The sequence below is a fragment of the Deinococcus aquaticus genome, from assembly GCF_028622095.1.
GTDB classification, from domain to species: Bacteria; Deinococcota; Deinococci; order Deinococcales; family Deinococcaceae; genus Deinococcus; species Deinococcus aquaticus.
Genome location: NZ_CP115165.1, coordinates 1,162,501 through 1,217,834 on the forward strand (window position 1 = coordinate 1,162,501; position 55,334 = coordinate 1,217,834).

The 55,334-nt window shown below is 69.6% G+C and carries 58 protein-coding genes (2 of these 58 only partly in view); 30 read left to right on the forward strand and 28 right to left on the reverse strand.

The genetic code is table 11. The annotated features are described in order from the left end of the window. On the reverse strand, positions 1-576 hold the 5' end (the start) of the coding sequence (locus tag M8445_RS05670) for an MFS transporter (protein ID WP_273990295.1). 657 nt of this gene lie to the left of the window's left edge; only the first 576 of its 1,233 coding nucleotides appear in the window; it begins with the start codon at positions 574-576; its stop codon lies off the left edge, out of view. A gap of 113 nt (positions 577-689) precedes the next feature. Between M8445_RS05670 and M8445_RS05675 the strand changes: the two genes are divergently transcribed. The 3 genes from M8445_RS05675 (at position 690) to M8445_RS05685 (ending at position 4,301) form a co-directional block, all read left to right on the forward strand. Continuing rightward, positions 690-1,820: a substrate-binding domain-containing protein gene (locus M8445_RS05675; protein WP_273990297.1), complete on the forward strand. Its 1,131-nt coding sequence runs from the start codon at positions 690-692 to the stop codon at positions 1,818-1,820. A 77-nt stretch (positions 1,821-1,897) separates the two neighbouring features. Beyond that, complete coding sequence (galE, locus tag M8445_RS05680; protein WP_273990298.1) at positions 1,898-2,890, forward strand: UDP-glucose 4-epimerase GalE; 993 nt, start codon at positions 1,898-1,900, stop codon at positions 2,888-2,890. Between the two features lie 64 nt (positions 2,891-2,954). Next, a complete protein-coding gene (locus M8445_RS05685) occupies positions 2,955-4,301 on the forward strand; it encodes a M20/M25/M40 family metallo-hydrolase (RefSeq protein ID WP_273990299.1) in 1,347 nt (448 codons plus the stop codon). Between the two features lie 184 nt (positions 4,302-4,485). On the opposite strand, the gene M8445_RS05690 is transcribed toward M8445_RS05685, so the two are convergent. Genes M8445_RS05690 through mqnE form a run of 3 tightly spaced genes read right to left on the reverse strand, consistent with a single transcriptional unit; the run spans position 4,486 to position 6,944 of the window. Further along, on the reverse strand, positions 4,486-5,397 hold the full coding sequence (locus tag M8445_RS05690) for a menaquinone biosynthetic enzyme MqnA/MqnD family protein (RefSeq protein ID WP_420704102.1): 912 nt from the start codon (positions 5,395-5,397) through the stop codon (positions 4,486-4,488). 29 nt (positions 5,398-5,426) lie between these two features. Beyond that, the gene (locus M8445_RS05695; protein ID WP_273990301.1) at positions 5,427-5,789 is read right to left on the reverse strand and encodes a nuclear transport factor 2 family protein; all 363 of its coding nucleotides are present in this window, start codon (positions 5,787-5,789) and stop codon (positions 5,427-5,429) included. Between the two features lie 6 nt (positions 5,790-5,795). Next, positions 5,796-6,944 (reverse strand): aminofutalosine synthase MqnE, encoded by a 1,149-nt coding sequence (mqnE, locus tag M8445_RS05700; RefSeq protein WP_273990302.1) that lies wholly within the window; start codon positions 6,942-6,944, stop codon positions 5,796-5,798. A 138-nt stretch (positions 6,945-7,082) separates the two neighbouring features. Here mqnE and M8445_RS05705 point away from each other — a divergent pair, with 138 nt between their 5' ends. The 3 genes from M8445_RS05705 to M8445_RS05715 all read left to right on the forward strand — a co-directional run bounded on the left by M8445_RS05705 (position 7,083) and on the right by M8445_RS05715 (position 9,832). Beyond that, complete coding sequence (locus M8445_RS05705; RefSeq protein WP_273990304.1) at positions 7,083-8,084, forward strand: GGDEF domain-containing protein; 1,002 nt, start codon at positions 7,083-7,085, stop codon at positions 8,082-8,084. A 189-nt stretch (positions 8,085-8,273) separates the two neighbouring features. Continuing rightward, on the forward strand, positions 8,274-8,708 hold the full coding sequence (locus M8445_RS05710; protein WP_273990305.1) for a DUF3006 domain-containing protein: 435 nt from the start codon (positions 8,274-8,276) through the stop codon (positions 8,706-8,708). Then, positions 8,705-9,832 (forward strand): ComEC/Rec2 family competence protein, encoded by a 1,128-nt coding sequence (locus M8445_RS05715; RefSeq protein ID WP_273990306.1) that lies wholly within the window; start codon positions 8,705-8,707, stop codon positions 9,830-9,832. The genes M8445_RS05710 and M8445_RS05715 overlap by 4 nt, the downstream gene beginning before the upstream one ends. Positions 9,833-9,910: 78 nt before the next feature. On the opposite strand, the gene M8445_RS05720 is transcribed toward M8445_RS05715, so the two are convergent. After that, positions 9,911-12,274 carry an HD domain-containing phosphohydrolase gene (locus M8445_RS05720; RefSeq protein WP_273990308.1) on the reverse strand — a complete coding sequence of 788 codons (2,364 nt, stop codon included), beginning with the start codon at positions 12,272-12,274 and terminating at the stop codon, positions 9,911-9,913. A gap of 129 nt (positions 12,275-12,403) precedes the next feature. Continuing rightward, a complete protein-coding gene (locus tag M8445_RS05725) occupies positions 12,404-13,315 on the reverse strand; it encodes an RluA family pseudouridine synthase (protein ID WP_273990309.1) in 912 nt (303 codons plus the stop codon). A gap of 88 nt (positions 13,316-13,403) precedes the next feature. On the opposite strand from M8445_RS05725, the gene M8445_RS05730 reads away from it, so the two are divergent. Next, a complete protein-coding gene (locus M8445_RS05730) occupies positions 13,404-14,162 on the forward strand; it encodes an FAD-dependent oxidoreductase (protein WP_273990311.1) in 759 nt (252 codons plus the stop codon). Continuing rightward, a complete protein-coding gene (gene trmB / locus M8445_RS05735) occupies positions 14,159-15,154 on the forward strand; it encodes a tRNA (guanine(46)-N(7))-methyltransferase TrmB (RefSeq protein ID WP_273990312.1) in 996 nt (331 codons plus the stop codon). The genes M8445_RS05730 and trmB overlap by 4 nt, the downstream gene beginning before the upstream one ends. 148 nt (positions 15,155-15,302) lie before the next feature. On the opposite strand, the gene M8445_RS05740 is transcribed toward trmB, so the two are convergent. Beyond that, a complete protein-coding gene (locus tag M8445_RS05740; RefSeq protein WP_273990314.1) occupies positions 15,303-15,698 on the reverse strand; it encodes a hypothetical protein in 396 nt (131 codons plus the stop codon). A gap of 176 nt (positions 15,699-15,874) precedes the next feature. Between M8445_RS05740 and M8445_RS05745 the strand changes: the two genes are divergently transcribed. Together M8445_RS05745 and M8445_RS05750 are read left to right on the forward strand one after the other, a co-directional pair. Further along, positions 15,875-16,171 carry a hypothetical protein gene (locus M8445_RS05745; RefSeq protein WP_273990316.1) on the forward strand — a complete coding sequence of 99 codons (297 nt, stop codon included), beginning with the start codon at positions 15,875-15,877 and terminating at the stop codon, positions 16,169-16,171. A 77-nt stretch (positions 16,172-16,248) separates the two neighbouring features. After that, complete coding sequence (locus M8445_RS05750) at positions 16,249-17,133, forward strand: class I SAM-dependent methyltransferase (RefSeq protein ID WP_273990317.1); 885 nt, start codon at positions 16,249-16,251, stop codon at positions 17,131-17,133. A 121-nt stretch (positions 17,134-17,254) separates the two neighbouring features. Here the strand turns inward: M8445_RS05750 and M8445_RS05755 are convergent, their stop codons facing one another. Next, positions 17,255-18,043, reverse strand: a complete 789-nt coding sequence (locus M8445_RS05755; protein ID WP_273990319.1) for a peptidylprolyl isomerase — start codon at positions 18,041-18,043, stop codon at positions 17,255-17,257. A gap of 101 nt (positions 18,044-18,144) precedes the next feature. Here M8445_RS05755 and cmk point away from each other — a divergent pair, with 101 nt between their 5' ends. Then, positions 18,145-18,762 carry a (d)CMP kinase gene (cmk, locus tag M8445_RS05760; protein WP_273990321.1) on the forward strand — a complete coding sequence of 206 codons (618 nt, stop codon included), beginning with the start codon at positions 18,145-18,147 and terminating at the stop codon, positions 18,760-18,762. Positions 18,763-18,827: 65 nt separating this feature from the next. On the opposite strand, the gene M8445_RS05765 is transcribed toward cmk, so the two are convergent. Together M8445_RS05765 and M8445_RS05770 are read right to left on the reverse strand one after the other, a co-directional pair. Then, the gene (locus M8445_RS05765) at positions 18,828-21,521 is read right to left on the reverse strand and encodes a S8 family serine peptidase (RefSeq protein WP_273990324.1); all 2,694 of its coding nucleotides are present in this window, start codon (positions 21,519-21,521) and stop codon (positions 18,828-18,830) included. A gap of 38 nt (positions 21,522-21,559) precedes the next feature. After that, a complete protein-coding gene (locus M8445_RS05770) occupies positions 21,560-22,306 on the reverse strand; it encodes a DVUA0089 family protein (RefSeq protein ID WP_273990325.1) in 747 nt (248 codons plus the stop codon). Between the two features lie 252 nt (positions 22,307-22,558). On the opposite strand from M8445_RS05770, the gene M8445_RS05775 reads away from it, so the two are divergent. The 3 genes from M8445_RS05775 (at position 22,559) to M8445_RS05785 (ending at position 25,250) form a co-directional block, all read left to right on the forward strand. After that, on the forward strand, positions 22,559-23,104 hold the full coding sequence (locus M8445_RS05775) for a hypothetical protein (RefSeq protein ID WP_273990326.1): 546 nt from the start codon (positions 22,559-22,561) through the stop codon (positions 23,102-23,104). A gap of 96 nt (positions 23,105-23,200) precedes the next feature. Then, the gene (locus M8445_RS05780) at positions 23,201-24,199 is read left to right on the forward strand and encodes an alpha/beta hydrolase family protein (protein ID WP_273990328.1); all 999 of its coding nucleotides are present in this window, start codon (positions 23,201-23,203) and stop codon (positions 24,197-24,199) included. Between the two features lie 175 nt (positions 24,200-24,374). Then, entirely contained in the window at positions 24,375-25,250 is an 876-nt protein-coding gene (locus tag M8445_RS05785) for an alpha/beta hydrolase family protein (RefSeq protein WP_380091491.1), read from the forward strand. A gap of 15 nt (positions 25,251-25,265) precedes the next feature. Here M8445_RS05785 and M8445_RS05790 read toward each other — a convergent pair whose 3' ends face one another. The 5 genes from M8445_RS05790 to M8445_RS05810 are packed head-to-tail and all read right to left on the reverse strand — an operon-like array spanning position 25,266 to position 28,296. Continuing rightward, a complete protein-coding gene (locus tag M8445_RS05790) occupies positions 25,266-25,862 on the reverse strand; it encodes a nitroreductase family protein (protein WP_273990331.1) in 597 nt (198 codons plus the stop codon). Positions 25,863-25,880: 18 nt separating this feature from the next. After that, positions 25,881-26,561: a hypothetical protein gene (locus M8445_RS05795; RefSeq protein ID WP_273990332.1), complete on the reverse strand. Its 681-nt coding sequence runs from the start codon at positions 26,559-26,561 to the stop codon at positions 25,881-25,883. Continuing rightward, positions 26,558-27,157, reverse strand: a complete 600-nt coding sequence (locus M8445_RS05800; protein ID WP_273990333.1) for an HAAS signaling domain-containing protein — start codon at positions 27,155-27,157, stop codon at positions 26,558-26,560. Before M8445_RS05800 ends, M8445_RS05795 begins: the two co-directional genes overlap by 4 nt. Beyond that, positions 27,154-27,468, reverse strand: a complete 315-nt coding sequence (locus tag M8445_RS05805) for a PadR family transcriptional regulator (RefSeq protein WP_273990334.1) — start codon at positions 27,466-27,468, stop codon at positions 27,154-27,156. Before M8445_RS05805 ends, M8445_RS05800 begins: the two co-directional genes overlap by 4 nt. A 57-nt stretch (positions 27,469-27,525) precedes the next feature. Continuing rightward, on the reverse strand, positions 27,526-28,296 hold the full coding sequence (locus M8445_RS05810) for a TatD family hydrolase (RefSeq protein ID WP_273990335.1): 771 nt from the start codon (positions 28,294-28,296) through the stop codon (positions 27,526-27,528). A 91-nt stretch (positions 28,297-28,387) separates the two neighbouring features. Between M8445_RS05810 and M8445_RS05815 the strand changes: the two genes are divergently transcribed. The 3 genes from M8445_RS05815 to M8445_RS05825 all read left to right on the forward strand — a co-directional run bounded on the left by M8445_RS05815 (position 28,388) and on the right by M8445_RS05825 (position 31,241). Then, positions 28,388-28,999, forward strand: coding sequence for a hypothetical protein (locus tag M8445_RS05815; protein ID WP_273990336.1), 612 nt, complete (start codon positions 28,388-28,390; stop codon positions 28,997-28,999). 15 nt (positions 29,000-29,014) lie between these two features. Continuing rightward, positions 29,015-29,914, forward strand: a complete 900-nt coding sequence (locus M8445_RS05820; RefSeq protein ID WP_380090856.1) for an LptA/OstA family protein — start codon at positions 29,015-29,017, stop codon at positions 29,912-29,914. Positions 29,915-30,059: 145 nt separating this feature from the next. Continuing rightward, the gene (locus M8445_RS05825) at positions 30,060-31,241 is read left to right on the forward strand and encodes an LptA/OstA family protein (RefSeq protein ID WP_273990338.1); all 1,182 of its coding nucleotides are present in this window, start codon (positions 30,060-30,062) and stop codon (positions 31,239-31,241) included. Here the strand turns inward: M8445_RS05825 and M8445_RS05830 are convergent. From M8445_RS05830 to M8445_RS05840, 3 genes are all read right to left on the reverse strand, one after another. Continuing rightward, a complete protein-coding gene (locus M8445_RS05830; RefSeq protein ID WP_273990340.1) occupies positions 31,213-32,124 on the reverse strand; it encodes a lactate/malate family dehydrogenase in 912 nt (303 codons plus the stop codon). The genes M8445_RS05825 and M8445_RS05830 overlap by 29 nt on opposite strands. Next, positions 32,121-32,618, reverse strand: coding sequence for a universal stress protein (locus tag M8445_RS05835; RefSeq protein ID WP_273990342.1), 498 nt, complete (start codon positions 32,616-32,618; stop codon positions 32,121-32,123). Before M8445_RS05835 ends, M8445_RS05830 begins: the two co-directional genes overlap by 4 nt. Positions 32,619-32,693: 75 nt before the next feature. Then, entirely contained in the window at positions 32,694-33,809 is a 1,116-nt protein-coding gene (locus M8445_RS05840) for a GGDEF domain-containing protein (RefSeq protein ID WP_273990343.1), read from the reverse strand. A gap of 264 nt (positions 33,810-34,073) precedes the next feature. Here M8445_RS05840 and M8445_RS05845 point away from each other — a divergent pair, with 264 nt between their 5' ends. Next, positions 34,074-35,534 carry an MBL fold metallo-hydrolase RNA specificity domain-containing protein gene (locus M8445_RS05845; protein WP_273990344.1) on the forward strand — a complete coding sequence of 487 codons (1,461 nt, stop codon included), beginning with the start codon at positions 34,074-34,076 and terminating at the stop codon, positions 35,532-35,534. Positions 35,535-35,736: 202 nt separating this feature from the next. Further along, positions 35,737-36,228, forward strand: coding sequence for a DUF3105 domain-containing protein (locus tag M8445_RS05850; RefSeq protein WP_273990346.1), 492 nt, complete (start codon positions 35,737-35,739; stop codon positions 36,226-36,228). A gap of 70 nt (positions 36,229-36,298) precedes the next feature. Here the strand turns inward: M8445_RS05850 and obgE are convergent, their stop codons facing one another. From obgE to rplU, 3 genes are all read right to left on the reverse strand, one after another. Next, positions 36,299-37,639 (reverse strand): GTPase ObgE, encoded by a 1,341-nt coding sequence (obgE, locus tag M8445_RS05855; protein ID WP_273990348.1) that lies wholly within the window; start codon positions 37,637-37,639, stop codon positions 36,299-36,301. Positions 37,640-37,803: 164 nt separating this feature from the next. Beyond that, entirely contained in the window at positions 37,804-38,079 is a 276-nt protein-coding gene (gene rpmA / locus M8445_RS05860; RefSeq protein WP_273990349.1) for a 50S ribosomal protein L27, read from the reverse strand. A gap of 14 nt (positions 38,080-38,093) precedes the next feature. After that, the gene (rplU, locus tag M8445_RS05865) at positions 38,094-38,396 is read right to left on the reverse strand and encodes a 50S ribosomal protein L21 (RefSeq protein WP_273990351.1); all 303 of its coding nucleotides are present in this window, start codon (positions 38,394-38,396) and stop codon (positions 38,094-38,096) included. Between the two features lie 425 nt (positions 38,397-38,821). On the opposite strand from rplU, the gene M8445_RS05870 reads away from it, so the two are divergent. The 6 genes from M8445_RS05870 to M8445_RS05895 all read left to right on the forward strand — a co-directional run bounded on the left by M8445_RS05870 (position 38,822) and on the right by M8445_RS05895 (position 43,763). Further along, on the forward strand, positions 38,822-39,184 hold the full coding sequence (locus M8445_RS05870; RefSeq protein WP_273990352.1) for a DUF1232 domain-containing protein: 363 nt from the start codon (positions 38,822-38,824) through the stop codon (positions 39,182-39,184). A 34-nt stretch (positions 39,185-39,218) separates the two neighbouring features. Continuing rightward, the gene (locus tag M8445_RS05875; RefSeq protein WP_273990353.1) at positions 39,219-39,881 is read left to right on the forward strand and encodes a response regulator transcription factor; all 663 of its coding nucleotides are present in this window, start codon (positions 39,219-39,221) and stop codon (positions 39,879-39,881) included. 7 nt (positions 39,882-39,888) lie between these two features. Continuing rightward, positions 39,889-41,283, forward strand: coding sequence for a sensor histidine kinase (locus tag M8445_RS05880; protein WP_273990354.1), 1,395 nt, complete (start codon positions 39,889-39,891; stop codon positions 41,281-41,283). A 71-nt stretch (positions 41,284-41,354) separates the two neighbouring features. Next, complete coding sequence (locus tag M8445_RS05885) at positions 41,355-42,143, forward strand: NTP transferase domain-containing protein (RefSeq protein ID WP_273990357.1); 789 nt, start codon at positions 41,355-41,357, stop codon at positions 42,141-42,143. Between the two features lie 140 nt (positions 42,144-42,283). After that, positions 42,284-42,520 (forward strand): ferredoxin, encoded by a 237-nt coding sequence (locus M8445_RS05890; protein ID WP_273990359.1) that lies wholly within the window; start codon positions 42,284-42,286, stop codon positions 42,518-42,520. A gap of 307 nt (positions 42,521-42,827) precedes the next feature. Beyond that, the gene (locus tag M8445_RS05895) at positions 42,828-43,763 is read left to right on the forward strand and encodes a magnesium transporter CorA family protein (RefSeq protein WP_273990361.1); all 936 of its coding nucleotides are present in this window, start codon (positions 42,828-42,830) and stop codon (positions 43,761-43,763) included. A 71-nt stretch (positions 43,764-43,834) separates the two neighbouring features. On the opposite strand, the gene M8445_RS05900 is transcribed toward M8445_RS05895, so the two are convergent. The 4 genes from M8445_RS05900 to M8445_RS05915 all read right to left on the reverse strand — a co-directional run bounded on the left by M8445_RS05900 (position 43,835) and on the right by M8445_RS05915 (position 47,170). Continuing rightward, a complete protein-coding gene (locus M8445_RS05900; protein WP_273990363.1) occupies positions 43,835-44,191 on the reverse strand; it encodes a DoxX family protein in 357 nt (118 codons plus the stop codon). A gap of 78 nt (positions 44,192-44,269) precedes the next feature. Continuing rightward, positions 44,270-45,037, reverse strand: a complete 768-nt coding sequence (gene rph, locus M8445_RS05905) for a ribonuclease PH (RefSeq protein WP_273990365.1) — start codon at positions 45,035-45,037, stop codon at positions 44,270-44,272. Beyond that, positions 45,034-45,918: a glutamate racemase gene (gene murI, locus M8445_RS05910; RefSeq protein WP_273990367.1), complete on the reverse strand. Its 885-nt coding sequence runs from the start codon at positions 45,916-45,918 to the stop codon at positions 45,034-45,036. The genes rph and murI overlap by 4 nt, the downstream gene beginning before the upstream one ends. Before the next feature lie 28 nt (positions 45,919-45,946). Continuing rightward, positions 45,947-47,170 carry an aminotransferase-like domain-containing protein gene (locus tag M8445_RS05915; protein ID WP_273990369.1) on the reverse strand — a complete coding sequence of 408 codons (1,224 nt, stop codon included), beginning with the start codon at positions 47,168-47,170 and terminating at the stop codon, positions 45,947-45,949. 132 nt (positions 47,171-47,302) lie between these two features. Between M8445_RS05915 and fba the strand changes: the two genes are divergently transcribed. From fba to M8445_RS05940, 5 genes are all read left to right on the forward strand, one after another. Next, complete coding sequence (gene fba / locus M8445_RS05920) at positions 47,303-48,220, forward strand: class II fructose-1,6-bisphosphate aldolase (RefSeq protein WP_189066372.1); 918 nt, start codon at positions 47,303-47,305, stop codon at positions 48,218-48,220. Positions 48,221-48,445: 225 nt separating this feature from the next. Continuing rightward, the gene (locus M8445_RS05925; RefSeq protein ID WP_273990371.1) at positions 48,446-49,165 is read left to right on the forward strand and encodes a hypothetical protein; all 720 of its coding nucleotides are present in this window, start codon (positions 48,446-48,448) and stop codon (positions 49,163-49,165) included. A gap of 104 nt (positions 49,166-49,269) precedes the next feature. Further along, complete coding sequence (locus tag M8445_RS05930) at positions 49,270-51,801, forward strand: S8 family peptidase (protein ID WP_273990373.1); 2,532 nt, start codon at positions 49,270-49,272, stop codon at positions 51,799-51,801. Positions 51,802-51,934: 133 nt separating this feature from the next. Further along, positions 51,935-52,351 (forward strand): CBS domain-containing protein, encoded by a 417-nt coding sequence (locus M8445_RS05935; protein ID WP_273990374.1) that lies wholly within the window; start codon positions 51,935-51,937, stop codon positions 52,349-52,351. Between the two features lie 127 nt (positions 52,352-52,478). Continuing rightward, entirely contained in the window at positions 52,479-53,447 is a 969-nt protein-coding gene (locus M8445_RS05940) for an oxidoreductase (RefSeq protein WP_273990375.1), read from the forward strand. A 58-nt stretch (positions 53,448-53,505) separates the two neighbouring features. Here M8445_RS05940 and M8445_RS05945 read toward each other — a convergent pair whose 3' ends face one another. From M8445_RS05945 to M8445_RS05955, 3 genes are all read right to left on the reverse strand, one after another. Next, complete coding sequence (locus M8445_RS05945) at positions 53,506-54,420, reverse strand: DnaJ C-terminal domain-containing protein (protein WP_273990376.1); 915 nt, start codon at positions 54,418-54,420, stop codon at positions 53,506-53,508. A gap of 63 nt (positions 54,421-54,483) precedes the next feature. Continuing rightward, complete coding sequence (locus tag M8445_RS05950; protein ID WP_273990845.1) at positions 54,484-54,705, reverse strand: VF530 family protein; 222 nt, start codon at positions 54,703-54,705, stop codon at positions 54,484-54,486. 70 nt (positions 54,706-54,775) lie between these two features. Next, on the reverse strand, positions 54,776-55,334 hold the 3' portion of the coding sequence (locus M8445_RS05955) for a nucleotide exchange factor GrpE (protein WP_380090848.1). 104 nt of this gene lie beyond the right edge of the window; the window shows 559 of its 663 coding nt (coding positions 105-663); the start codon falls outside the window, past its right edge; its stop codon occupies positions 54,776-54,778.

Here is a 55,334-nt window from a genome sequence, read left to right on the forward strand (position 1 = left end):
CAGCAGGGCGCGGCCAGCCAGCAGGGCCGCCGCGACGGTGACGACCGTGACGAGCAGTGCGTGGGTGGTCATGGGGAAGCGGCCGACCAGCAGGGTACCTAGCGCCGCGCCGATCACGCCGCCCAGGCTGAAGTAGGCGTGCAGGCGGCTCATGACCGGTCGGGCCAGTCGCTGTTCGACCGTGACGCCCTGCGCGTTCATGGCGACGTCCATGCTGCCGTTCGCGGCTCCCAGGACGGCCAGGGCCGCGATCAGGGTCGGCAGGCTGGGGGCCAGGAAGGGGGGCAGCAGTGACAGCATGCACAGCACGGCGGCCATCCAGGTGACGCGGTGACTGCCGTAACGGGCGGTCCAGGTGCCGGTCAGGGTCATGCTACACAGGCTGCCCAGCCCGACGGCGAGCAGGGCCGCGCCGAGTTGCGCTTCGTTCAGGTTCAGGTGGTCGCGCACGCCGGGAATGTTGACGGCCCAGGTGGCGAACAGCGCGCCGTTGATCAGGAAGATCACGCTCAGGGCGCGGCGGGCCGCCTCGCCGGGTCGGTCCTGGGTGGGCTTGGGGCTGGTGGGGACCGTCATGGGAACCTCGGTGGTGGCAGGAGTGGAGAGGCGCGGCGGGCAGGGCGGTAGCGGGTCTGGTATCTGGGATCTGAATCGTTTCAGACCGGTTGCGGATACGCTACCATTCCAGCATGCCCCCCGCCAAGCCCACCGCCCCCGGCGGCCGCATCACCCTGCGGGACGTGGCCCGCGCCCTGGGCGTTAGCGTCGCCACTGTCAGTAACGCCTACAACCGGCCCGACCAGCTGAGCGCGGACCTGCGCCAGCGCATCCTGCAGGCCGCCCGCGACCTCGGGTACACCGGCCCCGACCCCCTGGCCCGCAGCCTGCGCCGGGGCCGCACCGGCGTGCTGGGCGTGGTGTACGACGCCCCACTGGAATACGCCTTCGCGGACCCCGCCGCCGCCCTGTTCCTGGGCAGCGTGACCCGCGCCGTGCAGCACCACGACCTGAATGTGCTGCTGCTCGCCAGTCCACACGCCGCGCCGCACCCCCCCGCCGGAGCCCCCACCCACGACCCCACCGGCCCGGTCCGCAGTGCCAGCGTGGACGGCTTCATCGTGTACTGCGCCGCCGAGGACAGCCCCCTGCTGCGCGCCGTGCTGGAACGCGGCCTGCCCACCGTGCTGGTCGATCAGGAACGGCACGAGGAGGCCGTGAACATCGGCATCGACGACGCCGGGGGCGCGCAGGCCGCCGCCGCGCACCTGCTGGACCTCGGACACCGGCAACTGGGCGTGCTGTGCCTGGAACTGTCCGAGCAGCGCGCCAGCGGCCCGGTCAGTCCTGCCCGCGAGGCGCAGGTCAGTTACCGCACCAGCGGCCAGCGCCTGCGCGGCTACCGCGCCGCCACGCACGCCCACCCGGACGTCACCCTGCACCCCGCCGAGGTCATCCACAACACCCCGCAGGCCGGCGAGGCCCTGACCCTGGACCTGCTGCGCGATCACCCGGACATCACGGCCGTCCTGTGCATGAGCGACGTGCTCGCCCAGGGGGCGCTGCGGGCCGCTGCCAGCCTGGGCCTGCGCGTCCCGGAGGACCTCAGCGTGATCGGGTACGACGACCTGCCCAGCAGCGAGAGCCTGAACCTCACGACCGTCTGGCAGCCCACCAGCGACAAGGGTGAGCAGGTCGGGCAGGCCATCCTGACCCTGCTGGCCGGGCACCCCGCGCCGCCCGTCACGCTGCCCACCCGGCTGGTCGTGCGCGGCACCACCGCTCCCGCCGCGCCCCGGCCACGGCCTGCAACGCAAGGCTGACCTGCCTCACCTGACCCGACTGACCCGCCCAGCCTGATCCGTCACGCCCCGGCTGTTCCTGCACTACCCTGGGCCTCATGAAGATTCTCGTGGTGGGCGGCGCAGGGTACATCGGTTCTCACACGGTCCGGCAACTGATCCGGGCCGGGCACACGCCCGTGGTGTTCGACAACCTGTCCAGCGGGCACGCCGAGGCCCTGCCCGCCGAGGTTCCCCTGGTGCGCGGCGACCTGCTGGACGCCGACGCTGTCCGCGCCGCCCTGAACGCCCACCAGCCGGACGCCGTGATTCACTTCGCCGCGCTGATCGAGGTGGGCGAGAGCATGCGCGCCCCGGCCCGCTACTACCGCAACAACGTGGTCGGCAGCCTGAACCTGCTTCAGGCCATCACCGAGACCCGCAAGGTGCCGCTGGTGTTCTCCTCGACGGCCGCCGTGTACGGCACCACCGACCTCGTGCCCATCCCCGAGAACGCCGCCATGCAGCCCGAGAGCGTGTACGGCGAGACGAAACTCATGACCGAGAACATGATTCACGCCTTCCACACGGCGCACGGCCTGCCGTACACGGTCCTGCGGTACTTCAACGTGTGCGGCGCGGCCCCCGAGGGCGACATCGGTGAGGCGCACGCCGGTAAATCCCACCTGATCGAACTGGCCGCCCTGACCGCCCTGGGCCAGCGCGAGAAGATGTTCATCTTCGGGGACGACTACCCCACCCCGGACGGCACCTGCATCCGCGACTACGTGCACGTGCAGGACCTCGCCGACGCGCACGTACTGGCCGTCGAGGCCCTGCTGGCCGGGCAGCGCACCGAGGGCACCTTCAACGTGGGCCTGGGCCACGGCTTCAGCGTCAAGGAAGTGCTCGACACCGTGGACGACGTGATCGGCACGCCCCTGAACCGCGAACTCGCCCCCCGCCGCGCCGGGGACCCCCCCCGCCTCGTGGCCGACGCCACCCGCATCCGCGAGGAACTGGGCTTCAAACCGCAGTTCACGAACCTGAAAGACATCGTGCAGACCGCCTGGAACTGGCACAAGGGGCACCCGCACGACTTCAAACAGTGAAGCTGGGCGGGGTGGGACAGCAGTGGCACTCGCACTCGGCGCGTAACTCCCGTAGCCTGCGGGCATGACACAACCCACCGCCGCCGACCTCGCCGCGCACACCGAACGCGGCCTGCGTGACCTCGCCGACCTCGTCGCCATTCCCAGTGTCTCCGCGCAGGGCCGCCACCTTCCCGAGGCCGCTCAGGCCGTCACGCGCCTGCTGGAAACCGAGGGCTTCACCGTCCGCGAGTACCCCGGTCAGGTCGCCCCGATCCTGCTGGCCGAGGCGGGCGACGGTCCCTTCACGCTGCTGATCTACAACCACTACGACGTGCAACCCGAGGATCCCGCTGACCTCTGGGACACCCCGCCGTTCGAACTGACCGAACGCGACGGTCGCCTGTACGGACGCGGCGCCAGCGACGATAAGGGCGAGTTCATCTCGCGCCTCGCCGGACTGCGCGCCCTGAAAGACGCGCGCGGCGGGCAACTGCCGCTGAAGGTCAAGTGGTTGATCGAGGGCGAGGAAGAGGTCGGCAGCCCCAGCCTCGAAGGCTTTCTGGCCGAACACGCCAGCGACCTGAAAGCCGACGGCGTGTGGTGGGAATTCGGGAGCATCACACCCGAAGGCCGCCCCGTCCTGTACGCCGGACTGAAAGGCATCATCTGCGTCGAACTGCGCTGCCGCGTGGCCGCCAGCGACCTGCACAGCAGTAACGGCGCGGTCGTGGACAACCCCCTGTGGCGACTGGCCGCTGCCGTCGCCAGCCTGCGTGGCCCCGACGGCACGGTCCTGATCCCCGGCTTCCACGACGACGTGCGCGCCCCCAGCGAAGCTGACCTGAACGCCATCGCCCAGCTTCAGGGCCGGGGCGATGCGCTGCGCGACACGTACAACGTGACCCGCCCCCTGAGTGACGGCAGCGACTACCACACCCGCCTGAACCTCAAGCCCGTTGTGAACGTCAACGGCTTCCACGGCGGGTACGAGGGTCAGGGCAGCAAGACTGTCCTGCCCGCCGAGGGCATGGTGAAACTCGACTTCCGCCTCGTGCCCGACCAGCACCCGGACCGGATTGTGGAGCTTCTGCGCGCCCACCTGGACGCGCAGGGCTTCAGCGACATTGAGATCATCGAATTGGAAAGCCACCAGCACCCCGCCCGCAGCGACCTGAGCGACCCCTTCGTGAGGGCGGCCATCCGCGTGGCCCGCGACGTTCACGGCCAGGAACCCATCCTGAACCCCAGCTCCGGCGGCAGCGGCCCCATGCACCCCTTCATGCAGTACGTCGGCGCGCCCGTCATCGCGCTGGGCATCGGGAACATCGGCGGCCGCGTTCACGCACCCAACGAGAACATCCTCCGGCGCGACTTCGCCAGAGGCGTGCGCTACGCCGCCGCGTTCATGGCCGCCCTCGCAGACGGCTGACCGAGGACAGGGGGCCGGATGTGCAGCGCAGTCCGGCCCTCCTACGCGTCATACGGATTCCGTCTGTTTCGTTGACAGATCGGAACACCACCGATCTGCCCACTCCACGTCCGGAACCCGTTTCTCTCCTACTCGCATCCGCTCGGATTGAACGGCTTTGCCAGCCATTCAATCGGAGTCCGCATCATTCCTGCCCTGGCCTCGGCCCGAACGTCAGGGGCGCGTGCCCCGGCACGGCCTTCGCCGCGAACTCGTGCAGCCCCAGCCGGTCCGGCGCTTCCAGGTGGTACCGGAAGTTCCACAGGTAATGCTGCACCACCCGCTCCGGCAACCCCAGCTTCCGCGCGTGCCGCGCCGCCACGTCCGCCAGATGCCCGATCCCGTCGCGCCGCGCCTCCCGCATCGCCTGCACCAGCGCGGGCGGTGGCGGGCGGTCCTTGCGGTACGCCCACACTGCGAACGTGAACGGATGCCCCGTCAGGCGGAACCACTCTTCTGCCAGATCCGTCACGCTGATCCCCCGCGCCGAGTGCGGCAGGCTGGTCATGGTCGTCTCCGGCGTCAGCGGCCCCACCACCCCGTACCACTCACGCAGCGCACTGTCCCCGATCCGCAGCACCCCATCGAACCCCTGCGCCAGCAGCGCCTCCGCCTCACCCTCGGCGCGCTCCAGCACCGGGCTCAGGCCCCGCTCGCGCAGCAGTACCTCCAGCAGCGCCACACTCATCGCCGACTGCGCCGTCAGCGCCACCCGCCGCAACTCCTCCAGCGGCCGCGTGTGAAACAGGTTTACCGAGTACACCGGCCCCAGCACCGCCACACTGAAATCCGGCAGGGCCTCCAGCACATCCGCGTTCCGGATGAACTCCACAGCGCTGATATTCGCAATATCCACCTCACCCGACAGCAGCGCCGCATTCATCTGCGTCGGCACGCCCGTGATGGCACTCACACCCTCCGGCAGCACCAGCGAATCCAGAATCGGCGCAACATTCGTGAAATGAATCCAACCTGCACGGTACGGCGCGCCGGGGGGGCGCGGTGATGGGTGATGGGTGATGGGTGATGGAGAGGAATCAGCCTCGGTCTGCGCCATCTGCCATCCGCCATCCGCCATGGACCCGCTCACGGGATCACCTGCACGCTGACGGCCTGCCAGTGTTCGTCCTGGCGGGCGTAGACGCGCAGGAAGCTCTGCACGCGCATGCCTGCGGCGTAGAGGGTGCCGCGCGTGATGGCCGTGTCGCCGTGCAGGCGGGCGGCGTGCCGTTCGAAGATCAGTGGGGTGGTGGGGTTGGTCTGCATGCCGGTCAGGAGTTCCTGTTTCGTGACGGTGGTGCCGTCGTGGTAGAAGCCCAGCCAGTCGTCGGCCAGGACGGTGTCCAGGCGCCCTGGGTCGCGGTGGTGGTACGCGGCGTTCCAGCGGTCGTCCAGGGCGAGGATCAGGTCGAGGTCGCTGGGCGGGCCGGGCACAGGCTGACTGGACACCGGCGGTCAGTCGGCGGCTTCGGTGGCCGGGGTGCGGGGGAAGGTCTGGAGTTCGTTGTAGTACGCGTCGCGCAGGACGGGGGTGCGGCCGGCGTGCTGGATCATGCGGATCATGCCCTGCTCGCTGAGTTTCATGGGGCTGGTCGCTCCGGCGGCGTGCGCGATGTGTTCTTCCTGGATGGTGCCGTCGATGTCGGACACGCCCCAGTCGAGGCTGACCTGAGTGAGTTCGCTGCCGATCATGACCCAGTAGCCCTTGATGTGCGGGAAGTTATCGAGGTAGATGCGGGCCACGGCGAGGTTGCGCAGGTCGTCGAGGCCGGTGGTGAAATCGGTCTTGCCGAGGTTCTGCGCGAGGTTGTTCCCGAGCGGCTGGAACGCCAGCGGAATGAACGCGTGGAAGCCGCCGCCGAAGCGGGCCACGGAGTCGTCTTGCAGGGTACGCAGGCGGTCCATGTGATCCAGGCGTTCTTCGAGGGTCTCGATGTGTCCGTACAGCATGGTGGCGTTGGTGCGCATGCCCAGGGAGTGCGCCTCGCTGTGAATCTGCAGCCATTTCTCGGCCTTGACCTTGTTTTTGGCGACCTGGAGGCGCACGCGGTCTGCGAAGATCTCGGCGCCGCCGCCGGGCATGGCGGCCAGTCCGGCGGCCTGGAGGTCGCGCAGGACGTCCAGGGTGGGTTTCTTGCTGATCTTGCTCAGGTGCTCGATCTCGGCGGCGGTGAACGCCTTGACCTGCAGGTCAGGGAAGGCTTCGCGCAGGCCGCGTACCATCTCGGGGTAGTACTCCCACTTGTGGTTGGGGTGGTGGCCGCTGCTCATGTGCAGTTCGGTGATGCCGGGCACGTAGCGGCGGCGGACCTGTTCGGCCACCTGCTGCGGGTCGTAATCCCAGGCGCGTTCCTCGTTCTTGTGCGCGGCGAACGCGCAGAAGGTGCAGCCCACGTAGCAGATGTTCGTGAATTCAAGGCGCATGGAGTGCACGAAGTACACCCGGTCGCCGTGCAGCTGCTGCTTGCGCAGGTTCGCCAGTCGCATCAGGGTGTTCAGGTCGCGGGTGTCGTACAGCTGCATGCCCTCGGCGAAGGTCAGGCGCTCGCCCGCCTCGACCTTCTCCACGATGGGCGCAAGTGCCGGGTCGGAAAGCCACTTCATACCGCGCAGCATACGCCCGCCCGGCACGCGGGAATGTCCCCGAATCCTGCAATGCCTGCATGAACCGTTCAGGGTCGCGTGGGGGGTGGGGGCGCGTCAGAGTCGTGACAGGCGGCGCGTGCCACACTGCTGAGCAAGTTGAACGACCACGCCACCGACTCGCACAGGCAGATTGCCCGGTACCGGTCCCTGATTCAGGTGACGGCGGTACTCTCACGGCACGTGCGCACCGACGAGTTGCTGCGCGCCATGCATGCGCAGGTGCGGGTACTGTTCGACACGCCCGTCACACTGCTGGCCCTCCGGACCCCGCAGGGCGGCTGGCACTGCCTGACTCTGGAAAGCAACAACCTGTCCGAGCAGTTCATAGGCCTGCGCCCCGACGGGCTGCTGGAACGCGTGCTGGAAGGCCGCCTGCGCCTGGAAAACGACCTGCCGGCGTACCTGGAACGCGAGCGGCTGGGCGTCGTGCGGGTGCACCACCGGTCTGACCTGCCGTCCACGCTGTCTTGGATGGGCGTGCCGCTTCAGGCGGGCGCGGTGACGGGCGTGCTGTCCGTGCAGAGTTACGCCCTGAACGCCTTCACGCCCGAGGACCTGGAATTCCTGGAGTTACTGGGCGTGCACCTGAGCATCGCGCTAGAGAACGCCACGCTGCACGAACGGGTGGAGCGCGAGGCGCACACGGACCCCCTGACGGGCCTGTGGAACCGCCGCCGGTTCACGGAGCGCAGCGAGGCGGCCCTGCTGGGCGTGCGCCGGGGCGAGCCGCACACGCTGGCCGTGATGGACCTTCAGGATTTCAAGCGCGTGAACGACGAGTTCGGGCATGACGTGGGCGATCAGGTGCTGGTGCAGGTCGGGCAGATGCTGGACCGCCTGACGCTGAACGGCGGGCACGTGTTCCGGCTGGGTGGCGACGAGTTCGCGGCCCTGCTGCCTAGCCGGGAGGCTGAGGCGCTGCGGGGCGTTCAGGACCTGCTGGATGAACTGAGGGATCAGGTGTGGGCCGTGCCGACACCACGCCTGAACGTGGGGCTGGCACCGGCCTACCCGGAGGATTCCGTGAGCGAATGGGTGAGCCGCGCCGACGCGCGCATGTACAGCGCGAAACGTCAGCGTCAGCAGTTGATGGAGTAACCGTCAGAGCAGCGGCGGGATTCAGGGTGGCAGAACCTGTGACAGTTCTGTCATGAACCCTGGATGAACCCGGTCACCGGAAACTGCTGCGGGCCACGCCCTGGCTGCGGCGGACCCTGGCGCGGTGGGCGGGTGCCTGGCGTGAACTCTTTCGGTGCGGGACACGGCCGGGTAGGCTACGCTGGGGGCGTGAAGCCGGAATCCGTTCGTCCTGAAACAGAATCCACGCAGCCGGACGGGCCGCCCGCACCGGCCAGCCCCCCGACCCAGTCGACCCCCACCCAGTTGGCGCCGCCCCGACCGGGACACGCCCCGGAAGTCTGGACGGTGGACGGCATCGAACCGACGCCGCACGGCCCGGTCGCGCGGCTGGAACGCCCGGACGGGCAGACCGTGGACCGCCCCCTGACCGACCTGCCCCCCGGCCTGCGGGAGGGCGACCTGCTGGCCGTGGACGACGGCCCGGACGGCCTGATTCTGCGCCTGCTGGCCGACGGCAGTGCCGCGCGCCGCGCCGCCAGCCAGGCGACCCTGGACGCCCTGAACGAACAGGGCCGCGACCCATCAAGCCACCCACTGTCAGCAGACCTGTCAGTCAACGAGGACGGAGAGATCAACCTGTGAGTCCCAGAGCACCCAGGAAAGAAGCCCCCACCCCCAGCCGGGCAGGCACCACGAAAACTGCCGCCCCGAAGGCCACCCCCACCAAAGCCTCCGCCACCGCAGCCTCCACGAAGGCAGCCGCCGCAAAGACCGGGAGTACCAGGGCGTCCAGCACGAAGGCCAGCACCCCGAAGGCCAGTAGTGCGAAGGCCGGCGCCCGCACGGGCCGCCGTGCCGGGAAGGGCCGCTCCGGACCCAGTTCCTCGGACCTGCTGGGCGTGCTGGTGCTGGTCGTGACCGGCAGTCTCGCCGCGTGCGGCTGGATCCGCAACCAGGATGGCGGCAGCGACGCACCCACCAGCGGGCCAGCCACGACCGCCCCGGCCGGCGCGCAGGTCACCATCCGGTTTCTGGATGTGGGGCAGGGCGACGCCATCCTGATCCGCAGCCCGGAAGGGAAGACCGCCCTGATCGACGGGGGCCGCAGCGCCGAGCGCCTCAGCGATCAGCTGGAGAAGTACGGCGTGACCCGCCTGGACCTGATGATCGCCACGCACGCCGACGCCGACCACATCGCGGGCCTCGTGCCGGCCGCCGCCCTGAAACCCCGCCTGTTCATCAACAACGGCATGGGCGGCACCACCCAGACCTGGGAGCGGCTCGTGAAGGCTCTCCAGGGTGTGGACGCCACCTTCACGAAGGCCAGTAACCAGACCGTGAACCTGGGGAGTGTGAAACTGCGCGTCATTGCGCCCCCGCCCGGCATGCCCGACGATCAGAACCTCAACAGCGTCGGCCTGGCCGTGCAGTTCGGGGAGTTCCGCGCCCTGCTGACCGGCGACAGCGAAAGCCCGGAAACCGAGGGGTGGATGGCGCAGGAACGCGCGGACCTGCGCGGACCCTTCCAGGTCTACAAGAGCATTCACCACGGGGCCGCCAACGGGGACACCGTCGGGTGGCTGGCGAGCGTGCGGCCGCAGAACGTGGTCATCAGCGTCGGGCAGAACAGTTACGGGCACCCGACCGATTCGGCGCTGCGCCTGTACCGCCAGAGCGGCGCGCGCGTGTACCGCACCGACCGTCAGGGGACCGTGACCTTCCAGGGCCGCGCGGACGGCACCTACACCGCCGACACCGACCGCTGAAGCCCGCCCGGAAGCCGTTCTTCTCGTGCTATCCGCCCGGGTTGAACGGCTGTGCAAGCCATTCAACCGGAGTCCGTATCAGGGGTGCCCGGTGCCCGGAAGGTCCGGTGTCGGCCGGGCCGCGTCAGGGTGGCGGCTGCCCTCGATCAGCGCGACGAACTGCTCGACGACCTGCGGGTCGAACTGCGTGCCGCTCTGCGCGCGGATCTCGGCGATGGCCGCCGCGTGCGACCACGCCTCCTTGTACGGGCGGACGTGCGTGAGGGCGTCGTACACGTCGCAGACAGCGAAAATCCGGGCGGCCAGCGGAATGGCCTCGCCGGCCAGTCCGTCCGGGTAGCCGCGCCCGTCCCAGCGCTCATGGTGAGAGCGGATGACGTCCAGCGTGGCCGGCATCAGCCCCGACAGCCGGTGCGCGATCTCGTACCCCCGCTCGGCGTGGTGGCGCATGACCTGCCACTCCTGCTCGTCCAGCGGGCCGGGCTTGAGCAGAATGGCGTCCGGAATGACCAGCTTGCCGATGTCGTGCAGGGACGCCCCCTGGCGCAGCGCGTCCAGTTTCGCGTCGTGCAGGCCCAGTTGCCGGCCCAGCTGCGCCGAGAGGTCCACGACCCGCGCGGTGTGCCCGGCCGTTTCCAGGTCGCGTTCCTCCAGCGCCACGCCCAGCGCCAGCAGGCCGCCCTGAAGGGCGCTGCGGACCGTCTCGACCGCCTGAAGCCGCTCGAAGGTGTGCCCCAGCCGGGAGGCGACCGCCTCGGTCAGGCGGCGCGCCTGGGGCGTGACGACCCGCCACGACCCGAACTGCAACAGGCCCAGCACGCCCATCACGCGGCCCCCGTACCGCACGGGCACCAGCAGCGTACTTTTCAGGCCGGCCTGCACCCAGGCGTCCAGCGCGCCGGGATGGTCCGGGTAATCGTTACTCCAGTGCGCCGCGCTGTCCGCGATCACCTGACCGGTCAGGCCCGTCCCGGCGCGGTAGGCACGTTCCGTCAGGGCCCGGGCCGCGCTGGGCGGCAGGTCGCCGCTCAGTTCGCGCAGCACGAAGTCCTCGCCCGTCCGTTCCAGGTACACGCTGGCGTGAAAGTCCAGCACCTGCCGCGCCAGCATCAGGCCCTCGCCCAGCACGTCCTGCGGCGTTTCCAGCTGTTCCAGGCGCGACGTGAACTCCTCGACGCTGGGCCCCAGCCGCCCGCCTCCCCGCTGCTCGGCGTCGCGGCGCTGCCCTTCCTTGTGTTCGTACATGGCGGCGTCGGCCAGCGCCAGCGACCGCTCCAGCGACGACACGCCCTGCACGGCGCTCACGCCGAACGCGAAGGGAGGCAGCGGCTCGCCCGGCGTTTCCAGCAGCGCCAGGGCCCGCCCGGCCACCCCGGCGGCCTGCCCGGCATCCAGGGCCGGGAGCAGCATCACGAACTCGTCGCCGCCCCAGCGCGCCACCAGTCCCAGCGGTTCCGTGACCTCCAGCAGTGCCAGCGCCACGCGCCGCAGGTGGGCGTCCCCGGCGGCGTGCCCGCCCAGGTCGTTGATGACCTTCAGGCGGTTGAGGTCCAGCACGACCACGCTCAGCGGCCCCAGCCCGGCCCAGTGCACGTACTGCCGTGCCAGCCCGCCCCGGTTCCACAGGCCGGTCAGTGAATCGCGTTCCTCCCGTTCCCGCTGCGCCTGCCCCTCGCGTTCCAGGGTCCGCGCCCGCTGAAGGCTGCGCCGCAACCGCGCCGAGAGCAGCGTCACCGTCACCAGCGAGATCAGCAGCGTCAGGATGCCCAGCAGCGCGGCCAGTTGCAGGCTCACGCGGGCGTCCCAGGTCTGCCGGACCCGCAGCGCCGAGATCATGACCCCCAGCCGCTCCGAGATCATGACCCCCAGCCGCTCCGAGAGCGGGTCCACGCGCGCCGCGTCAAGCTCGCGGGCCGCCTGCCGGTCCCCCTGGCGGATCAGCGCGAGTTCCTGCGTGGTCGCCTCGCGGTACTCGCCCAGCGTGACTGCGGCTGCCGGGAGGGTCACACCGGGCGGCAGGGTCGGGCGCAGCGGCAGCCAGCTCACGGGAATCAGGCGGTTCTCGCGGGCCGCCGCCCGCCGCAGCTCGGCCTCCCGCTGCCGGGCCAGCCTGACGCAGCGGTCCAGGTCCAGCCAGAAAGAGGCGTCCAGCGGTTCGCCGCTGATGGCCCGCCAGTCCAGCGCTTCCAGCTGATGCGTGAGCGCGGTCGTGTCGGCCAGCAGCAGCAGCGTCCGCTGATGCCCGCTGGCCGAACGGATCACCAGGACGCTCAGGGACATGCTGGCCAGGGTCAGGGCGACCAGCAGGAACATCCACCACGGCGCGCCCAGCAGACCCTCGCGCAGCCCGCCGCTCAGGCTACCCGGCCACCGCCCGGCGCGCGTCACGGCCGCGCCCGGCGCCAGCAGCGCGGACCTTGCAGGGGAGGGGGGGCGGGGCACACACCCCCACTGTCCAGCATGGCCCCTGTCTGCCCTCTGACAGCGGGTCTCCGTTCAGATGCCATTTAGGCGGGAAAGCGTGTGGGGCTCGGGTGGCCCGCAACCGACGGAATCCGCTGCCCCCACGCCTCAGTCTGGGTGGCTCTGGCTGAGGCGTGGGGGCGGCGGTGCTTCCACGCGGACCTCCTGGCCGGTCAGCGGGTGCCGGAACCGCAGCGTCCAGGCGTGCAGCCAGTACCCCAGGTCGCCCGGCAGGCCCGGCAGGTCCGGGAGTGGCGCGCCGCCCGGCCCGTACAGCGGGTCGCCCAGCAGCGGGTGCCCGGCGCTGGCCAGGTGAATGCGGATCTGGTGTGGCCGACCGGTGTGAATATCCACGTCGAACAGCGTTGCCCCGCCCCTGCGCTCTCGGACGGTCGCCACGCTGCGCGCTGCCTTGCCGTCCGGACTGGCCGCGAACACGCTGCCCAGGCGCGGGTGCGGTACCGGCCCGATGGGCGTGCGGATGTCCAGGGTGTCCCAGGTGGGCACGCCCGTTCCCAGCGCGCGGTACACCTTCTGCACCTCGTGTTCCCGCCACGCGCGGGACAGGGCCGAGCCGGCCTCGCCGGTCCGTGCGAACAGCACCACGCCGCTCGTGCCGCGCCCCAGGCGGTGCAGCGGACTGGCTCCCGGAAACCGTAGGCGCACCTGCGTCAGCAGTGTGTGCGTCAGGAAGCCCGCGCCGGGCAGGGTGGGCAGGCCCGGCGGTTTACTCACGGCGACCAGCGAGGCGTCCTCCAGCAGCACCGCGTACTCCAGCGGCGCGGGTTCCTCCCGCCACGGCGGGCGGTGCCACACCACCACGTCGCCCGAGCGCAGCACCTCGTCCCCGCGCGCCTGCACGCCCCGCACCTCCACCTCGCCCGCCGCGAGCCTTGAGGCCCACACCGCCGCGCCGGAATGCCGGAACGACTCGCTCAGGAACGCCAGCACCCCCACGCCCCCCACCCGCACCTGCGAGCGGAATGCGAACCCGTCGTTCGAGGGAGCGTCGTCCGTCATGGCGTACAGGGTACGCGGAACGCGGGTCCGGTGCCCTTCCCGCGCCCCGCCTCCCGCTTCCGGCGCCCAGCCTCTACACTGGCCTGTGATGTTTGGTCCTGTTTCCCCTAGAAGTCGCCCGCAACCGGGGCACCTGTACGACGTGGCCGTGGTCGGCGCCGGGCTGGCCGGGACGGAACTGGCGTGGCGGCTGGCCCGCGCGGGCCGGGACGTGCTGCTGGTCTCGCAGGCGCTCGATCACCTGGGGAACCTGTACCAGCCGACCACGCAGGGCGTGACCTTCCCACCGGGTAGCCTGTTCGAGGAGGTGCGCGCCGCGCTGCACCCCGACACGGACGGCTGGACATTCCACCGGCACCTGAAAGCCCGCGTGGAGGAAACCACCGGCATTCACCTGCTTCAGAGCACCGTGACGGCGCTGGACGAGGAGGACACCCACGTGGTCCTCTCGACCTGGGAAGGCCCGAAGCTGCACGCCCGCCTGTGCGTGCTGGCCGTCGGCGCGTTCCTGAAGGGCCGCCTGCTGGTGGGGGACACCATGGACGAGGCCGGGCGGCTCAGCGAGGTCGCGTACGACTTTCTGGCGGACGACCTGACCGCCAGCGGCATCTGGCTGACCGGCAGCGAGCGCCGCGCCGAGGGCGAAGGCGTGGAACCCCCGTACGAGGTGCGCTTCCTGACGCCCGCCCCCACTGAACTCGACGGGTTCCGCGTGAACCGCCTGGAACGCGTGCGGATGCTGGGCCAGTGCACGCCCGGCGACCACACGTACGCCAGTGTGCTGCACGACGCCGCCCACCTCGCGGACGACCTGTCCACTGACCTGAACGGGGAGGTGAACGCGTGATCGCCCCCCTCGGTGACTTCCACTTCCCGGACAGCGCCGCGCGCCTGTACCCGCACACCCCGGAGCGCCCCTGGGTGCTGGAAGTGGGCTTCGGGGACGGCCGTTTCTGGCCGCACTACGCCGCGACCTTCCCCGAGTCGCCCAACTACCTGGGCGTGGAACTGTCCGGCGTGTCCCTGCTCAAAGCCAACCGCCGCCTGCGGGACGCCGGTCTGGACAACGCCCTGCTGACCAAACTGCCGGCCGACGTGCTGATCCGTGAAGTCATCCCGCACGCGGGCCTGGACCTGATCGTCGTGAACTTCCCTGACCCGTGGCCCAAGGCCGGGCACACCGACCACCGCCTGCTGCGCGCGCCGTTCTTCCGCCTGGCGGCCAGTCGCCTGAAACCCGGCGGGATGATCCTGCTCACCACCGACCACGACGAGTACTTTGAATTCGCGTGCGCCGAGGCAGCCGCCAGCGGGGTCATGCACACCGAGATCACCGAACCGCCCGCCGCCGCGCTGGAAACCAAGTACGCCCTCAAATGGCGGGACCTGGGCCTCGGTGCCCACCACGCCCGCTTCATTCCCACCGCGCATACGCCCGTCCCGCACGGCCGCACCGCGCCCTACCCGGAGGACCCCACCACCGTGCCCCACGCTGTCCTGACCCTGCCCGACACTTTCGCCCCCCAGACCTTCGAGAAACTCACGGAACGCAACCCCGCCAGCCGAGGCGCCGACGAGGGCGCAGGCTGGACCGTCATCCTGCTCGACCTGTACGCCGGGCTGCGACGCGACGGCTGGGTCGTCCTGGCGCACGTCGTGGAAGGCGAACTGACGCAGGAAGTCCTGATCGGCATCACTGCCCGCGAGGACGGCACGCACCTCGTGCGCCTCGCCAAGTTCGGCGGCCCGATCATCACGACCGGCGTGAAGGCCGCCGTGGGCGTCGTCACCCGCTGGCTCGAAGGGCAGGGCGCGGTCGTCAAACACCACGGGTACTGACACGGACTCCGGTTGAATGGTTTGCAAAAACCGTTCAACCCGAGCGGAGCGAGTGGGAGCCGGACGGGTTCCGGGCGTGGAGTTGGCAACCCGGTGTATTTCCGGGTTGTTAACGAAACAGACGGAATCCGTATGACACGGACTCCGGTTAGACGGCCGGCCCGCCTTCTGTCTCCGCGCGGTATGCGGCCTGCACCAGCTTCAGGCCGGGGGCCAGGGCCAGCGCGCGCAGCAGCGGCCCCTCGATGCGCAGCGTGCCGTCCGTCATGGCGGCCACCACGTTCAGTTCGCCGCGCCAGAAGGCGTGCGCGCCCGGCCCGCGCAGGTGGAAGGTCAGGTCGGCCGCACCCTGCCGGGCCGCCTCGCCAGTCGTGACGACCGATGTGCCGCTGCGTCCGTCCACGCGCACGCAGGCGTCCGGGTCCGACTGGATGAACAGCAGGCTCAGCCGCGCGCGGGCCGGGCCGGGATCGGCGGCTCGCAGGAACGCGCGTGTCAGCACCTGTTCAGGGCCGGGGCCGCCCGGGGTGGAAGAAAGGGACATTCCATCAGGGCAATGCAAGAGCGCGCCACCGACCGTATCATTCCCTGCAAATCTGCCGCCAGGACGGCATTTTCTGCCGGAGTGCGTGCGTTCATGAAGCGTGATCCCGTACACTTGCCCGCCGCGCCGAGTGGTCTTCTGACCGGGCAGGAAAACTCAGTTTCTGGAGGTCCATCATGAATGAACAGCTTCAGCAGACCCTCGATGCCCTGTCGGGCGGACTTCAGGGCGTACCGGCCAGCGCGGCCGTCGCCAACGTCACCACCTGGCACCAGACGCTGGACGGCGTTCCCGGCGCCGAGACCATCGTCGAGCACCTCGCCAGCCTGAAAGCCGCGCTGGAAAGCGGTGACCTCGAAGGCGCCGCCGCGCTGCTCCCGGATCTGGGCGCCGCGACCGAGAGCATCACCCCCGACGCTCCCGCTGCCGACCAGGACGGCCTTCGCCAGCTGGCCGCCGCCCTCCAGGGCTGAGCCCCGCATCTCGTGAACCCCGTCTATGATGACGGGGTTTTCTTATGTCTGAGATCCCCGTGTTCACTACCGAACCAATGAGCGTCATCCTGCCCGACGTGCGTGACCGTCTGCGCGCCGCAGGGCAGGTGACCTTCACCGTGCCCGATCCCGACGCCGGCCTGGGCCTGTACGCGGGCGAGGCCACCCCGCACGGCACGCACCGCCCCTGGAACACCTGGACGGATCTCGCGGACCTGCTGGGCGCGCACCTGCTGACGCCGCAGAGGGCAGGGGAGGGCCGCGTGGGCCTCACACTGCGCACGCATGCCCCGGCCCGCGACCCGGACCACGCCGGATACGGCCCCGACGGCGACTGGGCCCGCGTGAACAAACTGGAAGACCCGGTATTCCTGGCCACGTTCACCGAGGCGCTGCGCCGCGTGAACCCCCCACCCGGCGGGCGTGTACTGGCGCTTGGCGTGAACGCCGGACATGAACTGGACGCCCTGCCGCTGGCCCTCCCGGACCGCGCGCTGGCAGTGGTGGGCGTGGACCTGGACCCGGCCGCCGTGCAGGCCGCCCGCACCCGCCACCCGCACGCCACCTTCCACACGCTCGACGTGAACGCCCTCCCGCCCGAACTGGGCCGCTTCGACCTGATCCTGGCCCTGAGCCTCCTGCAAAGCCCCGGCGTCACGCAGGATGTGCTGCTGGCCACGCTGCGCCGCCACCACCTGACCCCCGGCGGCGGCCTGATCCTCGGGTACCCGAACGCCCGCTACCGGGGCGGCACGCTTTCGTACGGGGCGCGGATGCGCAACTACGCCCGCCCGGACCTGAGCCTGCTGGCCGCCGACGTGACCAACGCCCGGCGCGGCCTGCAGAAACACGGCTTCAAGATCTTCGTGACCGGCAAGTACGAACTGCTCCTGACCGCCATTCCCGCCCAGGCACACACGCCCACCGACCTGGAACTGTAAAGCGCGCCTCCCAGTTGGGGGCGCGCTCGCGGAACAGGGGGGGTGCTCAGACGGAATCCGTCCTGCTCCCACTCGCTCCGCTCGGTTGAATGGTCTGTAAACCATTCAACCGGAGTCCGTATCAACCCTTGGTCAGGATCCGCACGCTGAGAATCTGGTCGGCCGTCGCGCCCTCGATCTCGGCGTTGCTCTGGTCCATGGTGCGCGTCAGTTTCGGCAGGGTGTCGTCGCCGGTCACGACCTTCCCGAAGATGGTGTGCTTGCCGTTCAGGAAGTCGGTGGGTTCGAACGTGATGAAGAACTGGCTGCCGTTCGTGGCGGGGCCGCTGTTCGCCATGGCGAGAATGCCGCCGGCGTTGAAGGTGAGTTTCTGACGGAACTCGTCGGCGAAGCTGTAGCCGGGGCCGCCGGTTCCCCACTCGGCTTTCTTACTCTCATCCACGCTCTTGGGGTCGCCGGTCTGCGCCATGAACCCGTCGATCACGCGGTGAAAGCGGATGCCGTCGAAGTAGTGGTTGCGGGCCAGGAACACGAAGTTGTTCACGGTGACCGGCGTTTCCTGCTCGTACAGGTCTGCCAGGAGCTGCCCGCGGCTGGTGTCGATCAGCGCGTAGTAGTCCTTGCCGTCTTCCAGGGCCGGGTCCGGTTCGGCCTTGAATTCACGGGTGGGTTTGTCGCTCAGTGCCGGGACCAGCGTGTATCCGGCGGGCACGGCGCCCGGTTTGGTCACGGCCGGACCGGCCGCCGCCGTGTCCGTGGCGGGCGTGTCGGTGGTCGCCGTATCGGTGGCGGTGTCCGTGGCCGCTGTGTCGGTCTGGGTCGTGTCGGTCTGCGTGGCGGCCGCGCCGTCCTTCTTCTGGCAGGCGGTCAGGGCAAGGAGCGCGGTCAGGATCAGGGCAGCGTGTTTCATCGTTCCTACCAGTGTAGCGGCCCGGACGCACGGCGCGTCACGCAGAAGGATGAGGGCAGGCAGGGCCGGTGACGGCGCGGCCGCGCTACACTGCCCTCTTGATGATCGTGACCATTGACGGCGTGGCGGCCAGCGGAAAATCCAGCGTGTCCTCGGGTGTCGCGCAGGCGCTCGGCGTGCCCTACGTGAGCAGCGGCCTGCTGTACCGCGCCGCAACCCTGCTGGGCCTGGAGGCGAGCCTAGACCTGCACGCCGCGCCCCACCTGCTGACCCTGCTGGGCACACATCCGGTCCGCCTGGAACCCCTGGCCGGCGGCAACCGCGTCTGGCAGGGCGAACGTGAACTCACGGATGACCTGCACTCGACCCGCGTGGACCGGGGCGTCAGCGTCGTGGCGGCCCTGCCGGAGGTGCGGGAGTGGGTGGACGCCCAGTTGCGCGCCCTGCCCGAACCGTTCGTGGCCGAGGGCCGTGACATGGGTACCAACGTATTCCCGCACGCCAGCCACAAGTTCTACCTGACTGCCAGCGCCCGCATCCGCGCCGAGCGCCGCGCCCGCGAACGCCCGGAAGACGTGCCCGCCATCGAGGCCGCCCTGCAACGCCGCGACGAGCTGGACACCGTGCAGAGTGCCCCCGCCCCCGACGCCCTGGTGATCGACACCGGCCCGCTGGACCTTCAGGGCGTGATCGACACCATCCTGACTCGCCTGCGCTGAACGCAGCGTCACGAACAGCGCCGCCCCCCTGTTGGGAGGCGGCGCTCTGTTGTGCGGTCAGGCGATCAGGGGCGCGCGACGGTGAATTTCTGGGTGGTGTACACCTCGGTGTCGGTGGCGACACTCTCGTCACCCTGGGCCTTGAGGGCCTTCAGGCGCAGCTGGTAGGTGCCGTTCGCGGCGGCGTTGCCGTTACTCAGCTTGCCGTCCCAGGCGTAGGTGTTGTAGGCGTCGCAGGTGTTGCTGGTCAGCGCGACGTTGTTGGTGCAGTTGCGGCCCAGGTACTCCTGCTTGAGCAGGGTGTCCACGACGGCGCCGTTCGCGTCGAGCAGTTCCATGGTCATCTTGCGGACCTGATGCGACAGCTGCGCGATGACGTACGGGGCGTCGTTGGTCAGTTCCGTGGGCTTGCTGGGGTCCAGCGCGATTCCCTTGAAGGTGTAGTCGATGGGGGCGGTCGCCACCTCGCCTTCCTCGAAGAAGGTGTCTTCCTTGTCGTCGAACAGCGCGGGGAAGTTGTAGCTCGCGCCGCCGATCGTCAGATTCCCGAGCGCCTGGATGCTCTGGTAATCGCCCTTGAAGCCGGCGTAGGGGATGACCATGTTCTGGCCGGAGCTGCTTTCAAGAACGATGTACCCGCCGTACTGGGACTTGTCGGGCGCGCCGGCCGGGGCGGTGATCACCACGTTCAGTTCGGTCTCGCCGCCGGCAGGGACCGTGACCATCACGTCGGCCTTGTCGGCGTCCTGACCGTTGATGGTCATGGTGGCGTAGGCCTGGCTGGCGGCGGGGGCCAGGGTGGTCCCGCCGACCGTCAGTGCCGGGTAGTGGTAGGCCTTGAAGGTCTCGGTGCGGGTCCAGGTGTTCTTCAGGACCACGACCTTGTTGCGCGTGGCGAAGCTGGCGCTCTCGCCCAGGCTCAGTTTGTTCGGCGTGGCGCGCACCGTGTTGTAGTACGACCCGACGATGTCCACCATGCCGGCCCCCTGGCGCTGCACGTAATCGGGCAGTCCGGTGAACAGTGTGCCGGCGGGGTTGCGGTACCAGCGCAGCGTGGCGCTGTTCATCAGCAGGCCGCGCATGTCCTTGGCCTTGGTGTTCGGGAAGGCCTGCAGCATCAGCGCGGCGGCGCCTGCCACGTGCGGGGAGGCCATGCTGGTACCGCTGAGGGTGGCGTACCCGCCGTTCCCTTTCTCCAGGGGGTAGGCGCTGCGGATGTTCCCGCCCGGCGCGGAGATGTCGGGCTTGAGTTCCAGGTCGGCGCTCAGGCCGTACGAGGAGTACGAGTCCAACGTGTTCGCCGTGGGGCTGGGAATGCTGATCTTGCCGTCGGCGAAGGTCATGGACACACCGGCTGCAATCTTGCTATCGATCTTGGCGCCGCTGGCGTCGTTCACGAACGCCACGGGAATGGTGATGCTGCTTGCTCCTGTCAGCGAGGGCGCCAGGTACCCGGAGTCGCGGTTGTACAGGATGACGGCGCTGGCCCCGGCGTCCTGGGCGTTCTTGGCCTTCTCGTAGAAGGTGCAGGTGCCGCGGCGGATCAGCACGGCCTTGCCGGTCAGGCTGCCGGCCGCGTAGGGGTTCGCGGTGCCGACCAAGCAGCCGTCGGTGGCGGTGGTGGTGGTGCTGGTGGCCAGTTTCGTGATGGGCAGGGTCACGCCTGCCTTGCCGGTGGGGGCCGGGTCGCCCGCCATGAACGGAATGGTCTCGCCGGACGACAGCGTGAACTTGTTCACCTCGATCTCGGTGTTGCTGATCGATGCGACCGAGATCACGTTGTCGCCCATGGTCACGCCGCCCATGGAGTACTGGCCACTGGCGCCGCTGTTCCCGGCGGACGCCACGACGATCATGCCCTTCTTGACCATGCGGCTGCCGACCTTCGCTGACGGCGTGCCCTCCCAGTTCTCGAACGCGGACCCGATGCTCAGGTTCACGACCTGCATGCCGTCCTTGTACGCCTGCTCCATGGCCGCGATCATGATGTCTTCGCTCGTGCTGCCGTCGCAGCCGAACACGCGGTACGCGCCGAAGCTGACCTCGGGCGCCACGCCCTTGAAGCCCTTGCTGGCGTCGTTGCCGCCCACGATCCCGGCGACGTGCGAACCGTGACCGCCGCAGTCGTCCGCGATCGGGTCGGGTTTGGTGGGTTTGCCGAAGTCGTAGTCGTCACCCACGAAGTCGTACTGCGCGACCACGCGGCCTGCGAAGGCCGGGTGTTCCAGGTCGATGCCGGTGTCGATCACGCCGACCTTGATGCCCTTGCCGGTCAGGCCCAGCTCGTTCTGGGCCACGTCGGCGCCCGTCATCTTGATGGCGGAGAACATGTCGGGCGTCAGGGCGTCGGTCAGGTTGACTTCCACCTTCGGCGCGGCGATCTCCTTGACGGGGTACACGCCCAGCACGCCGGGCAGGCGCGAGATGCGGTTGATTTCCGCCTCGCTGGCCTGCACGGAGAAGCCGTTGAACAGCGTCTGGAAGCTGCGGACTTCCTGGTACTTGACGCCCTGCTGCGCGGCCTGCGCGCGGAAGCTCGCCTGCTGCCCGCTGACGCTCTGCACGCTCAGCGTGGTGGGATCGCCGGCCAGTTCCACGAACCAGAGGGTCGGGGTGTTCGGCGTGGCTTTCAGGATGCTGGCACGGTTGGCGGCGGGCGTCGAGCCGATGGGTGCGGAGGCGGTGGGGGCACTGGTACCGCAGGCCCCCAGGACCAGCGCGAGACTCAGCAGGGAAATGGATTTGACCGTGTTCTTCACAGGGAACTCCTTGAATTCAGAGGTGGGCCGGGCGGTGCTCAGCGGCGGGTCAGGGCGATCTGGTAGGTGTTCGTGACCCGGTCGTTCTTGGCGGTTGCGTCGTCGTGAATGTCGAAGCTGGTCACGACGGCCGTGTACGTCCCGGCGGCCGGGGCGTTGAAGCGGATCTCGGATTCCAGGCCCGCGCCGCTGTCATCGTCTTTTTCCAGGACCGTGCGGCCGTCCGGCATCAGGATCATCACGTACGGGTCCAGGGTGCTCTTGGCGTCCACGCTGACGCTCTGCACGGTCAGTTTCAGGGCCTCGCCAGCGGCGGCCGTGAACTTGAAGTAATCCTGGTCGCGGTCCTGTCCGGCAATGACGCCGCTGACAGGGGTGCCCACTGTGAGGGCCGTGGCGGCCGCCACGCTGTTGTTCGGCTCGTTCCGGTCCGCAATGGCGACGGTCAGTGGCGCGGTCTTCGTGGCAATGTTCCCGCTACCGTCGTACGCCTTGACCATGATGGTGTGCGCGCCGTTGTCCGCGAAGGCGTAGGCCTTGCTGGCCTCGTAAGGTGCTGCGGTATCCGCAGTGACCAGCGTGCCGTTGTCGTAGAACTCAACCTTGCTGATTCCACTTTCGTCCGAGGTCGCAGCCGTGAACGTGGCGGTCCCGGCGTTCACGAGGGTGGCGGGGCTAACCGTGACGTTCAACGCCGGAATGGTGATGTCTCCCACCCCGGTGTTACAGGCGGTGAGGAGCGCGCCGGTCAGGGCAAGAAGTGAAAGGGCACCAAATCGCTTCATGGAAACTCCTTGATCCCTGGGGGTACACGTGGATGACGGCGCCAGCCCTTGCCGGAACGGAGGTGTGTGTGACCCTTCAGGAACCTGATTTGAGATCAGGCTTTGTGTTGCTATAGAAAACAAATATAACCCTCATGGGCCGGCACCACAAGACCGCTTCAGGCAGCTCTCAGCTGGTATTCAGGTCAGTTGCCGGGAAAGAGAGGTCTGGACTGCGTCCGCCCGCCTGGGCTTTCCGGTACCCTGGAGGTGATGCGTCCCGTACTGCCCGCCCTTCTGCTTTTAAGCGCCGCTCTGGTCGCCTGCCGCCCGCAGGAGGTTCGCGCGCCGGACGCCTACCCGCTCAGTGGGACCGTGGCGGGCCGCTGGGGCGACAGCCCCCGCCTGCGTCTCGCGCTGATCGGGACCGGCGTTCCGGGAGCCGTCAAGAACGACAGCACGATCGGGCAGAACCTGGTCAGCAGCGGCCTGAACAGCTGGCAGTTCGGGTTTGAGTTGCCGGCTCCGGGTGTGTTCAACGTGGCGGGCGTGTATCAGGTCGTGGCGTTCGATGACGCGAACAACAACGCGCAGTACGACGTGGGTGAGACGGTGGCCCGTAACCGTAAGTGGCTGGTGGTCAGTCCGACTGACGCGAATATTCCGGCCGTGACCCTCCCGGCATTCCTGGGTGGCGGCGAGGCCCTGCCAGCCATGACGGTTCGCAGCGGCTGGAACGTGTACGACCAGTCGCAGCCGCTGGGCAGCACGAACCCGGTGCCGTTCACCACCCTGCTCGGGTACGACCTGAGCCGCTGATCCCCGACCCCATGAGGGCCGTCTGGGAAAACGCTTAACGGGAGAAGGTCGGCTCAGCCGCAGTGCGGGGCGTCTGGCGGCTCTACGTTCAGGGGTATGATCTCGTCACGTTTCGCCTTCCTGGCTGTGTGCCTGTCCGCGCCGCTGTTCCCGGCCTCCGCGCAGTCTGCGGCGGCGCTGGCCCGAGTGGACGCCGCGCAGATGAGCATTCCGGCGGCCCGGGAGACCTTTCAGAAGGGCGGGTACCGTGGGAGCGTCCTGACGGTCCGGCAGACGCTGGCGGCGGGCAGCAACTACACCCGGCAGGTCGTGAGTTACCAGTCCGAGGGGCTGCGCATCAATGCCCTGCTGACCGTCCCGCGCGGCACGCCGCCCAGGGGGGGCTGGCCCGCCATCGTGTTCAACCACGGGTACGTGCCCCCGAACGTGTACCGCACCACGGAACGCTACGTGGCGTACCAGGATGCGTTCGCGCGGGCGGGGTTCGTCACCCTGAAAAGCGATTACCGGGGGCACGGCAGCAGTCAGGGTGAGGCGCTCGGCGGGTACTACGCGCCGGGCTACACGACCGACGTGATGAACGCCCTGGGCAGCCTCAAGCGTGACCCGCGCGTGAACGCTGCCCGGATCGGCATGTGGGGCCACTCCATGGGCGGGTTCCTGAGCCTGCGCGCCATGACCATCGACCCCAGCGTGAAAGCGGGCGTGATCTGGGCCGGGGTGGTCGGTGATTACGATCAGCTCATGAACAGCTGGACGCGCCGCGCGCCCGTGCCGGCCAGCATTCCCAGCGCCGTGCTGAACCTGCGCAAGCGGGCCGTCGAGAAGTACGGCACGCCACGCGACAACCCCGCCTTCTGGAACAAGCTCAGCGCGAACAGTTACCTGCGTGACCTGGGCGGCCCGGTGCAGCTGCACATCGGCACGAACGACGAGGACGTGCCCGTGGCGTTCCACACGGCGCTGGCGCAGTCGCTGCGGCCCCTGGGGAAACTGGGCAGCAGTTACGTGTACCCTGGCGACAACCACAACCTGTCCGGGAACCTGCGCGTGGCCCTGAACCGCAGCGTGCAGTTCTTCAAGGACAACCTGTAACGCCGTGCGGCGCCTGATCAATCTCGTGCTGTTCGCGCTGGTCCTGGGGGCGGCGTTCGTGGCGGTCACGCAGCCGGACACGTTGCCGTTCCGCCTGCCCTGGAACCCGCCGGTCACGGGCACTCCCGCCGCGCCCGGCGAGGAGGCCCCAGACAGCGGCCGGCCCCTGCAGGACCTGAGCGACACTGCCCTGAAAGCCGCCGTGTCCCGCAATCCCATCAGCATCCAGGCCCTCAAGGCCCGCGAGTACCCCGGCAGCGCCCTGACCGTGCGGCAGACCCTGGCCGCCGGCAGTAACTACACCCGGCAGGTCGTGAGTTACCAGTCCGAGGGTCTGCGCATTAACGCCCTGCTGACCGTGCCGCGCGGCACACCGCCGCAGGGCGGCTGGCCGGCCATCGTGTTCAACCACGGGTACATCCCGCCCGCCGAGTACCGCACCACCGAACGCTACGTGGCGTACCAGGACGCCTTTGCCCGCGCGGGCTTCGTCACCCTGAAAAGCGACTACCGGGGGCACGGCAGCAGCGAGGGACAGGCCCTGGGCGGGTACAACGACCCCGGCTACACCGTGGACGTCCTGAACGCCGCCGCCAGCCTCAGGCGCGACCCGCGCGTGAACCCTGCCCGGATGGGCCTGTGGGGCCACAGCATGGGCGGCCAGCTGAGCCTGAAAGCCATGATCGTGGACCCCAGCCTGAAAGCCGCGTCGCTGTGGGCGGGCGTGATCGCCAGTTACGACGTGCTGTCCACCGACTGGAACCCACCGCCCGGCGAGAAGCGCACGCTGGACGCCCTGAACCGCCGCTACCTGCGCCTCCTGAGCCCCAACGCCTACCTGAAAGAACTGAATGGCCGCCCCATCCAGCTGCACCACGGCACGAACGACAAGGACGTGCCGTACAGCTTCCAGAAGAACCTCGCGGACGACCTGAGGAACGCCGGGCAGAGCGCCGAGGCGTACCGCTACGAAGGCGACAACCACAACCTGTCCGGGAACCTGCGCGTCGCCCTGAACCGCAGCGTGCAGTTCTTCAAGGACAACCTGTAATCCGGACGCCGCCCGTCACTCCACCCAGGTGACCTTCTCGGACAGCGGCGCGCGGGTGCTGGACGGCAACTCACCTGCCGGGTACCCCAGGAACAGCAGGCCCAGCAGTTTCGGTGCGCCCAGCAATTCCGCCGCGACCGGACTGACCATCACCGGGCCGCTCACCCACTTCCCGGCCAGTCCGAACGCCGTGGCGGCCAGCCACATGTTCTGCGCCGCACACGCCACGGCCGCCTGCTCTTCCCACTCCGGCATCTTCGGTTTCTCGGGCATGTGCAGTTCCAGACTGATCCACAGCGGCGCCCGCCACGCCCGCGCCCGCTGCGCCTCCAGCGCCGCCCCGTCCTCCCGGTCCGGCGCGCTGCCCGCCGCGTACGCCTGCGCGAACACCTCGGCCAGCTGCGCGCGGCCCTCACCCGTGAACACCGTGAACCGCCACGGCTCCGTCCGACCATGATTCGGCGCCCAGGTCCCCGCCTCCAGAATCGCCTCGACCACCTCACGCGGCACCGCGTCCGGTTTCAGCAGACTGATATCCACCGTGCGGCGCGAACGGATCACGTCCAGCACAGTCAGGGCAGCGGGGGGGAAGGGAGTGTCCAGCGTCGTCATGCTCCCACTATGCCGCGCTCACCGCGCGCCCCGCCACGCCTTCCCGGCCAGCGTCAGCGCCTCACGCGGGCGGGTCAGGTAAGCCCCCAGGAGCGCCGCTCCCAGTGCAGCTGCCAGTAGGGCCGGTTCTGTCACCACCGACGGAGCGAACACCGGCAGACTCAGTGCGATGCCCAGTGGAGCGAACAGCGTCCCGGACACGCGGCGCAGCACCGCCGCCGACCGCACGGGCCGACGCAGGCTCAGCCGCTGCGTGAATTCCAGCAGCGCCAGTTCCAGCGTCAGCAGGGCCGGCACGATCCACGTGAATTCCCGCGAACCGATCAGCGCGGGCAGGCCCGGCCAGCCGCAGATCAGCCACGTCAGCAGGCCCACCACCACCACGCAGCCCAGCGCACTCTGCCAGAGTGGCGCGGGCGCCGTTTCTTCTTCCGCTAGCAGGCGGCGCAGCTGCCCGTCCCGCTCCAGCCACGCCACGTCCGCCCGCGTGAAGAACTGCGCCTTCAGCGCTGCCCGCACCTCATCAGCCGGACCCAGCGCTACCAGGGCCTCCTGAATCCTTGCCCCGTCTAGCGCCGCAGCGTCCAGCACGTGCGCCGTCAGGTCCCACCGGATGCGTACGGCTGAATCCTCCGGGAACGGCGCCGTCACCTCGTCCAGATAGGCGGCGAGATCCGGATTCAGCGCGTCCGCCGTCATGCCTGCCCTTCCAGATTCAGGGTACGGCTCACGCGCTGTGCCGTGCGGTGCGCGTCCCAGGCCATCCCCACAAGCGCCAGCGGCAGGACAATCAGGAACGCCAGATCCAAGGTGTCTCTTGCCGGAGTGAGCAGCGCCGTGATCCACTGGCCGGACGTCAGGGGCAGTACCAGCAGTCGTGTGCCCAGCGTCGAGGTGTACGGCGTCGGGCGCTGTTTCATGAGCGCCATTAGGGCCAGCAGCAGGGTCAGCCCGGTCAGGGGGCCGGTCAGGTGCCGGAGCAGGTCGGCGTGGTCTTCCAGGTTGCTGAGGATCACCAGTGCGGTGTGCCCAAGCTGCGCGAGCAGCATGGCAACCCAGAGACGCCGGGACGGGGTCCGGTACTGCGTGGCGACTTCCTCCGTGGCGTACGTGCGCCGCAGCGCGCGGTTGACCTGTGCGGGGTCGCCAAGGGTGGCGACGGCTTCTGGTTCGGTCAGTCCGCCTGTCATTGCGTCCTGCACGTGCGCCTGGTACTCGGCGCTCACGCGGCGCTGCGCGGCGGGGGCGAGGTCACGCAGGGCGACGTCCAGCCAGTTATGTAGTGGATTGGTCATGCGTTCTCCCCCAGGACGGCCCGCACGGCGCCGACCTGGGCCTGCCAGTCGCGGCGGGTGCGGGCCAGGGTGGCGCGGCCCTTCTCGGTCAGGCGGTATTCGCGCCGGGTGCGGCCAGCGACCTCATGTTCGCTGCTCTCGATGAGCCCTTCGGCTTCGAGGGCGTGCAGGGCGGGGTAGAGGGTGCCTTCGCGGGCGCGCAGGAGGCCTTCGCTGCGGGTGTTGATGGCCTGGGCGATGGCGTAGCCGTGTTCGGGCTGGCGGTCGAGGACGGCCAGGATGAGCATGCGGAGTTGCTCGCGGGCGTTCATGCCTTCACGATACCTCTGGATTGGATGCATCTCAAGTCGAGGCATCATGTCCATCCCTCACTCCAGCGTCAGGCCGTAGGCGCGGCGGGTGTTCGCGTCGGTCGCGGCTTCCAGTTCGGTGGGGTCCTGGCCGCGCAGGGCCGCGATGAATTCCAGGGTGTGGCGCACGTAGCCGGGCCGGTTGGGCTTGCCGCGCTTCGGGACGGGAGCCAGGAAGGGCGCGTCGGTTTCCAGCAGCATCCGGGCGAGGGGCAGGTCGCGGGCCGCTGCCTGGATCTCTTGCGCGTTCTTGTATGTGGTGTTCCCGGCGAAACCGAAGTACGTGTGCTCGCCGCGTTGCAGCCCGAAGCGCAGCAGGTCCGCGTGCCCGCTGAAGCAGTGCAGGATGATCGGCACGTCCGGCCACGCGCGCAGCACGTCCATCACGCCCTGGTGGGCGCTGTCCTGCCCGGCCTTGTCGCGCGTGTGGATGACCAGCACCTTGCCGCTGCGCCGTGCGAGGTCCAGCTGCCACTCGAAGGCCGAGACCTGCGCGGCGCGTTTCGTGTCGTCCCAGTAATCGTCCAGGCCGCTTTCGCCCACGCCGACCACGCGCGGGTGAGTCAGCAGGGCCTCGATCTGCGTGCGGGCGTCCGGGCTGTCCTCGTCGGTGTCGGTGGGGTGCAGGCCGACCGTGGCGTACACGTCTTCAAACTGTTCGGCCAGGGCCACGGCGTTCCGGGCGTGCTGGGGGCTGGCGCCGATGCAGATCATGGCGTTCAGGCCCAGTTCGCCGCGCGCGCCGGCCGGATCGTCGATGTAGTCGAGGTGGGTGTGAGAGTCGATCATGCCGCCCAGGGTAAGCGCGTGGCGTGCGGGGCGGGGTGCCTCCCACCCAATCCCCACCACTCTCATGAGAGGGGCGCGCTAGAGTGCGCCCGTGCAGAAACTCGGCCTGTACGCCCTGACGGGCATCCTGGGGTTCGCCCTGATCTTCGCGCTGCTGCCCGGCGCGGACCGGACGACCGTGCCCACCGGCGCGGTCCTGTCCGGCGTGCAGCTCAGCCTGTACCCGTCACGGGACCCGGACGCCGTGTGGCAGTTCCGGGCGGGGCAGGTCACGAATGACCCGCTGCTCAGCGAGACGCGCCTGACGGAGCTGGGCGAGGGCCGGCGGTTGCTGCGCGAGCGGGACGCCTCGGGCCGCCTGACGGGCCGCCAGACTCTGGACGCCACCCTGAGCGCCCCGGACCTGACCATCGACGGGCAGGACAACATGACGACCCGTCAGGCGCGCATCACGCTGGTGCAGCAGTGTGCCGACATCGACCTTCAGGGCACCGAGCAGACGCCCGTGAAGATCGAGCAGGGCAGCGGCTTCAGCGCGCCGGTCGCGGAACTCGACTCGCCGCTCATGACCGGGCACGTCGAGAAACTCCGCATGAGCTTCGACTTCAAGATCGAGGACTCCGACAACGACACCTCGACCGTGCAATACGACCTGGACGGCACGGAACGCTGCGAGAACGGCCAGCGCGTTCCCGGAGCCTGACCTTCAAGGAGCCCCATGATGAACCGTACCAAGACCGTGTCCCTGCTGGCCCTCCTGACCCTCGCCGCGCCCGTGCTGGCGCAGGCCGACGCCACCAACCGCCTGATCACCATTCAGGGCGGCCCGCGCGGCGACGTGCGTAACGGCCCACTGACCTTCACCGGCAGTCCCGTGAAGGCGAAGGTCAGCACCCTGAACATCGAGGCCTCCCAGGCCGTGCTGGCCGCGCCCAAGGGCACGCCGCTGATCGAGGCGAAAGGCAAACGCACCGCGAACTTCACCGGCGCCGTGAAGGTCACGCGCGGCCGCCTCAGCGCCGCCGGCACGTCCCTCGCGTACGACGAGACGACCGGTCAGGGCGTCCTGAGCGGCAACGCCAGCGCCACCTTCGTCCCGGAGAAGAAAGAGGACGGCGACACCGTCAGCATCAAGGCCGCGCAGATGAGCCTAGACGTGGATAACAACGTGTCCACCAGCACGGGCGGCGTGACCCTGTCCACCGGCACGCAGAACGGACAGGCCGACAAGCTGGTGTTCGACGAGGACCGCGAACTGGCCCAGCTGACCGGCAAACCCAGCCTGACCCGCGCCGCCAAAGGCAACCAGAAGGAACTGGTCATCACCGGCCAGGAAGTCCGCGCGCTCACCAAAACCAAGACGCTGTACGTGCGCGGCGGCGTGAAACTCGTGCAGGGCACCACCACCACCACCGGCGACGCCGTGTACTACGACGACCGCAAGAACGTGGCGTACGTGGTCGGGAACGCCGTCAGCGTGGACAGCAAGAGCAAGGTAACCGTGAAGGCCCCGGCCAGCGGTTACCTGGAGCAGCGCACCGACCTGGGCCGCGTGCGCGCCCTGAACTCGGCGTACAAGGTTCCAGCCGAGCAGTTCAAGCTGCGCGGCGAGAAGTAATACGGACTCCGGTTGAAGGGGCTGTCAAGACCCTTCAATCCGAGCGAAGCGAGTGGGAGAGAAGCGGGTTCCGGGCGTGGAGCTGAGAACCCGGCGATGTTCCGGGTTGTCAGCGAAACAGACGGAACCCGTATAAACTGCGCGCATGCCCCGTTCCCGCCTGACCGTCGCCGCACTCCTGACCGCGCTGCTGGCGGCCGCGAGTGTGGTGCCGGGCGGGCGGGCGCAGCAGGCCGAGCCCAGCCCGCCCACCGAGTCCGCCCCCACCCAGACGGCCGTACCTGCTGGGGCGGCGCCGCAACCGTCGCCCACTCCGGACGCCGCGCCGGAGGCCGGTGCAGAGCAGGCCAGCCTGACCCTGGTGCGCCGCAGCGAGAAGGACGGCAAGGACCGCCGCATCCTGATCGTGAAGACCGGCACGGACGACACCACAGGCGTGTTCGCGCTGTGCCAGCCGCTCCCGGACGACCCGGAGGGCGCGCCGACCCTGGCGGTGTTCAGTGAGACCGGCGCGGGCGGCGTGCAGATCACCATCGACAAGAACGTGATTCGCGTGCCGCTGGCCGTGGTCACGCAGAATGCCCCGAAAGACGGGCAGGACGGCAGCGACGGCCGTGTGGAGGCCAGCGCCGGTACGGGCCGCTTCCTGGAACGTGAGGAGGTGCCGCCCGATACCAAGGACCGCCTGACCCGCTGCGAGGTGCAGGCCGTCCCGAAACCCGCGCCGGACACCGTGCTGGTCACGCAGGGCCGCACGGAACTGCGCGGTCAGAAACTGGTGTACGACAGCGCCGACGGCGTGGCCCGCATCGACGGGCCGATCAAGTTCACGCGCCGCAGCGATACCGACCCCCTGACCGGCCAGAGTGACCGCATCGAGGTCAGCGTGGACGACGAGAAGACCACCCTGGTCGGGAACGTGGTGTTCAACTCGGCGGGCGGGCGGGTCAGCCGCGCCGCGCGGGTCGAGTACGACGACACGCGCAACGTGGCGCGCCTGTACGGCACGGCCGAACAGCCCGCCGAGAGCGTCAAGGGCGGCGACACCCTGCGTGCCGGGGTGATCGTGTACGACCTGGACCGCAACGAGGTGTACGCCATGAAAGCCGAGGGGAGCACCATCACGGGCGAGTTCACGGACACCGACACGCCGGACGTGGCGGCGCCGGGCAGCGCAACGCCAGCCAGCGCGCCCGCCGCTCCGGCCGGAGGACAACCGGCCAGTCCCGTACCGACTGACCCGCTGCCTCCCGTGAATCCAGCTCCAGTGAACCCGGCCCCCGTCGATCCTGGGCCGGTCAGTCCAGGGTCGCCAGCGATTCCCTGAGCACGCCGGCGCTGGCGGCCAGTTCCGCGCGTTCCGTATCAGTCAGGGCGGGCAGGACCGTGTCCAGCACGCCGCTGCGCCCCACCACGCGCGGCAGGCTCAGGCTCACGCCGAATTCGGGGGTGGGGGCGCTGACGGTCAGCACGGCCCGCCGGTCGCCCAGTACGCGCTCGGTGATGCGGGCCAGGGCCGCGCCGATCCCGTAGTACGTGGCGCGTTTCCCGCTGATGATCTGCGCCGCCGCGCCGCGCGTGTCCGCCTCGATCTGCGCGCGGATGTCGGGCGTCCACTCGTGGTTCCGCGCGGCCATGAAGTCCGCGACCGGCAGGCCCGCCACGGTGACGGTACTCCAGGCGATGACCTCGCTGTCCCCGTGTTCGCCCAGCACGTATCCGTGCACGTGCGTGCCGTCCACCCCGGCGTGCCCGGCGATCAGGTGCCGGAACCGGGCGCTGTCGAGGACCGTGCCGGACCCCATCACGGCCACGCCGGGCGCGAGGCGCACCGTCAGGTCCGTCAGCACGTCCACCGGATTCGTGGCGATCAGCAGCAGGGCGTCCGGCGCGGCGGCCACGATCTGCGGAATCAACTCCCGGAAGATGGCGGCGTTCTTCTGAAGCAGGTCCAGGCGGGACTCGCCGGGCTTCTGGTTCGCGCCGGCCGCGACGATCACGACCGCGCTGCCCCGCAGGTCCGCCAGGGGGCCGCTGCCGACCCGGGTGCCGTGACTGACCGGCGAGGCGTGCGCGATGTCCTGCGCCTCGGCGCGGGCGCGGGCCTCGTCCTGATCGGTCAGCAGGATCTCGCTGCACGAGCCGCGCAGCGTCAGGGCGTACGCGGCGGTCGCGCCGACCAGTCCCGCCCCGACAATCCCGACCTTCACTCCCGGCCGCTCCCGGTGCGGCGGCGCACGGTCAGCACCGGAATGGGGCTGCGGGCCACGACCTTCTCGGCGGTGCTGCCCAGGAAGAAGTGCTCCAGCGCACCCTGCGCGTGCGTGCCGACCACGATCAGGTCCGCGTTCCAGCGGCCCGCCGCTTCCAGCAGGCCGGTCACGGGGTCCCCGACCATCAGTTCAGTTTCCTCGCCGGCCTGCGCCACGCCCTGCATGCGGGCCGCGTCGGCGTCTTCCAGGGTGTGCAGCAGCGTCGGGTCGGGCATGGCGGCTGTCACGCCGCCCATCAGGTCGGGCGCGGCGGTCACGCGGGCGTCGGTCACGTGCACCAGCCGCAGGGTCGCGCCGGGAAACCGGCTACGGGCGGTAGTCAGCGCGTGACTCGAGGACTCGGAGAAGTCGACGCCCACCACGATCCGCTGGAATCCGGCCGGTGCGGTGGTCGTGGCAGCGTTCAGGGCGGACTGGGTGGGGTCGATCATGCCCTGAACGTACACCCGTCCCGTGAGGGGCGCGGCTGAACCTGAAGGGCAACTAAAGGCCTGCCCCGGATGACCCTAGTGGGCGTCCGCGCAGGTGTCTGTGCAGGCGTTTGTGCAGGCGTCCGTGCCGGGGGGCGCGTGCTCCCTGGGGGCGCTGGTGCCAGGGGAATCCAGGCCGGGCAGGGCAGACGGACCGGCCTGAGCGGGGGCCGGGGCAGTCCAGCACACCTGCCGCCGCCCGGCGGCCTTGGCGGCGTGCAGGCGCTCGTCCACCCGCTCCAGCAGGGCGTCCAGGGTGGCGGCCTCGTGCGACAGGGCCGCCCCGGCGCTGAACGTCACGCGCGGCAACCCGGCCCCCAGGATCAGCCCGGCCCCCTGAAGGCGGTCCGTGACGGCGTACGCCTGCCGGGCCGTGGCCCCCGGCAGCAGCAGCATGAACTCCTCGCCGCCCCAGCGGGCCAGCGCGGTGTGGTCCGGACCGTCCGGGCCGATCAGGGCCAGCAGGGCCGCGCCCGTCCCGGCCAGCACCTGATCACCGGCCGTGTGCCCGTAGCGGTCGTTCACGGCCTTGAAGTGGTCGAGGTCCAGCATCAGCAGTGCGAAGCCGGTCCCGGCGCTCCACATGGCGTGCAGGCGGGTCAGGAGCGCGCGGCGGTTGGGCAGGCCGGTCAGCGGGTCGGTCAGGGCGTCCTGCTGGAAGGTCGCGGCCTCCTGCTGGTACGTGATCACCCGCTGCCCGAAACTGGCGACCATGCCCACCACGATGGTGATGCACGCCAGGTACGTCAGGAGCGTCACGTCCGGCGCGGGGCGGGTCAGGATCAGCGCCGCGAACAGCGCGTACGCCGTGCCGGACAGCACCGCTGCCAGCCGGATCGGCAGCAGCCCGAACCACAGCGCCACCGTGCCCACGAACGTCAGGTACGCCTGCGTGCCGACCGCCGGCGCAGAGACCAGCGGCAGGAACTCGACGGTGGTCGCCAGGGTCACGGCCGCCGCCACCGGCGCGTTCAGCTGCGCGGTCGGCAGACGTCCCCATGTCAGGGCCCACGCGACCAGCACCGAGACGACCAGCCCGGTCAGGAACGACGGCAGGTCCTGCCACTCGCCGCGCGGCACCTTCAGAGCCAGGATGCCCAGGTGCGCGGCCGCCGACACCAGCGCCGCGAGCACGTAGGCCCGGCGACGCACGGCTTCCGCGTCCTGTATCTGTGTCCTCCGGCCCGTCACGCCCTCATGATCCGGCGCGGCGCGGCACAGAATTCTGTCTGCGCGCGGCCCTGACTGCCGCTCCGGCCGGGCTGCCCAGATCGGTGAAACGCGTCTGGGAGGGTCTGCGCAGCCCGGAGTGGGGGAGGGATGTGACCCGCCTTCTCCCCCGTGGGGGCAGCCGGTGGGCGGCCCTCCGGCGGGGTACGCAGTCACGGGCGCGCTCCGCGCTGGGTACACTGCGCCATGCAACTTCAGAGTTTCGGGGCGGCGGGCACGGTCACCGGCAGCATGCATCTGCTCACGCTGGACGGCCGGCACCTGCTGATCGACTGCGGCCTGTTCCAGGGCAACGACGAACTCGAGGCCCGCAACCGCGAGCCCCTGCCGTTCGACGTGGCCGGCCTGGACGCCGTGATCCTCACGCACGCGCACCTGGACCACGTGGGCCGCCTGCCGCTGCTGGTGAAACTCGGGTACCGGGGGCCCATTCACTGCACCGAACCGACCGCCGCGCTGGCCGAGACGGTCCTGCTGGACTCCGCGCGCCTTCAGGTGGACGGCTACCGGCACGACCTGCGCCGCGCCCGCCGCCAGGGCATTCCCGACGAGCAGGTGCCGCCCCCGCTGTACGGCGAGGAGGACGTGCACCGCGCCCTGGCCCTGCTGCGCCCCGGCCTGCGCTTCGGCGAGACGACGCCCGTGGCGGGCGTGCGCGTCACGCCCCAGCGGGCCGGGCACATCCTGGGCAGCGCCTACCTGCTGATCGAGAGCAGTGACGCCCGCCTGATCATGAGCGGCGACCTCGGCAACCGCGAGAGCGGCCTGCAACTGGATTTCACGCCCCCACCCCACGCCGACGCCGTGGTCCTGGAAAGCACCTACGCCAACCGCACCCACCGCGCCTGGAACGCCACGCTCGCCGAGTTCCGCGACGCGCTGCGTGAGGCGGCCGCGCAGGGTGGCAAGATCCTGATTCCCAGTTTCGCCATCGAACGCACCCAGACGATCCTGCACACCATCAAGGGCCTCATGGACGCCGGCGAGGTCCCGCGCATCCCGGTGTTCCTGGATTCCCCCATGGCGGCCCGCGCCACGCACGAGTACTTCGAGTTCGGGGACGAACTGATCCCGGAAGTACGGGACGCCCTGCGCGCCGGCGAGGACCCCTTCCGGCCCAGCACGCTGCACGTCGTGCCCACCAGCGCCGAATCGCAGCGCATCAACCGCTACGACGGTCCCGCCATCATCCTGGCTGGGAACGGCATGATGACCGGCGGCCGTATTCAGCATCACCTCAAGCATCACCTCTGGAAACCCAGTACCAGCCTGATCAGCGTGTCGTACCAGTCGCCCAGCAGCCTCGGCGGGCGCATCGTGACCGGCGCGGACCACGTGCGCGTCATGGGCGAGGACATCGCCGTGCGCGCCCACATCCACACCATCGGCGGCTTCTCCGCGCACGCCGATCAGGACGACCTGCTGGCTTTCCTGTCCACGGCCGGCACGCCGCACGTGTGGCTGGTGCACGGCGAACCGGACGTCATGGACTCGTTCCTGCCGGTCCTCGCCGCGCGCGGCCTGAAGGGCGACATCGTCCCGGACCGGCAGCCCGTGGACCTGACCGGCCCCGGCTACCCGGACGGCCGCCCCCCCGGTTTCGTGCCCACCCCGCCGCGCGGCGCGCACGCCGAGAGCACCGAGTAAGGGTGGACTCCGATGGAATGGTTTGCAAAAACTGTTCCATCCGAGCGGACGCGAGTGGAAGCGAACCAGACTGCCGGACGTGGAATTGGCAACCCGGTGCTGTCCCGGGTTGTTAACGAAACAGACGGCAGTCCGTATAAGGGGCAGGGCGGGAGACATGCCCCTGGGCATGGCAGGCGGGCGCGCGGTACGCTGAACGTCCATGAAACGCGCCCTGCCTCTTCTGCTGCTCGCCCTGACCGCCTGCGGTTCCGGGGGCATCGACGGCCTCCAGACCTTCACGTACCCCGCCGGTGACCACCGCAGTGGCTCGCTGGTGTACGCCGAAACCCCCCCGGCTGGCGGGCCGCACAACGCGGTCTGGCAGAACTGCGGCGTGTACAGCAGCGCCCTGTACAACGAGTACGCCGTGCACAGCCTGGAACACGGCGCGGTGTGGGTCACCTACCGCCCGGACCTGGACGCCGCTGGGCTCGACACCCTGAAGAAGCTGGTGGACGGCCGCCCCTACACCCTGCTCAGCCCCTACGAGGGCCTGGACACACCGGTCGCCATCAGCGCCTGGGGTGCCCAGCTGAAAGTCGAGAAGGCCGACGACGCCCGCCTGAAAGCTTTCCTCGACAAGTACGAGCAGGGCGCGACCGCCCCGGAACGCGGCGCGGCGTGCAGCGGCGGGTACAGCGGCACCCGCTGAAGCGGGCAGGCAGCACACAGAGAGGGCCGGAGGCAGAGCAGTCTGCTTCCGGCCCTCTCTCTGGTCAGGTTCAGCCCTTGTTCTCGTCCTCGTCGAAGTACTCGAAGCGGTGCGGCCCGATCTCGACCGTGTCGCCCTCGCGCGCTCCGGCCCGCTTCAGGGCGCTGTACAGCCCCTGGCGTTTGAAGACGTTCCCCAGGTACTCCGAGGCTTCCTCCAGGTACCGCGAGAAGCGCACGATGCGTTCCTCGAAGCCCCCGCCCACGACCTTCCAGACCCGCTCGGGCTGACCGTCGCTGATGATGCCCACGCCCTGCGCGGCCGGGTCGATGCGGAACTCCAGGCTCAGCGGAGCCTCGCGGATCACGTCTGGCTCGATGTCCAGCGCGTGCGTCTGCGCCCACAGTTCCCGGTCCGGCAGTAGCTGGAACAGCGACTCGCGCAGTTCGTTCAGGCCCTGCCCTTCCTTGGCGCTCACCTGAAGGACCGGCAGGCCCGACCCGATCAGTTCGTCCTCGACCATCACGGCCAGGTCCTCGTCGACCAGTTCCACCTTGTTCAGCGCGATCAGCGAGACCTGCTCCAGCAGCGTGGGGTCGTAGGAACGCAACTCGGACTGCAGCTGCGCCAGTTCACCCACGGGGTCGCGGGTCACGTCCAGCACGTACACCAGCACGCGCGTGCGGCTGATGTGCCGCAGGAACTCCAGGCCCAGCCCCTTGCCCTCGCTGGCGCCCTCGATGATGCCCGGAATGTCCGCCAGGGTCAGGCGCTCGTCGAGCGGACTGCCGTGCGTGTCCACGCGGTCCACGACACCCAGGATGGGCGATAGGGTCGTGAACGGGTAGTCCGCGATGGCCGGGTTGGCGCGCGACAGGGCCGCCAGCAGGCTGCTCTTCCCGGCGTTCGGGTAGCCCACGAGGCCCACGTCCGCGATCAGGCGCAGTTCCAGGCGCACGCGGCGCTTCTGGCCGGGCGTACCCAGCTCCGCGAAGCGCGGGGCCTGACGGGTGCTGCTGGTAAAGGTGCTGTTCCCGCGCCCGCCCAGACCGCCGCGCGCAATGACCTTCGTCTGCCCGACCCGCACGAGGTCAGCGATGACCTTCCCGCTCTCCTCATCGAAGGCGGTGGTGCCCACCGGCACGTCGATGTAGATGTCCTCGCCGTCGGAACCCTGGCGCAGACGGCCCTCGCCGTACGCGCCGTTCGGGCCCTTGAACTTGCGGCGGCCCAGCAGACGCTCCAGCGACTCCACACCCTCGATGGCGCGCAGCACGATGCTGCCGCCCTTCCCGCCGTGCCCGCCGTCCGGGCCGCCCTTCTCCATGTATTTCGCGCGGTGGAAGCTCATGCTGCCGTCCCCGCCGTTCCCGGCGGCCACCTCGATATTCAGTACGTCACGAAAAGCCACTGCACTCACCTCTCCCTTCGGGGCAAGGTGCGTGCCACGCGGCACCGTCCTCACCCTGCACCTGCTGTCCTGCAATCCGGATCTGCGCTGCGCGCAGGAACCGTAAAAAACGCCCTGCCCTTTACCGGGGCAGGGCGCTTGGCTGCCTGTGACCCCGCAGGGTCTCAGTCAGCGGCGAGTTCGGTCTGAACAGCTTCGATGCTGATGAAGCGGCCCTTCGCGCCACGGTTCGTGAACACGACCTTGCCGTGCTCCAGAGCGAACAGCGTGTGGTCGCGGCCCATGCCCACGTTCGGGCCGGCCTTGAACTTGGTGCCGCGCTGGCGGACCAGAATGTTACCGGCCAGCACCTGCTCGCCGCCGAACTTCTTCACGCCCAGGTACTTGGGCTGGCTGTCACGTCCGTTCTTGGACGAACCTACGCCTTTCTTGTGTGCCATGTCGGTATGCTCCCTTAGCCCTTGATGCCCAGAATCTTGATGGCCGTGAAGTCCTGGCGGTGGCCAGTGCGGCGGCGGTACTGCACGCCACTCTTGTACTTACGGATGTAGATCTTCTCGCCGCGGCCGTGCTCGACCACTTCGGCGTTCACGATGAACTTGGCAACGGCGTCCCCGAACAGGGCCTTGTCGCCACCCACGAAGAGAGGAGTCAGGTCGAGCTTGTCGCCCGCTTCGCCCTTCAGGCTCTCGACGCGGAGCACGTCGCCTTCCTGAACGCGGTACTGCTTCCCGCCGGTCTGAATGATTGCAAACATTGTGATTCCTCCTGCCGCACGGCCGGGAATCGCTGCCCCGGACGGCTTGGACCTTGTTGCGCACCCACCACGAGGGGCGGGTCACCAAGCAAGAACTGTACCACAACCGGGCCGCAATCGGTAGCGCGAGAACACACCCGGTGTCCGGAACTCAGGAGCCGGAACGCAGGGCAAGGCAGGCAACACCGGCACCTGTCACGCAGGAAGCCAGTCGTATTCGTTGCGTGCGTGTTCCCGGTTCCAGTGACGTGTCCTCGCGGTACACGTGAACTCGCGCGGACGCGAGTCAGTTGTTTCCTGACCTCCAGCGCTGGCCTTCACCCGGAGAGCGGGCGCCGGCGCAGCGGACCCACCCAGCATACCACCCGGCTGGGGCACGGGCCACCTCCGGCAACTCCCGCACCCCGGACCGCGTACTGAGGGGCGTGATCGCACGAATCCGTTCCGGCTGGCGCGACTCGCTGGCCCTGCTGTTGGCCCTCGGGGACCGCCGCACACCCGCAGGCGCAAAACTCATGGCAGCCCTGGCCGTCGCCTACGCCCTGCTGCCCCTGGACCTGCTGCCCGACCTGACCCCGGTGCTGGGCGTCGCGGACGACGTACTGATCGTGCCCACCCTGCTGGCCCTGGCCGCCCGCACCCTGCCGGAACCCGTCCTGACCCAGGCGCGCGGCCGCAGCCTGCGCGTGCAGCGCCGCCTGCCCTGGCTGATCCCCGCCGGGATCGTGGCCCTGCTGCTCCTCATGACCCTCGGCGGCTGGCTGCTGTGGCGGGCGCTGGGCGCCTAACTCCCCCTTAACCGCCCCGCGTACACTGAGTTTCATGAGATTGCTGCTGGTGGAGGACGACGCCCGGATCGCGCAGCCGACCGCAGAGGCGCTGCGGGAGGCCGGGTACGCCGTCACGTGGGCGCAGACTGGCCCGGAGGGGCTGGAGGCGGCCGTGATGGGCGAGTTCCCGCTGGTGGTGCTGGACGTGATGCTGCCGGGTATGGACGGCTTTCAGGTGGCGCGTGAACTGCGTGAACAGGGTGTGGATTCAGCCGTGCTGTTCCTGACGGCGCGTGGTGAACTGAGTGACCGGGTGGAGGGCCTGGATCTGGGCGGCGACGCGTATCTGGTCAAGCCGTTCGCGGTGCCGGAACTGCTGGCGACGCTGCGGGCCCTGTCGCGCCGCGAGCGGGGGGCTGGGGCGCCGCGCGTGGCGTTCGCGGGTGGGCGCGGGGCGCTGGATACGGTGGCGCGCACGGTCGCCTGGGACGGCGCGGAGGTGGCCGTGACGGGCCGTGAGTACGCGCTGCTGGAGGCGCTGGCGCTGTCGCCCGAGCGGTGGTTCATGCGCGAGGACCTGATCGACCGCGTGTGGGGCCCGGAGTTCGGTGGAGAGGCGCGGATCGTAGATGTGTACGTTCGGTACGTGCGGCGCAAACTGGCGCCCGAGGCGATCAGTTCCGAGCGTGGGCGCGGGTACCGCGTGGAACGCTGAGGATCACGTGAAGCTGACGTTGCGGGCGCGGCTGGCGCTGTGGGCGGCCCTGGCGACCGGGCTGGCGGTGGCGCTGGTCGCGGCCGGGTTGTTCTGGGCGGTGAACGGGTTCCTGCGGCAGGCGCAGGAGCAGCGGCTGCTGAGCGTGGTGGGGGCCGTGCAGGGCCGCGTGGAGGGACTGCTGCGCCCGTCGCGGGAGGATGACGACCCTCTGCGGTCGCTGCTGGGCGTGGCGACCGTGTCGCAGTCGGACCTGGAACGCGTGGCGGACGAGGTGGACCGCCGGGGCGTGGAGTTGCGGCTGGTGGCGGTGCAGGCGGCTGAACTGGCGTCGGTGGGGACGCGGTCGTTCCCGCAGGGCGTGCCGCTGGACCTGCGGGCCGGGCCGGGCGCGTACCTCAGCCGGGACGGCGAGCACCTGATTCTGGTCCGGGGGGTGGGTGGCCGCAGCGTGCAGTTGCAGGTGGCGGTGGACGCCCGCGCGCTGACGGACGCGCGCCGGGCGTTCGGGCAGGCGCTGACGGTGCTGCTGCCGCTGGCGCTGCTGTTCTCGCTGCTGGTCGGGTGGGTGGTGGCGGGGCGGTTGCTGCGGCCGGTGCGGACGCTGGAGAACGCGGCTCGGGCGGTAGGGGAGGGCGGGGACCTGCGCCGTCCGCTGCCCGGCGCGGGGCGCGGGGACGAGCTGGCGCGGCTGGCGCTGACCATGCAGGAGGCGTTCGCGCGCCTGGCGGACGCCCGCGACCGCGAGCAGGGGTTCCTGCGGGCGGCCGCGCACGACCTGCGCTCGCCGCTGGCGGCCCTGACTGCGCGCGTGGAGGGCACCCTGGCCCGCGACCGGGACGCCGGGCGGTACCGCGCGGACCTGCGTGAGATCGGGACGGACATCACGCGGCTGTCCACGCTGGCCAACCACCTGCTGCTGCTGGCGCGTGACCCGGGGGCGGTGCAGCGCGCGCCGGTGCCGCTGCTGGACCTCGCGGCGGACGCCGTGGACCGCGCCCGTGAACTGGACCCGCTGGCCGACGTGGACCTCGCGGCCAGCGGGCCGGTCACGGTGCCGGGCGACCGGGTGCTGCTGGGGCAGGCCATCTGGAACCTGACCACCAACGCCGTGCGGCACGCGCCGCAGGCGACCGTGACCGTGACCGTGCGGGCCGTGCCGGGCGGCGCGGCCGTCACCGTGCGCGACGACGGCCCCGGTGTGGACGCCGCGACCCTGGCGCGGCTGGGTGAGGCCTTCTACCGCCCGGACGTGAGCCGCACGGCCGACGCGTCCGGGGTGGGCGGGCACGGGCTGGGGCTGGCGCTGGCGCGGCACGTGGCCACGCTGCACGGCGGCACGCTGGATCTGGACAGCGCGCCGGGGCGGGGGTTCACGGCCACGCTGCACCTGCCCGGCTGACCAGGCTGCCATGAGTGCAGGCCTGCCGGGGTTCTGGGTGCCCGGCGGGTCGTCTGCTACGCTGGGCAGCAATGACAAAGGCGGATGCAACGCGCTGGAGCGCCGTGGTCCTGGGCGGCGGTGATCCCGGCGATCCCTTCGCGGCGGCGCACGGCGTGAAGGTCAAACCCCTGATTCCCGTGGCGGGCGAACCCATGGCCCTGCACGTCCTGCGCGCCCTGCGTGGGAGTGGCCGGGTGGCGCGCGTGGCGTACGTGGGTCCCATCACCCCGGAGCTGGAGGCGTTCGTGGACGCCCGCGTGACCGATCACGGCACGCTGCTCAGCAACCTCGAGGCGGGCGTGGAGGCCCTGCGCGCCGCCGGGTTGCAGCCGGGCGAGCGGGTGCTGGTCGTCACGGCCGACGTGCCCATGCTGCGGCCCGACGAGATTCGCAGTGTGCTGGACAGCGCCCCGCTGGACGCGGCCCTGGTGTACCCGGTGGTGCGGCGCGAGGTCTGCGAGGCCGCGTACCCCGGCGTGAAACGCACCTACGCACGCCTGAAGGACGGCACGTTCACGGGCGGGAACCTGTTCATCCTGGACCCGGCGCTGATCGGGCAGTTCCTGCCGAGGCTGCGCGATGTCCTCGCAGCCCGCAAGGCCCCGCTGAAACTCGCGGGCCTGATCGGGCCGGGCGTGCTGCTGCGGCTCGTGACGGGCCGCCTGACCGTCGCGGCGCTGGAGACGAAGGTATCGGCGTTGCTGGGCGTGAAGGCCCGCGCCCTGATCACCCCGCACGCCGCCGTGGGAACCGACGTGGACAAGGACGCCGATCTGCTGCTGGCCGAGGCGGCCCTGAAAGGCGCGCCGCTGTCCTGAACGGTCCCGGCGGGCTCTCAGGCGACCCTGAACCGCGTCCCAATCCCGAGTAAAAGGATCGGTTTTCTGCGCCTGAACGTCAAAAACCTGTGTTGCCTTTGCCCTTGCGGCGGTCCGCGCGGGTGTGCATACTGTTCCCCATGCCTCACGTGATCGTAAGCCCCTGCATTGGCGTCAAGGACCAGGCCTGCACCGAAGTCTGCCCGGTGGAATGTATCTACGACGGCGGCGACCAGTTCCTGATCCACCCCGACGAGTGCATCGACTGCGGCGCGTGCGTGCCCGCCTGCCCCGTCAGCGCCATCTTCCCCGAAGAGGACGTCCCCGGCGGCGAGGAAGAATTCATCGTCAAGAACCGCGTCTACTTCGGCCTGTAAGCGCCCAACACCGCTTCAGCTGCTCCCGCCCGGCCACCGCGCCCGGCGGGAGTTTTCTGTGGCCCGGCCCCCACACCCCCCGGACCCCTTGCCCTGTCTGCCCTGCCAGGGCTAGCATGACCGGCGCTGCGCCCACACTCTGCCCGGAGCGGCGCGCCCCAGGAGGTGACAGACGTGAACCCCGAACCGCTGGACGCCGAACCGCCCAGTTCCAGCCTGCCCCGCACCGGACAGGCCACCCCGGTCACGCCCGCTCATTCCCTGGAGGACGCGCCATGCGCCACACACCCCCCGCAGGCCGCGCCGCATGCTGACCTACTACCGCAGCATCGGCGGGAAACTCACCACCACTGACGGGTACGTCGACGGCTGCTGGATCAACGCCGCCGACCCCACCACCGAGGAACTGGGCCGCATCAGCCGCGAAACCGGCCTGGACCTCGACTACCTGTCGTACCCCCTCGACCCGGATGAACGCTCCCGTTTCGAGCGCGAGGACGGGCAACTGCTGATCATCATGCAGACCAGTTACCGCCTGCCCGAGGAGAGCGACATCCCCTACGACACCGTGCCGCTGGGCATCCTGCACACCGATCACTGCGTGGTCACCGTGTGCGCCCTGCCGGAAAACCCGGTCGTGAAGGACGTCGTCAGCGGGCTCGTGCGGCGCGTCAGTACCAGCAAGAAAAACCGCCTGACCCTGCAACTGTTCCTGCGCAACGCCCAGCGCTTTCTCATTGACGTGCGGCAGATCAACAAGCGCGTGGACGCCATCGAGGACAAACTGGAGAACAGCCAGCAGAACCGCGAACTGCTGAACCTCCTGAAAATCGAGAAGAGCCTCGTGTACTTCATGACCGGCCTGAAAGCCAACGAGGCCATGATGGAACGCGTCAAACGCGACCGCATCTTCGAGATGTACGAGGAAGACAGCGACCTGCTCGACGACGTGCTGATCGAGAATCTCCAGGCGATCGAGATGGCCAGCATCGCCAGCAACATCCTGACCAGCATGGCCGGTGCGTTCGCCAGCGTGATCAGCAACAACGTCAATCAGGTCGTGAAGGTCCTGACCGTGACCACCATCCTGGTCGCCATCCCGACCCTGGTGACCAGCATCTTCGGCATGAACGTACCCATCCCGTTCCAGAACAACCCAGAAGGCATCTGGATCGTGCTGGGCCTCGCCGTGGCGCTGGCCATCGCCGTGGCCGGCGTGTTCTACCGCCTGCGCGTGCTGTAAGGGGTTGATGATGAATGGGTGATGGTTGATGGAAGGAGCGACCTGTCCATCAACCATCGACTGTTCACTTTCTACTCTTTACTGACGTACAGCAGCGCGCCGAACAGCGCGAGGTTCTTCAGGAACTGACCCTGCTGCTGCGCGCGCTCCTTGCCGTCCTTGTCCCAGAAGGGGTGGCCGATGACCGTGGTGGGAATCAGGCTGGTGGCCAGGGCGAGACTGGCGGCGCGGGGCAGCAGTCCGGCAGCCAGCAGCGCGCCGGCCCCGACCATGACGCCGCTGTTGACCTTCACGGCCAGTTCCGGCTCGGGCACCTCGGCCCCACGCGCCGCCCGGACGATCGGGTCGGGGTTCTGCAGGTGATCCAGGCCGTTCTTGATGAAGATGCTCGCGAGCAGCGCCCGCCCGATGAATTTCGTCACGCTCATGGGTAACCTCCTTGGAACTTGTCCCGGAGTCTAGCGCAGCCGCCCGCCCCGCCCAGGGTGGTGAGGCGGGCAGGACGTTCACATGCCCTGAATGACCGACAGCTGCCGGGTCAGGTCCGCCATGACGCCCTGCACCGCGAACGCCCCGGTGGACAGCAGCCGCACGTACTCCTCCTGCGTCAGCGCGCCTTCCTCGGCGCCGCCCTGCACCTCGATGATCAGGCCGGTGTCGGTGGCGACCACGTTCAGGTCCGCGCGCGCGACCCGGTCCTCGGCGTAATCCAGGTCCACGCGGACCTCATCGCCCAGCAGGCCCACGCTGATCGCGCCCACGTTGTGCGCGATGGGCCACTCGGTCAGCTGCCCCTTCTGAATCAGGCGGTCGCAGAAGTCATGCAGCGCCGCGTGCCCCGCCAGGATGCTCGCCACGCGCGTGCCGCCGTCCGCGACCAGCACGTCGCAGTCCACGTACAGCGTCTGGTTGCGGAAGTGCCGCAGGTCCATGCTGGCCCGCAGCGCGCGCCCCAGCAGCCGCTGAATCTCGTAGCGGCGGCCGTCCTGCAGGTTGCGCTCGCGGGCCTGACGGTCGGTGGTGGCGCGCGGCAGCATGGAGTACTCGGCGGTCAGCCAGCCTTCCTTGCTGCCCCGCATGTGCGGCGCGGCCTTGTCCTGAATGCTGACGGTCGCCATGATCTCGGTGCGGCCCATGATCAGGTGCGCGCTGCCCGGCGCGTGCGGGTTCACGCCGCGCTTGACGGTCAGCGGGCGCGGCTCCAGAAGGGTGCGGCCCTCACGGACCGGGAGAGGCTGGGGTTTGCTGCTGGGGCCTTTGGATGGTGTGCTCATGTGTCAGTGGACTCAATTCTGGGCAGCGGGGCCGCCCGGTTGGATTGACCGTCAGTATAGGCCTGCCCGCTGCCCTGCCCGCCGCCACCCTGAAGGCTGCCCCCATTCCCGCTGGCGGCCAGCAGCGCCGCGATGACCGGCGCGGCCCTCTCCACGTCCCCCGTCACCAGGAAGCGTTCCTGACCGCCCGCCTCCCGCCCGGACAGCAACCCACGTTCCGTCAGCACGCGCCGCGTGTGCCGCGCGACCGCCGGACCGCTGTCCAGCAGCGTGAACGCGTCCCCGAACTCGGCGCGGATACTGCCCGCCAGGAACGGGTAGTGCGTGCAGCCCAGCACCAGTTGATCCGCGCCCGCCTGCGCCAGCGGCGTCAGGATCTCGCGCAGCACCTCGCGCGTCCGCGCGGAGTCCGCCTGCCCCGCCTCGACCAGTGGCACCAGTTCGGTACTCACGGCTTTCATGACCTGCACGCCCGCCGGGTCCGCGAACTCGCGGATCACGTCGGCCAGCAGCGTGCCCCGCATGGTGCCCGGCGTGGCCAGCACGCCCACCACGTCCGAACGGGTCGAGAGCACCGCCGGTTTCACGGCCGGAACCAGCCCGATGATCGGCATCTCGAAGCGCGACCGCAGGTGCCCCAGACTGAACGCCGACGCCGTGTTGCACGCCACGACCACGCCCTTCACGCCCCGCGCGTGCAGGGCCGAGACCGCCCGGTCCGTCAGGTCCCGGATCTCGTGGTCCGGGCGGGCCCCGTACGGCACGTGCGCCGTGTCCGCCAGATACAGCAGGTCCTCGCCCGGCAGCTCGCGGCGCAGGTCCGCCAGGACACTCAGGCCTCCCACGCCACTGTCGAACACGCCAAGCGGTGCGTCACTCATCGCGCCTGATGATACGGGGCCGCCCCCCTTACCGTTCTGCCAGCGCCCCGCGCAGCGTGTCACCCAGCGCGCGGATGCCCTGCGTGATCTGCTCGGGCGTGGCGTTGCTGTAACTGAGGCGCATGGTGTTCTGGCCGCCGCCCAGCGCGTAGAAGGGACTGCCCGGCACGTACGCGACCTTGCGTTCCACCGCGCGCGGCAGCAGCGCCTGCGTATCCACGCCTTCCGGGAGGGTCAGCCACAGGAACATGCCGCCCTGCGGGGTGGTGTACTGCACGCCCTGCGGGAAGTCCGCGCGGATGCGGTCCAGCATCAGGCCCGCGCGCTCGCCGTACGCCTGCCGGACCCGTTCGATCTGGCGGGGCAGCACGTCCTGCACGAGTTCCGTGACGATCATCTGGTTCAGGGTGGGGGTGTGCAGGTCCGCGCCCTGCTTCGCCTGAATCAGCTTGGCAATGACCGGCGCGGCGGCCTGCACCCACGCGTCCCGCAGGCCCGGCACCAGCGTCTTGCTGAACGAACTGCTGTAGATCACGTGGTTGCGGTCCGGATGGCCGTGCAGTTCCAGGCCCAGGCTGTACAGGCTGGGGGCGGGCTCGCCGGTAAAGCGTAGCGCGCCGTACGGATCGTCCTCGATCAGCAGCACGCCGTGCTGCGCGGTCAGTTCCACCAGGCGGCGGCGTCGCCCGGCGCTCAGGGTGCGCCCGGTCGGGTTCTGAAAGTTCGGCACGGCGTACAGCACCTTGGCGTTCAGGCCGGGCAGCAGGTCTGCCAGGGCCTCCACGTCAATGCCTTCCTCGTCGGTGGGCACCTGCACGTAGCGCGGGCCGTACGGCTGGAAGGACTGCAGCGCACCCAGGTACGTGGGAGCCTCCACCAGCACCACGTCCCCCTCGTCGATCAGGATCTTGCCCAGCAGGTCCAGGCCCTGCTGGCTGCCAGTCACGATCTGCACGTTGCCCGCCGGGATGCCCGCCTGCGCGCCGATCCACTCGCGCAGCGGCGGGTGCCCCTCGGTGGTCGAGTACTGCAGCGCCGCTGGGCCGTAGCGGTCCAGCGCGGCCAGCGTGGCGTCCCGCACCTCCTGCATCGGGAACAGTTCCGGGGCGGGCAGCCCCCCGGCGAAACTGATCACGTCCGGCTGCTGCGTGATCTTCAGGATCTCGCGGATGGCGCTGGCGTTCATGCTGCGCGCCCGCGCAGACAGCCGCGCGTGAAGGTCCAGGGTCGGAACGGTCGGGCCGGTACTCATGCCCGCCATGCTACGCCCAGGCCCGCGCCACTGCCGACCTGTCTATTGTTCCCGGCCCAGACATGTGGACGGCCCCGGCATCCGGTCAGTTCCGGCAGGTAAAGTGAAAGGCGACTGTAAGGAGGTCTTTTCATGCTCGTCACCGGTAATGACATTCTGGTTCCCGCCCGCGCCGGCAAGTACGGCGTCGGCTCGTTCAACACCAACAACATGGAGATCACCCAGGCGATCATCCACACCGCCGAGCGGCTGCGCAGCCCCGTCATGGTGCAGATGAGCGAGGGCGCCATCAAGTACGGCGGCCAGGACCTCGCCAACATCGTCATCGACCTCGCCAAGCGCGCCACCGTGCCCGTCGCGCTGCACCTCGACCACGGCAGCAGCTACGAGAGCGCCCTGAAAGCCATCAAGATGGGCTTCACCAGCGTCATGATCGACGCCTCGCACCACGACTTCGCCGGGAACGTCAAGGAAACCAAACGCGTCGTGGAAGCCGCGCACGCCATGGGCATCAGCGTGGAAAGCGAACTCGGCCGCCTCGGCGGTATCGAGGAGCACATCGTCGTCGACGAGAAAGACGCCTTCCTGACCGACCCCGAGGAAGCCGTGCAGTTCATCGAGCAGACCGGCACCGACTACCTCGCCATCGCCATCGGCACCAGCCACGGCGCGTTCAAGGGCAAGGGCCGCCCCTACATCGACCACGCCCGCATCGAGAAGATCGCCAGCCTGACCGGCATTCCCCTCGTCGCGCACGGCAGCAGCGGCGTGCCGCAGGAAATCGTCGAGCGCTTCCGCAAGGCAGGCGGCGAGATCGGTGATGCCGCCGGCATCGCCGACGAGGACCTGCAGCGCGCCACGCAGTTCGGCATCGCCAAGGTGAACGTGGACACCGACCTGCGCCTCGCCAGCACCGTCGGCATCCGCGAGGCCCTGGCCGCCAACGCCAAGGAATTCGACCCCCGCAAGATCTTCGGTCCGGCCCGCGACGTCATGGCCCAGGTCATCGAGCACAAACTCGGCGTGCTCGGCAGCGTCGGCAAGGCCTGACCCTTCCTCCCAGGCAGCAGAGGCGGCCCCGTGCCGCCTCTGTTTCCATGTGGTGTGGGGGGTGGTGTGAGAGCGTCCCCCCCCGCTCCTGGCCCGGCCTGCCCATCCCCCGCCCCCCACCCCCGGCGGGGCCACCACAACCTGACGATCAACTGACGTCCGGTTCAGAAAACCCCGCCTGTGCAGCGGAGAATTCTCACCATGGCGCACTATGCTCGCCAGTGCATGAAGGTGCTCTCGCCGCTCCCCGCCCTGGTACTGACGCTCGGCCTGCTGACGACCGGGCAGGGCAGCAGCACAGCCAGCCCACCCGCCCTGCCCGCCGGGTGGCAACCCCGCCTCGCCGCGCTGCTCCCACTGAGCGCGCAGACCGTCACGCTGCTCGAGCGTCGGCCCAGCATCTCCACCGTGGACCTGCAACTGCGGGTCGCCAGCGTGGGTGGCAACCCCCAGGCCCTCCAGCAGGTCATCGTTAGTGCCGCGCGCGGCGTGCCCCCCACCTACGACCAGCGGCTGGGCATCTCCCGGGACGAATTCAAACGCTACCTGATCTTCCAGGAGACGCTCGCCTCGACCGGCAGGACCTTCCGGCTGGCCGTCACCCGCACCGCCACCCAGGTCGCCTTCGGCGACGGACCCAACATGGACGGCGTCCTGCGCGGCGTGACCATCGACCTGAAAACCGGCGAGATGCGCGGCCCGGAAGGGTTCACGGCCCGCCCTACCACCGTCACCCCCAGCGACAACCCGGATCAGGGCCTGGATGTCCGCGGCGGATTCCAGTGGCGCATGACCGGCAGTAACGCCACCACTGGTTACGGCGTGCGCGGCACCCTCAGCCTGCTGCAACTGGCCGGAGGGCGCACCGTCCTCAGCTACACCCGCACCAGCATGATCCGCCGCGTCCCCGACACCGGCGAACTGATCGTCGAGTACACCCGCTGACCGGCCCGCCCCTGTGGCCCCGCTGACCAGCGTCTGACGCCACGTCAAGGTTTCCTCACGCTCCCTTCAGAGCGAGTCACGCCCGGGCGCCTACGCTGGGTCTCATGAAGAAACGGAACCTCCTGATGCTCGGCGCGGCCCTGACCCTGGGCGGCCTGAGTCAAGCCGACGCCGGCCGACTCTCCCCGACCCTGCTGGCCCGCGCGCAGAAAGGCGACCAGACGAAAGTGGGCGTGATCGTCCGCTTCAACCTGCCGAACGACGCGCGTGGCCGTGCGCAGTTCAAGAACCTGCGCGCCCAGCTGAACACCATCGTGGCTCAGCTCGGCTCGGCTGCCGGGATCGTGAGTGCCAGCAGTGTCAAGCAGGCCACCAGCCTGTGGCTCGACCAGAGTATCTTCCTGCCTCTGAGCCCCGTCGAGGCGAGGCGCATGGCACAACTGCCGTTCGTGTCGGACGTGTTCGAGAACTTCAAGGTGCAGATTCCCAAACCGCAGCGCGCCGTGGCCCTGAGTGCCGCCGCCGCCGCGCCCGGCGAGGCGTGGCACCTCGCGAAGATCGGCGCGCCGCAGGCCTGGGCTGCCGGATTCAAGGGGCAGGGTGTCAGGATCGGCCACCTGGACAGCGGTGTTGATGCTCGCCACCCACAACTTGACGGAAGAATTCAGGCATTCATGGAATTCAACGCTTCGGGTGACCGTGTCAATAGTCAGCCGCACGACACCACCAATCACGGTACCCATACGGCCGGCCTACTGGTCGGAAGCACCGTGGGAGTTGCACCTGATGCAAGGGTCATCAGCGCGCTGGTGCTGCCGAACAACGAGGGCACCTTCGCGCAGGTGATCGCCGGAATGCAGTACGTGATTGACCCGGATAACAACGCTGACACGGATGACGGCGCGGACATCGTGAACATGAGCCTGGGGATCCCCGGTACCTTCGACGAGTTCATCGTGCCGGTGCAGAACATGATCAAGGCGGGCGTGGTGCCCATGTTCGCCATCGGGAACTTTGGCCCGACCTCGGCCAGTACCGGCAGTCCCGGCAACCTGCCGGACGCCATCGGCGTGGGCGCCGTGGACCGCAACGGGCAGGTGGCGAGCTTCAGCAGTCGTGGTCCCGTGAACTGGAACAGCACCATCAAGGGCGTGTTCGTGAAGCCCGATATTGCCGCGCCGGGTGTGGAGATCACCAGCGCCTTCCCGAACGGCCAGTACGGCGCGCTGAGCGGCAGTTCGCAGGCCAGTCCCATCGCGGCGGGCGCGGCGGCCCTGCTGCTGTCGGCCAAGCCCGGTACCAGCGTGGACGGCATCAAGAACGCTCTGTACACCAGCGCCAGCAACGCGGGCAGCAAGAACAACAACACGGGCTTCGGCCTGATCAGCGTGCCGGGCGCGCTGGGTAAACTCGGCGTGAACGCGGGTGCGCCCGCCCCGGCCCCCGCTCCTGCGCCCACGCCGACTCCAGCACCGACCCCGGCTCCGGCGCCCACTCCCGCCCCGGCTCCCACTCCGGCGCCGACCCCCGCACCCACCCCGGCCCCGGCTCCTACCGGCCCGGCCGGCTACAGCCTCTGCGCCCTGGAAGGCAGCAAGTGCGACTTCAGCGGTCAGAAGGACGCCGCGTTCGGCACGGCCGGCAAGTACCTGACCGGCGTCGGCACCGACGGCTTCAACTGCACGGTGGCCGACTGGGGCCGTGATCCCGCGCCCGGCCTGAAGAAAGGCTGCTTCATCAAGGACCGTCCTGGCGCGGCCCCCGCTCCGGCCCCGGCTCCCACGCCTGCTCCCAGCACCGGCCAGAAACCCCGCGTGCTGCTGGTCGACGACGACATGGGGCAGGGTGCCGACGTGACGGGCGCGCTGCGCGACGCCATCAAGGCCAACGCGGTCAGCGGCGGGGCGTTCGTGTGGAACACCCAGTCGCAGGGTGCCGTGCCCCTGAGCGAGATGAAACGTGCCGATATCGTCGTGTGGGCGACCGGCGAGCAGTACCAGAACACCATCACGCCCGCTGATCAGAACACCCTACAGCAGTACGTGGCGGGCGGCGGGAATCTGCTGATCACCGGGCAGGACATCGGGTACGACATTGGTACGAGCGCCTTCTACACCGGCACCCTGAAAACCCGGTTCGTGGCCGACAGCAGCGGGAACACCAAGTTCGTGACCGGCGGCGCGTTCGGCAGCACGGCCTTCACCCTGAACGCTCAGGGCAGCGCCGGCAACCAGTACTACCCGGATGTGATCGCGGATCTGGGCGGGAGCGCCACCGTCGCCAGCTGGGGCACCGCGAACGCTACCGCCGGGACCATCACCGCGCAGAGCATCCGCGTGGATCCCAACAAGACCCGCGCCGCGCAGAAGGTGCAGGACCCGCGCGGTCTGGTCGAACGGATCGCCAGTAGCATCATCGGCGGCGTGCTGAACCAGATTCTGGGTGGTAACACCCAGGCGCAGAGCCAGAACCGCCCGCGCGTGAGTGCCCAGTCGGCCGGTGAGAACGCCGGAGCGATCGTCGCGAACGACGCCGGCAAGTACCGCACCGTCACCATGGGCTTCGGCCTGGAAGGCCTGACGCCCAACAGCCGCACTGTCCTGATGAAAACCAGCTTCGACTGGCTGATGAAGTAATCGCCAGGTGGCTGGGGGGCGGGGCGCTGATCCGGGCGTCCCGCCCCCCTCTGCCCGTGCCGGGTGGGCGCGGCCCAACGTTTCTTGGGTGGATTCCCACCCGGCTGCCGGTGCCCCTGCGTAGGGTGAGGGCATGACGACCCTGACGGACATCATGACCAGCGAACTGACGACCGTGGACCGCGGCGCGACCCTGAAAGAGGTGGCCCTGCTGATGCGCGAGCAGGACATCGGGAACGTCCTGATCATGGACGGCGACGCTCTGGTGGGCATCATCACCGACCGGGACATCGTGATCCGCGCCGTGGCGTACGGGCATGACCTGGGCAGCGAGGCCAGCGATTACGCCACCGGGAACGTGTTCAGCATGGACGCCAGCACCGACGTGGCCGCCGCCGCCAGCGAGATGGCCGGGCGGCAACTGCGCCGCCTGCCGGTCACGCGCGACGGCCGGGTGGTGGGGATCGTGAGCCTCGCGGACCTCGCCACGCGCGCCCGTACCGGCGTGGACGAGCAGGCTCTGCAGGGCATCAGCCAGCCGACCACCTGAACGCCGCGACAGGCACGCAGGACCAGACAGGGCGGCCCGACGTGCGTGACGGGGCCGCCCTTCACCGTTCCTTGAATGGGGTGGCCGCGCTTGACCTCGCGCGCACTCGAAGGCCTACGGTGGGTGCATGACTCCCATCAAGAGCCCCCTGGCCCCCCGCGCCGACGCCACCACCGTCCTTGCACACACTGACCTGCATGGCCGCACCGCCGTCGTGACCGGCGCGGCGTCGGGCCTGGGCGTGGAAACGGTGCGTGCCCTCCTGAGCGCCGGCGCGAGCGTGATCATGCCGGTGCGCGACACGGTGCGCGGGCAGCAGGTGGCCGACGAACTGGCCCGCGAGACTGGCAACGCGGCCGTGCAGGTCGTGCCCATGGACCTGTCGTCGCTGGCGTCCGTGCGGCAGGCGGCGGCGGCGATCCTGGCTGCCGCGCCCCGCATTCACATGCTGATCAACAACGCGGGCGTCATGGCCACCCCGCAGGGCCTGACCGCCGACGGCTTCGAAACGCAGTTCGGCACGAATCACCTGGGTCACTTCCAGCTGACCCGCCTGCTGCTGCCGGCCCTGCTGGCCGCCGCGCCCGCCCGCGTGGTGTCCCTGAGTAGCAGCGCGCACCGCCTCAGCGACATCCGCTGGGACGACCCCAACTTCCAGACCACTCCCTACGATCCCTGGCAGGCGTACGGGCAGAGCAAGACCGCCAACGCCCTATTCGCCGCAGAACTGAACCGCCGCTACGGCCCGCAGGGCGTCACCGCGAACGCCGTTCACCCCGGCGGTATCATGACCGGCCTGCAGAAGCACATGCCGGAGGGCGAGGCGCAGCGCCGGGGCTGGATCGACGAGAACGGCGTGCCCAACCCCGCCTTCAAGACGCCCGCGCAGGGGGCCAGTACCAGTGTGTGGGCCGCCACTGCCCCCGAACTGGACGGCGTGGGCGGCCTGTTCCTGGAAGACCTGCAACAGAGCACTCCGCTGGACGAGGCGAACCCCAGTCCCCTGTTCGGGTACAAAGCCCACGCGCTGGACGCGGATAGCGCCCGTCGCCTGTGGACGCTCAGCGAGCAGATGATCGAACAGACCGGGCAGTAAACCAGGACAGAAGAACGCCCCCGACGTGGCTGCTCGGGGGCGTTCGGGCGTTCCAGGGTTACCCCAGGTCGCGCAGTCGCCGGTACAGCTCCTTCTGCTCGTCGCTGAGGGCAGCGGGCACCGTGACGTTTAGGCGCACGTACAGGTCGCCGCGCGTGCCGTCCTTTTTCGGCCAGCCCTGCCCGCGCAGCCGCATGCGCCGCCCGCCGCTGCTGCCCGGGGGCACGCTCAGGTTGCCCTTGCCGCCCAGGGTCTGCACGGTCACGTCACCGCCCAGCGCCGCGAGCGGAGCGGGCACGTCCACGCTGGTCGTCAGGTGATCGCCGTCCAGTTCGAAGCGGGCGTCTTCCAGCACGCGGATGGTCAGCAGCACGTCCCCGCCGCCCGGTCCCTGCCCGGCCAGCCGCAGGCGGGCGCCGTCGCGCGTTCCGGCCGGGACGCGCAGGCTCAGGCGTTTGCCGTCCACGTTGATGACCTCATCCGAACCGCCGAACGCCTCGGCCAGCGTGACCTGCAACTCGCCTTCCACATTCTGCACGAAGCGCCGCCCGCCGCCCATCCCGCCGCCGCCCAGCAGGTCTTCCAGGTTGACCTGCGCGCCGCCCGGGAATCCCTGGCCCGCGCCGCCGCGCCGCCCGGTCTGCCCGAACAGCCCCTGGAAGAAATCACTGAACTGTCCCGGGTCGAAGCCCGAGAAGTCCCCGCCCTGAAACCCGCCGCCCGCGCCGGGGCCGCCGTAACCGGGCGGGACCTGCCCCGTGTGCCCGAACTGGTCGAACACCTGCCGTTTCTCGGGGTCGGAGAGTACGGCGTACGCCTCGCCGATCTCCTTGAACCGCTCGGCGGACTTCTCGTCCCCGGCGTTCTTGTCCGGGTGGTACTGCTTGGCGAGTTTGCGGTACGCGCTCTTGATGTCCGCCTCGGATGCCCCGCGGGAGACGCCGAGCACGTCGTAGTAATCCTTGTAAGCCATGTGCGCCTCCTTCAGGCGAATGAGGACGGTGGATTCAGCTCAGTGGGTTCAGATGATCCCGTTTCAGGTAGTCATGAGGTCGCGGTACAGCGCCTCGACCTTCGCCCGTGCCCACGGCGTGCGCCGCAGGAACTTCAGGCTGCTCTGGACGCTCGGATCGAACTGAAAGCAGCGGACCGGGACCATGCGGGCCAGTTCGTCCCAGCCGTACGCCTCGTGCAGCCGCTCGACGATCATGGCGAGCGTCACGCCGTGCAGCGGGTCACCGGAGGGTGAACGGTGGATGGTTGATGGAGCCGCAGGGGCCTCAGCCGACGCCGTCTTGTCTTCTGGGTCAACCATCACCGCTTCCCCCTCAGCCCTTCCTGCTCACGACGACGCGGGCGGGGCGCACGAGGCGGTCGCCCATGCGGAAGCCCAGCTGGTACACCTGCACGATCACGTCGTCCTCGTCACCCGGCACGACCTGCAGCGCCTCGTGCCACTGCGGGTCGAAGGCCTCGCCTTCCTTGCCGGTCACTTCCAGGCCCAGACCCGCGAACACGCCCAGGATCTTGCCCTGCACGGCCTGCATGCCGGGGATCAGTTTGGCGGGCTCGGCGGCGCCCATGGTCACGGCGCGGTCCATGTCGTCGTACACGGGCATCAGCGCCTCGGCGGCCTTGCTTATGCCCTGGCCCTGCGCGGCGGCCACGTCTTCCTGCGTGCGGCGGCGGTAGTTCTCGAAGTCGGCGGCCAGCCGGGCCAGTCGGCCCTTCAGGTCGGTGTTCTCTTGCTCCAGCTCGTCGGCGCGGCCCAGTTTCGCCATCATCTCCTGCACCTGACCGAACATGTTCTCGTCCATGCCGTCCAGGCCGGGGAACTCGGTGTCCAGGTCTTCCTGCATGCTGTCGGTTTCGGTGTCGGGGATGTCC

Coding starts and splice junctions, on each gene's coding strand:
- M8445_RS05885 (WP_273990357.1), top strand. CDS start 41,355: ATGACAAAGGCGGATGCAACGCGCTGGAGCGCCGTGGTCCTGGGCGGC.
- M8445_RS05945 (WP_273990376.1), bottom strand. CDS start 54,420: ATGGCTTACAAGGATTACTACGACGTGCTCGGCGTCTCCCGCGGGGCA.
- M8445_RS05795 (WP_273990332.1), bottom strand. CDS start 26,561: ATGACGGCGGACGCGCTGAATCCGGATCTCGCCGCCTATCTGGACGAG.
- M8445_RS05800 (WP_273990333.1), bottom strand. CDS start 27,157: ATGACCAATCCACTACATAACTGGCTGGACGTCGCCCTGCGTGACCTC.
- M8445_RS05750 (WP_273990317.1), top strand. CDS start 16,249: ATGAGCGTCATCCTGCCCGACGTGCGTGACCGTCTGCGCGCCGCAGGG.
- M8445_RS05810 (WP_273990335.1), bottom strand. CDS start 28,296: ATGATCGACTCTCACACCCACCTCGACTACATCGACGATCCGGCCGGC.
- mqnE (WP_273990302.1), bottom strand. CDS start 6,944: ATGAAGTGGCTTTCCGACCCGGCACTTGCGCCCATCGTGGAGAAGGTC.
- rpmA (WP_273990349.1), bottom strand. CDS start 38,079: ATGGCACACAAGAAAGGCGTAGGTTCGTCCAAGAACGGACGTGACAGC.
- M8445_RS05725 (WP_273990309.1), bottom strand. CDS start 13,315: ATGACGGACGACGCTCCCTCGAACGACGGGTTCGCATTCCGCTCGCAG.
- M8445_RS05895 (WP_273990361.1), top strand. CDS start 42,828: ATGCTGACCTACTACCGCAGCATCGGCGGGAAACTCACCACCACTGAC.
- M8445_RS05825 (WP_273990338.1), top strand. CDS start 30,060: ATGCCCCGTTCCCGCCTGACCGTCGCCGCACTCCTGACCGCGCTGCTG.
- M8445_RS05770 (WP_273990325.1), bottom strand. CDS start 22,306: ATGAAGCGATTTGGTGCCCTTTCACTTCTTGCCCTGACCGGCGCGCTC.
- M8445_RS05930 (WP_273990373.1), top strand. CDS start 49,270: ATGAAGAAACGGAACCTCCTGATGCTCGGCGCGGCCCTGACCCTGGGC.
- M8445_RS05875 (WP_273990353.1), top strand. CDS start 39,219: ATGAGATTGCTGCTGGTGGAGGACGACGCCCGGATCGCGCAGCCGACC.
- M8445_RS05935 (WP_273990374.1), top strand. CDS start 51,935: ATGACGACCCTGACGGACATCATGACCAGCGAACTGACGACCGTGGAC.
- M8445_RS05900 (WP_273990363.1), bottom strand. CDS start 44,191: ATGAGCGTGACGAAATTCATCGGGCGGGCGCTGCTCGCGAGCATCTTC.
- rplU (WP_273990351.1), bottom strand. CDS start 38,396: ATGTTTGCAATCATTCAGACCGGCGGGAAGCAGTACCGCGTTCAGGAA.
- M8445_RS05835 (WP_273990342.1), bottom strand. CDS start 32,618: ATGATCGACCCCACCCAGTCCGCCCTGAACGCTGCCACGACCACCGCA.
- M8445_RS05820 (WP_380090856.1), top strand. CDS start 29,015: ATGATGAACCGTACCAAGACCGTGTCCCTGCTGGCCCTCCTGACCCTC.
- M8445_RS05745 (WP_273990316.1), top strand. CDS start 15,875: ATGAATGAACAGCTTCAGCAGACCCTCGATGCCCTGTCGGGCGGACTT.
- M8445_RS05890 (WP_273990359.1), top strand. CDS start 42,284: ATGCCTCACGTGATCGTAAGCCCCTGCATTGGCGTCAAGGACCAGGCC.
- M8445_RS05730 (WP_273990311.1), top strand. CDS start 13,404: ATGTTTGGTCCTGTTTCCCCTAGAAGTCGCCCGCAACCGGGGCACCTG.
- M8445_RS05850 (WP_273990346.1), top strand. CDS start 35,737: ATGAAACGCGCCCTGCCTCTTCTGCTGCTCGCCCTGACCGCCTGCGGT.
- M8445_RS05940 (WP_273990375.1), top strand. CDS start 52,479: ATGACTCCCATCAAGAGCCCCCTGGCCCCCCGCGCCGACGCCACCACC.
- M8445_RS05775 (WP_273990326.1), top strand. CDS start 22,559: ATGCGTCCCGTACTGCCCGCCCTTCTGCTTTTAAGCGCCGCTCTGGTC.
- fba (WP_189066372.1), top strand. CDS start 47,303: ATGCTCGTCACCGGTAATGACATTCTGGTTCCCGCCCGCGCCGGCAAG.
- M8445_RS05755 (WP_273990319.1), bottom strand. CDS start 18,043: ATGAAACACGCTGCCCTGATCCTGACCGCGCTCCTTGCCCTGACCGCC.
- rph (WP_273990365.1), bottom strand. CDS start 45,037: ATGAGCACACCATCCAAAGGCCCCAGCAGCAAACCCCAGCCTCTCCCG.
- M8445_RS05790 (WP_273990331.1), bottom strand. CDS start 25,862: ATGACGACGCTGGACACTCCCTTCCCCCCCGCTGCCCTGACTGTGCTG.
- M8445_RS05780 (WP_273990328.1), top strand. CDS start 23,201: ATGATCTCGTCACGTTTCGCCTTCCTGGCTGTGTGCCTGTCCGCGCCG.
- M8445_RS05925 (WP_273990371.1), top strand. CDS start 48,446: ATGAAGGTGCTCTCGCCGCTCCCCGCCCTGGTACTGACGCTCGGCCTG.
- M8445_RS05675 (WP_273990297.1), top strand. CDS start 690: ATGCCCCCCGCCAAGCCCACCGCCCCCGGCGGCCGCATCACCCTGCGG.
- cmk (WP_273990321.1), top strand. CDS start 18,145: ATGATCGTGACCATTGACGGCGTGGCGGCCAGCGGAAAATCCAGCGTG.
- M8445_RS05845 (WP_273990344.1), top strand. CDS start 34,074: ATGCAACTTCAGAGTTTCGGGGCGGCGGGCACGGTCACCGGCAGCATG.
- M8445_RS05805 (WP_273990334.1), bottom strand. CDS start 27,468: ATGAACGCCCGCGAGCAACTCCGCATGCTCATCCTGGCCGTCCTCGAC.
- M8445_RS05740 (WP_273990314.1), bottom strand. CDS start 15,698: ATGTCCCTTTCTTCCACCCCGGGCGGCCCCGGCCCTGAACAGGTGCTG.
- M8445_RS05690 (WP_420704102.1), bottom strand. CDS start 5,397: ATGGCGCAGACCGAGGCTGATTCCTCTCCATCACCCATCACCCATCAC.
- murI (WP_273990367.1), bottom strand. CDS start 45,918: ATGAGTGACGCACCGCTTGGCGTGTTCGACAGTGGCGTGGGAGGCCTG.
- M8445_RS05915 (WP_273990369.1), bottom strand. CDS start 47,170: ATGAGTACCGGCCCGACCGTTCCGACCCTGGACCTTCACGCGCGGCTG.
- M8445_RS05685 (WP_273990299.1), top strand. CDS start 2,955: ATGACACAACCCACCGCCGCCGACCTCGCCGCGCACACCGAACGCGGC.
- galE (WP_273990298.1), top strand. CDS start 1,898: ATGAAGATTCTCGTGGTGGGCGGCGCAGGGTACATCGGTTCTCACACG.